Consider the following 56322-nt stretch of genomic DNA (forward strand, 5'->3'; position numbering starts at 1 on the left):
GAAGAAACCCTGCCGGACGGTGGCGTGCGGCGCTTTTCCTACGATGCGCTGGGGCGGCGGACTACCACCCAGGACGAATTTGGTGTTGTCAGCCATCAGCAGTGGGACGCGGCCGGCCGTCTGATCCTGGCGACTTCTCCTACGGGAAGCACCCGCGCCTACAGCTACGGCGCCTACGGCCAGATCACCGCCGAACGCGATGAACTGGGGCGCATCACCCGCTATGAATATGACGACGACCTGCACCTGGTCTCGCGGCGAATCAATCCCGACGGCACCCGCGTGCAGTATCGCTATGACCATGCGCGGTTATTGCTGACCGAGATCGAAAACGAATCGGGCGAAAAATACCGTCTGGATTACACGCCGACCGGATTGATCCGACAGGAAACCGGGTTTGACGGGCGGCGCACCGCCTACGTTTATGACCTGAATGGCCATCTGCTGGAAAAGACCGAGTCTGGTGATTTCGGCCCCAGCCTGGTTACCCGCTACGAGCGCGACAGCGCCGGGCGCTTGCTCGTCAAAACCCTGCCCGACGGGATCAAAGTCCGCTACGACTACGATCGCCTCGGCCGGCTGATCGGCGTCGATGACGGCCAGAATCATCCGCTGGCCTTTGAGTATGACCGTCAGGATCGCTTGATCACTGAGCACCAAGGCTGGGGCACCTTGCGCTACGCCTACGACGCTTGTGGTCAGCTCAAACGCCTGCGCCTGCCGGACAACAGCAAACTCGACTATCACTACGCCAAGGGCGGTGCGCTGAGCGCCATCGACCTCAACGGCACGCCGCTCACGCGCCACATCTACCAGTCCGGCCGCGAGCAGCAACGTCAGCAGGGTCTGCTGCTCAGCGAATATGCCTACGACGATCAGGGCCGCTTGCTCGCCCACGCTGTAGGCCATCGCCACGCCTCGCTGTACCGCCGCGATTATGCCTACAGCGCCAACGGCAATCTCGAGCACATCGCCGACAGCCGCCACGGCCAGCGCACCTACGGCTACGACGCCCTCGACCGGCTGATTCGTGTCAGCCATTCACGCGACGAACTGCCCGAATGCTTCGCCCACGACCCGGCCGGCAACCTGCTGACGCAGGACCGCCCCGGCCCCGCGCAGATCAAAGGCAACCGCCTGCTGAGGCAGGGCGATCGCCATTACGACTACGACGCCTTCGGCAACCTGATCCGCGAACGCCGAGGCCACGGCCAGACCCTCGTCACCGAATACCGCTACGACTGCCAGCATCGCCTCATCAGCCTGACCCGCCCGGATGGCCAGACCGCCAGCTACCAGTACGACGCCTTCGGCCGCCGGATTCGCAAAACCGTCGACGGCACCGTCACCGAGTTTTTCTGGCAAGGCGAGCACCTCATCGCCGAAAGCAGCGCCACGCAATACCGCAGCTTCGTCTACGAACCCGGCACCTTCCGCCCATTGGCAATGCTCGACGGCAAAGGCCCGAAAAAGGCCTGCCCGTTCTACTACCAACTCGACCACCTCGGCACCCCGCAGGAACTTACCGACTACAGCGGCGAAATCGTCTGGTCCGCGCAATACGACGCCTACGGCAAAGTCGCCGCCGTCACCCTCGCCGGCGAAGACTACCTCGACCAACCGCTGCGCTTTCAGGGGCAGTATTTCGATGTTGAAAGCGGATTGCACTACAACCGGCATCGGTATTACGACCCGAGATTGGGGCGGTATCTGACGCCGGACCCGGTGAAGCTCGCGGGTGGGTTGAATCAATACCAGTACGTGCCGAATCCGACGGGGTGGGTGGATCCGTTGGGGTTGAACTCCAATTGCCCGCCGCCGAATAGGCCTGGGTGTGAGGTTCCGGGGGCGAGTGATGGGGTTAAGGTTGATGAGGGGGAGCCGCTCCTACCGGCCATTGCTCACAATATAGATCCAAACACTCTGAAACGAGTACATGCAATCGCGGGTAAGACCTCAACTAGGACAGTAGATGGGTATAAGGACAAAATGCGTGACGGATTCAATTCAGTACGCCCCATTGACGTTCTAGAACATAACGGCAGTTTATATATTCTGGATGGACACCACCGCGCAGCAGCTGCACGACAAACTTCGACGAATGTGACGATTAAACTCATAACAAATCTGAAAGCTTACGAAGGATCTCTAAGAAGCATTGAAGATATACTAGAGTCAGCAAATAATGTAGGCTTCGACAGATTGGAGCACCGGAGAAGAAAATGAGCGATCAAAGTGAAACTCTGGAAACCCTGATAAATGATTTTATCTCCACGGTAGATTCCAGCACGTTGATACTTGAAAGAAAATTTGGCACTCGAGATATTCGAAAGCTCTGGTATACCAAGGCGATCAAGCGATGCGGGAGAGTCACTCGAGGCGTTAAATATGAATTGCACGGCATTGGCTGCCGCATCAATCTATCCACAGAAACCGTAGATTTTGACTATGGACCTAATGGTGAAATCAATGGATTCGACACTTGGCGCTTATACAACTTTGCTCGTGAACGACCATCTAAGCATAGAAAGTATTGCAACGAAGAAACTATCGAAAAAGAATTCGCCGAATACATCAATCTAAAAAAAATCAAAAAAATTTCAGCCATAAGTAATCTATATATCTGGGCCGACTCGAAAGAAACGACCTAACACGACCACAAAGAGGGCCTGTTGACTCAGGCCCTTTAAACCAATACTTAAAATCTCCATTCACCACGAACACTCTCACTGCTCATCCCCATCCTCCTCATACTCCATATCCGCCTCATCCGCATCATTCAACGGCACTGTCGCATCATCCATCAGCGAGCCCGGATCTTCATTCCCCGGGTCATTGATAAACGGCAGTCCACTCGGGCCCTTCTCTTCTTTGCCTTCGGTTTCAGGAGTCATGGCGAACCTCTTGATCGTGCGGGATGTATGACGTTCGAAAAGCCCTGCCGCCAATCGTTCCTCTGCCTGACGGCCAGACACGAAAAACCCGGCACCAGGCCGGGTTTTCGTTGATCAATCAGCGATGTTTATTTTTGTGTTTGTTCTTATGCTTGTGGCCGCCGGAATGAGATCCGCCGTCGTCGTCGCCAAGATTGTTACCCACCGCACCGCCTGCTGCGCCGCCCAGGCCCGCGCCGATGGCGGAGCCGGTGGAGCCGCCGAGGCTGTTGCCGACGACCGAGCCGCCTGCTGCGCCCAGACCGCCACCAATGGCGGCTTCAGTGCGGTTGCGTTTGTTCGCGCCGACGGCACTGCCCGCCGCGCCGCCAACACCTGCGCCGACCGCCGCGCCCGTGCTGCCGCCGAGTTGTCCGCCAACCACATTACCCAACGCACCGCCGAGACCACCGCCTACGGCAGCGGTGCCGTCTCCGGCTGCCATCGCGCCTTGCGCCACGAACAAGCCAAAAAACAGTGCAGATAATGACAATCGCATATGAACCTCGCAGTTCCCGAAATGGGACAATCCGCCCAAGCGGGGCGTATGCAGATTGGAGATGATTTCGGACAAAACGTTCAGCCATGAAAAAGCCCGACATCGAGCCGGGCTTTTTCTGACAGGCAATCAGCCTCAGTGGCGCTTGTGACCTTTGCCCAGGTTGCTGCCGACTGCGCCGCCTGCCGCACCGCCCAGACCCGCGCCGATGGTGGCGCCGTTGCGACCGCCCAGGCTGTTGCCGATCACCGAACCACCGGCTGCACCGACACCGCCGCCGATCGCCGCTTTGGTACGGCTGCCCTTGCGTGCGGCGACGGCACTGCCCGCTGCGCCCGCGACGCCAGCGCCAATGGCGGCACCGGTGCTGCCGCCCATTTTCTGACCGACCACGTTACCCAGCGCGCCACCCAGGCCACCGCCCAGCGCAGCGGTGCCATCACCGGCAGCCATCGCACCTTGAGCAACCAGAAGGCCAAGAACCAGAGCAGGCAGTGTTAAACGCATGACGAAAACCTCAAATAAACGGGATGAAGAAAAGGAGCGGGATCTATTCGCGGCGCAGAAAAGTCCGACGCCGGCGACAGCGTCGATTGGACAGCGATCAGGGAAAAGGTTTTATGCCGGGCAAAAAAAAGCCCGCTGGGGAGACGGGCTGGAGACTTGCTTTCTAACGGATGGCTTCACCCTACGTTGACCAACGTGAAAAGTTTGTGAAAAAAAACCGACATTAATGTCAACGCCCGCCCTGCATTCCATCTCCCATTATTGCGCATAAAAAACCCCGCTCAGAGACGGGGTGCAGGATGAAATCACTTTCTGGCCCTTGCCGTGACCTTGGGCAGAAATTTCGCTTTCGGCCCTTTGGGGGCTGTAGATTTGATTTTGCCGATGCTGACCGGATCTTCGCCAAAACCCGACTGATACTCCGACTGACCGCAGCGCACGCAGTTGTTGAATGAAAACTCTGCGCCATCATCTTCGATAAATGGACCTGACATAGACTCTCCCCTACGCAACCGGGTCGACACCGGCAAAACAGTTTTGCCTGGAAAATATCGTCCCTCAGCGCTTTTGAGACTAGCCGGTCATTACTGGACTTGCCGTCCAGCGGCATTGATCACCGACGAATGGATCAAGCGCTGCAATCAGCGCTCACTCGCTAAATCGGCTTTGGCTTGACGGCAAGCTCAGCGCAGCTTCACCGCCGTTCCGGTGACAAACACCACGACCATCCCGCCCTTGCCTGCCGGCATGCTGATCTCAAAATCCACGCCGACCACGGCGTCAGCCTGCAATGCCCGCGCTCGATCTTTCAGTTCGTCGGTTGCCTGAATGCGGGCCTCCTTAAGAGCCCGCTCCAACGTCTGCGACCGCCCACCAAAGAAGTCGCGCATGCCGGCGAACATATCGCGGATCACGTTGACGCCTTGCACAGACTCGGCGCTGACAATGTCCAGATAGGCCGTGATCTGCCGCCCCTCGACGGAATGAGTGGTGGAAATGATCATGAAAGCCGTCCTTATACTGCAGAAGTGAAAGCGGCGATTGTAACGCGGCACCAAACGTCGCACCCGCTGCTTCAATTACATTTAACGACCCACAATTGATCCAGCTTCGTCGTAAAACTCGAACTCATCATCTCCCGCCGCATCCCCCAATCCGGATCGGCTGGCACACTTCCCGCGCGCAACGTTCCATGGCCCCATCGCTGATTGATTCGATCCAGTACGCCCATCACCTTCTGCGCCGCTTGGGGTTGAGAATCTGCAAACAGGTCTTCGGTAAACTCTCCGGGCTGCCGAAGATCCATCAATAACACCTCAGCCTTGCTGTACTTGAAACCCGGCCGGAACAATCGGTCAATCGCCTCGCTCGCCAACTTGCTCAACAGTCGCACGTCGTTTGTCGGATAAGGCAATTCAATCAGCGCGCCATTGGCGTACTTGGCCTCCTGCGGATTGAACATGCCCGTGCGGATACTCACGCGGATCTTTTTGCACAGTGAATTCTGTGCCCGCAGCTTTTGCGCCGCTCGATGTACATAAGTCGCCACGGCTTCCTTGATCGGTTCGATGGTAGTCAAACGGTTGCCAAACATGCGGCTGCTGCAGATTTCCTGTTTCGGCGGCTCGGTTTCGGACAGTTCCAGACACGATGTGCCGCCCAGTTCGCGCGCGGTCTTCTCGATCACCACGCTGAACTTGCGCCGAAGTGTCCACGGATCAGCCCTGGCCAGGTCCATCGCGCTTCTGATCTGCATGCTCTCAAGATGAGCTTTCATGCGCCGACCGATGCCCCACACTTCGCCGACATCGGTGTTGCGCAGCACCCAGTCGCGTTTGACCGGATCGCAGATGTCGACCACGCCACCGGTGTGCGCCTGCAGGCGTTTCGCAGTGTGGTTGGCGAGCTTGGCCAGCGTTTTCGTAGGGGCGATGCCGACGCCGACGGGGATGCCGGTGCGTTTATAGACAGCAGAGCGGATGGTCCGGCCAAACAAGGTCAGGTCGCCTGGTATGCCGCTGAGATCGGCAAACGCCTCATCAATGCTGTACACCTCGACGGCGGGCACCATGGATTCGATGATCGTCATCACCCGCTCGCTCATGTCGCCGTACAACGCGTAGTTGCTGCTGAACACTTGGATACCGTGGCGGCGCAGATCATCACGAATCTGAAAATACGGCGCGCCCATTTTCACAAAGGGCTTGGCGTCGTAGCTGCGCGCAATCACGCAGCCATCGTTATTGCTCAGCACCACAATCGGCGTCTTCGCCAGATCGGGTCGAAAAACTCGCTCACAGCTGGCATAGAAGCTGTTGCAATCAATCAGCGCAAAGACCTGCTCACGATTTGCCATGGTCGCGCACGCTGTAAGTCACCACGCCCCAGATCACCAGCTCATCTCCTTCCATCACGTAACGAGGCGGATATTTACTGTTGGCTGAAAGAAGAATGATGGCGTTATCGCGCATGTGCAGGCGCTTGCAGACGGGCTCGGAGTTGAGCCCAGCGATCACGATATCGCCGTGCTCGGCGTTCAGGCTGCGATTGACGATCACCAGATCACCGCAAAATATCCCCGCGTCCTGCATGCTCTCGCCTTCGATCTTCGCCAGATAAACGTGCGGCGCACGAATATCAAAAACCTCATCCAGCGAAATGTGTTTTTCAATGTGATCAGCCGCCGGCGAAGGAAAACCGGCGGGAATCCGAAACGAATACAGCGCAAGCTTTTCGCCCGCGCCAGACAAAGGGCCGAGGATGGTGACGCTCATGATACGAACCTGATAGTGAATTTACTGTATGCGCATACAGTAAACTCGGGACGGTTCGAGGGGTCAATGAGGCGTGCAGGAGATTTCGACGGGTGACAGGGTTTTGTACAACTTCTCGGAAAGAAAGGCACGCCGCCATACATTCCAGATCGTCGGTCGCAGTTGTTCGTTATTGCACTTTTTTCCAGACGCCAAAAAACACAAACCCCCGACTTTCTCTAGGAAAATCAGGGGCTTGCGTTTACTGAATGTGGCGGTGAAGGAGAGATTCGAACTCTCGATACAGTTTCCTGTATACACACTTTCCAGGCGTGCTCCTTAAGCCACTCGGACACTTCACCGTATCTCTGCAGACATCTTCTGTCTGTCGAGGCGCGCTAATGTAGTCGAAAGCTTTTCTGATGGCAAACTTTTTTTCAGAATTTTCATGCGCTTAAGAGAGCACCCAACGTTCGGCCTGTGAGCACGATGGCAAACCCGCCAATCTCGGGTAGGCCGCGCGCTTCCTTTATAGAAGGCAAGAGGCGCGCCGCGCTGGCCGAAGTGCTAAACGGTGACTGACAGGTCATTCACGGCGCTTTACCTGGCTTGCGGCGGTGGGTAACGTCTGCCCATCTTTCTAATAAGGAATAGCGTCATGAGCGAGTTGATTGCCTACCACCTCGAAGACGGTATCGCGACCCTGACCCTGAACAACGGCAAGGTAAATGCCATCTCCCCGGATGTGATTGCGGCGTTTAACGCGGCGCTGGATCAGGCGGTGGCGGATCGGGCCGTGGTGATCATTACCGGCCAACCGGGAATTCTCTCGGGCGGTTATGACCTGAAGGTGATGACGGCAGGGCCGAAAGAGGCCGTTGCGCTGGTGACAGCCGGTTCTACACTCGCCCGTCGCCTGCTCTCTCACCCGTTCCCGGTGATCGTTGCCTGTCCGGGACATGCCGTGGCCAAGGGCGCTTTCCTGCTGTTGTCCGCCGATTACCGCATCGGTGTCGACGGCCCGTTCAGCATCGGTCTGAACGAAGTGCAGATCGGCATGACCATGCACCACGCCGGTATTGAATTGGCACGTGATCGCTTGCGGCGTTCGGCTTTCCATCGCTCGGTAATCAATGGCGAGATGTTCGATCCGAAAGGTGCCGTTGACGCAGGCTTCCTCGACAAGGTCGTGACTGCAGAAGAATTACAGGGCGCCGCTCTGGCTGCCGCGCGTCAGTTGAAGAAGATCAACATGCTCGCGCACAAGAACACCAAACTCAAAGTGCGCAAGCATTTGCTGGAAATCCTCGACGATGCCATCGTCCAGGACCAACAGCATTTGGGCTGATTCGTCCAACGTCCGCGTGCTAATGAAAAGCCCGACCCTCGTGTCGGGCTTTTTCTTACAGCGGGCGTTGAAGATTCGCTAGAAGCTCTAGGACGCGCCTGACGAGCAATGCTGAAACATGCGCTTAAACATCGGCCATCTCCGGACTCTATAGCAGCAATTGCCGAAAACAGTGCACATCCGTACACTGCGCCACCTTTTGTCCCGGTGGGCCTGCAAAATGCTGTTCGTGTTTCGTATGTTGTTGATGGGCCTGCACTTTATTCTGGCGGGCGTACTGGGCGTGATCCTTGGACTGTGCCGCCCGTTCAACCCGGACAACAGCCGACTGTGCGCCCGCCTCTACGCGCTGCCAGCAATGCGCATTTTGCGTTTGCGGGTCAAGTCCGAGGTCAACGGCTTGATGAACAAGCCTGACAGTTGCGTAATCATCGCCAACCACCAATCCAACTACGATCTATTCGTGTTCGGCAACGTAGTCCCGCGCCGCACCGTGTGTATCGGCAAGAAAAGCCTGAAGTGGGTGCCTTTGTTTGGCCAGTTGTTCTGGCTGGCCGGCAATGTGTTGATCGACCGTGGCAATGCGCACAAGGCGCGGCAGTCGATGCTGACGACCACCCACACCCTGCAGAACAAAGACACCTCGATCTGGGTATTTCCGGAAGGCACGCGCAACCTCGGAGAAGAGTTGTTGCCGTTCAAGAAAGGCGCGTTCCAGATGGCGATTGCTGCCGGCGTGCCAATCGTTCCAGTGTGCGTGAGCAGTTACGTCAAGCACATGCGCCTGAATCGCTGGCGCAGCGGCAACGTTCTCATACGCTCGCTGCCAGCGATTCCTACAGTCGGATTGACCATGGATGACATGCCCCAGCTCATCGAGCGATGCCGCGAGCAGATGCGCGAGTGCATTGAGTCGATGGATCGGCAACTGCAAGCCGCGTGAAAAACAAACCCGCCCCGTGCGGGTTTTCTTTTGCCAGCTGAACTGTACAAGTTTCACTGACTCTCAAGCAGCGACACGGCTAAGCTGAAGCCTTGTTTCCCCTGCCATCTGCCAAGAAGAAGTGAATTACCACCATGGGTCGAGTTGTTGCCGCTGCGGTGTACAGCGAGGGTAAGAAAGTCACCAATATTTCTCTGGACGAAGGCGCTGCCTGGGCTGCCAAACCGGGCCACTTTGTCTGGATTGGTCTGGAAGAACCGGACGCACAGGAGTTATCCAACCTGCAACGCCAGTTCAATCTCCACGAACTGGCCATTGAAGATGCGTTGGAAAAACACAGCCGACCGAAACTGGAAACCTTTGGTGACGCTCTGTTTATCGTCACCTACTCACCGGTTCGCGAAAACGGCGTTTTGCAATTCATCGAAACGCATATCTTCGCCGGCAGGGGTTACATCATCACTGCGCGCAACGGCCACTCCGCGTCTTACGCGCATGTGCGCCAACGCTGTGAAGCGCGTCCACTGTTGCTGGAGCATGGCGAGGATTTCGTTCTGTATGCGCTGCTTGATTTCGTCATCGAGAACTATCAGCCGGTAGGCGAAGCGATCCACGCCGAGATCGATGAGCTGGAGCGCAACGTGTTGTGCAGTGCGCTCAATGAGCGAGACATCCAGAAGCTGCACGGTTTACGCCGAGACGTGGTGCGCTTGCGTCGGTATGCGGCGCCGATGGTGGAAATCGGCGAAGAGCTGCAAAAGCTCAGCTTCCCGTTCATCGACAAGAACATGCGCCCGTATTTTCGCGATGTGCAGATCCACGTGACGCGGCAGATGGAAGACCTGAGCACGCTGGCGGACATTGCCAGCCAGACCATCGAGATCGGTGTGCTGCTTGAGGCCTCCCGGCAAAGCGTGGTGCAGCGCAAGTTCGCGGCATGGGCGGCGATTCTGGCATTCCCGACAGCGGTGGCGGGCATTTACGGGATGAACTTCGAGAATATGCCGGAGTTGACCTGGCATTACGGTTACTTTGCGGTGCTGGGTTTTATTGCGGTGGGATGTGTGAGCTTGTGGGCGAGCTTCAAGCGATCGGGGTGGTTGTAGGAAAGAAAGATCGCAGCCTTCGGCAACTCCTACAGAATTTCGATGTGGGAGCTGCCGCCGCGATCTTTGGAACTTGCAAGTGTCAGGCAGCTTCCGGCTTGTGCGCCACAAACCGCATCATCCACTCAGCGACCGTAGCGCCGTGATGCTCCTGCTCAAGGCTGGCAACACCCTTGCTGTAGATCTGCGAACCCAGCGCTTCCTGCCGTAGTTCAAGCAGTGCGCGCGAGTAATCGTGAATGAACTCCGGGTGACCCTGGAAGCACAGCACTTGATCGTTGATGTGATAAGCCGCGAACGGGCAGAAATCGCTGGAGGCGATCACCGTCGCATTCTCCGGTAGCTCGGTCACTTGATCCTGGTGGCTGATCAACAGTGTCAGCTCCTCGCGCACCGGGCTCATCCACGGTGCCTTGGCCGCCAGCTTGTAGCTGTGGGTGCCGACGCCCCACCCCTGGGATGCTCGCTCACTCTTGCCCCCAAGCAGTAACGCCAGCAATTGATGGCCGAAGCACACGCCGAGCAGTTTGTCGCCGCGCTCGTAGCGATTCAAAAGATAAGTCTTGAGAGTTTGAATCCACGGATCGGTACCGAACGAGTCGGCCTTGCTGCCGGTGACCAGGTACGCATCGAAAGTCTGATCGTCGCTTGGGTATTCGCCCTTCACCACGTTGTAGACAGTGAACTCAGCGGCGATCGATTGTTGCGAAAACAGGCGCTGAAACATCTGCCCATAGCCCTGATACTGATCGATCAGCTCGGGGCGCAGGATGTCGGTTTCGAGAATGCAGATGCGCAACGGCATAAAAAATACCTGACAGGTGATGGGAATAATGAACACCCCAGAGCCTGCCCTGAAACACCAGGCCAAGGCAAGCCCCGAAATGCCCGCTTGCCTTAGAACATTTCACCTTTCGCCGCTTTATCCAGCAACAGCGCTGGCGGCGTAAATCGCTCGCCATATTGCTCCGCCAGATATTGCGCACGGGCGATGAAGTCCTTCAGGCCATACTGGTTGATGAACTGCAGCGCACCGCCGGTCCATGCGGCAAACCCAATGCCGAAGATTGAGCCGACGTTGGCATCCGCCGTCGAGGTCAACACGCCCTCCTCCACACAACGCACGGTTTCGATGGCCTGCACAAACAACAGACGATCACGCACATCCTTCGCTGGAATCTGTCCGTCGGGCTTCTCGAAACGCGTCTTCAATTCGGGCCACAGACGCTTTGAGGTTCCCGCCGGGTACTCATAAAAGCCGCCTCCGGCAGCTTTGCCTGATCGCTTGAATTCATTGAGCATCAAGTCAATCACGGCGAAGGCCGGATGCTCGATCGGCGTTTGCCCCTCGGCCTGCAGGTCCCTGGCCGTTTGCAGACGGATATGGCTCATCAGACTGAGGGAAACTTCGTCGGAGATTGCCAGAGGCCCGACCGGCATCCCGGCCTTGCGCGCTTCGGTCTCGATCATTGGCGCGCTGACGCCCTCGCCCAGCATGGCGATGCCTTCGTTGGTGAACGTGCCGAACACCCGCGAGGTAAAGAAGCCGCGACTGTCGTTGACCACGATCGGAGTTTTCTTGATTTGCAGAACGAAATCGAAACCGCGAGCGAGAGTTTCGGCGCTGGTCTGCGCACCTTTGATGATTTCCACCAGCGGCATTTTTTCTACCGGACTGAAGAAATGCAGACCGATGAATTTGCTTTGATCGGGCACCGCCGTCGCCAGACCGGTGATCGGCAGCGTCGACGTATTGGAAGCGATCACCGCTTCGCCACCCGCTACCTTTTGCGCGGCGGCGGACACCTTGGCTTTGAGTTGGCGATCTTCGAACACCGCTTCGATGATCAGATCGCAACCGCCCAGATCGGCATCGCTTTCGCTCGCAACGATACGCGCCAGCACCGCTTCGCGCTGTTCGACAGTCATTTGACCACGGGCGACTTTCTTATCCAGCAGCGCCGCGCAATGCGCTTTGCCCTTCTCGGCAGCGGCGAGGTTGATGTCCTTGAGGACGACGTCGATACCGGCCGAGGCGCTGACGAATGCGATGCCCGCGCCCATCATGCCGGCGCCAAGTACACCCACCTTCTGCGTTTTATAAGGCGCAAAACCTTGCGGCCTTGAACCGCCAGCGTTGACCTCGTTCAACTGGAACCAGAACGTGCCGATCAGGTTTTTCGAGATCTGCCCGGTCGTCAGTTCGGTGAAGTAGCGGGTTTCAATCAGGTGCGCTGTGTCGAAATCGACCTGAGCGCCCTCCACCGCCGCGCACAGAATCTTCTCCGGCGCCGGCAGCGTGCCCTGGGTTTTCGCGCGCAGGATCGATGGCGCGATCGCCAGCATCTGCGCCACTTTCGGGTTAGACGGCGTCCCGCCGGGAATCTGGTAACCCTTGACGTCCCAGCGCTGCACTGCCGCCGGGTTGGCGATAATCCAGGCGCGCGCCTTGGCCAGCAGCTCATCGTGATTCGCTGCCAGTTCATCAATCAGCCCGGCCTGCAACGCCTGCTGCGGGCGCACCTTTTTGCCTTCGAGCAGATACGGCAGGGCTTTTTCGATGCCGAGCATGCGCACCATGCGTACGACTCCGCCACCGCCCGGCAACAGCCCCAGCGTCACCTCCGGCAAACCGAGTTGCAGCGAGGCATCATCCACGGCGATGCGGTAATGACAGGCCAGGCAAATTTCCCAACCACCACCCAGCGCAGCGCCGTTGATCGCCGCGACCACCGGCCTACCGAGGGTTTCCAGGCTGCGCAACTGCGCCTTGAGTGTCAGCACCATGTCGTAGAAGGCTTTGGCCTCGGGCTTGCCGACCTTGATCAGTTCATTGAGGTCGCCGCCGGCAAAGAAGGTTTTCTTCGCAGAAGTGATGATCACCCCGGCAATGCTGTCTTTTTCCGCTGCCAGGCGAGCGACGCAAGCGGCCATGGCCTCGCGGTACACGGCATTCATGGTGTTGGCGCTCTGGCCCGGCATGTCCATGGTCAGCACGACAATACCGTCCTGGCCTTTTTCGTAACGAATGGCTTCGCTCATAACAGAATTCCTTGAAGTCGGGGCTCAGAGCCGTTCGATGATGGTGGCGATGCCCATGCCGCCGCCGACACACAGCGTCGCCAGGCCGTAGCGCAGATGTCGCGCTTCGAGCTCATCGAGCAGGGTGCCCAGGATCGCGCAACCGGTGGCACCCAGCGGGTGGCCCATAGCAATCGAGCCGCCGTTGACGTTGACCTTGTTCGGGTCAACCGCCATGTCCTTGAGGAACTTCAACACCACCGAGGCAAACGCTTCGTTGACTTCGAACAGGTCGATGTCCTGCACACGCAGTCCGGCCTTGGCCAGCGCTTTGCGCGTCGCCGGCGCCGGGCCGGTGAGCATGATGGTCGGATCGGTACTGGTAACGGCTGTGGCGACGATGCGCGCTCGCGGCTGCAAACCCAGCGCGCGGCCCTTGGCTTCGGAGCCGATGAGCATCAGCGCCGCGCCGTCGACGATCCCGGAACTGTTGCCTGGCGTGTGCACGTGGTTGATCCGCTCGACATGGCTGTAGACCCGCAACGCCGTGACGTCAAAGCCCATCTGCCCGATCATTTCGAAACTCGGCTTGAGCTTGCCCAAGCCTTCGAGGGTCGATTCGGCGCGAATGAATTCATCGTGATCAAGGAGGATGATGCCGTTCTGGTCCTGCACCGGCACCAGCGACTTGCTGAACGAGCCGTCGGCCCGCGCGCGGGCCGCTTTCTGTTGCGAATGCAGGGCGTAGGCATCGACGTCCTGCCGGCTGAAGCCTTCGAGGGTGGCAATCAGGTCGGCGCCGACGCCTTGGGGGGTGAAGTGGCTGTGCAAATTGGTCTGCGGATCCAGGGCCCAGGCGCCGCCATCGCTGCCCATCGGCACCCGTGACATCGACTCGACGCCACCGACCACCACCAGCTCCTCGAATCCTGAACGCACTTTCATCGCGCCGAGATTCACGGCTTCCAGACCTGAAGCGCAAAAACGGTTGATCTGCACGCCGGCGACACTGACGTCCCAGTCGGCCACTTGCACCGCCGTTTTGGCGATGTCCGAACCTTGATCGCCAATCGGCGTGACGCAGCCGAGGACGACGTCATCGACCTGACTGGTATCGAGCGCGGTGCGCACCTGCAAAGCACTCAGCAAACCCGCCACCAGGTTGACCGGTTTAACGCTGTGCAGCGCACCATCGGCCTTGCCTTTGCCGCGCGGGGTGCGTAAGGCATCGAAAATCAAAGCTTCAGTCATGACGTCCTCGAACCTGATCTATGGTCTCTTCACTTTCGCCCCGAGCAGACTGCCAGGCAATGACCACATTGCTCAAAGCGCTTGACGCACACGCTCAGACGGACGGTCATCGGGTCTCAGGTGAACCGGTTCAGGTCACCGAGTTGTCTAGCCAGCGGGCGGCGAAGAAGCTGGCAATACGCCTCATGTGTTTTTTAAAGCTTTTCGCGAGCGCTCCATATGAAATGGATCTAAGCCACCGCTGACGTGGGCCCTAAGGTGAACATGTACGCCATCGTCGTCGGGTTTTGCCGAGACGGGCGTCCTCCAACAGGAAGTGCAACGCATGCTGTCAGGGATATGCGGTCAGGCATGCATCAGGAAATAACAATAAAGGCGGTCAAGCCATGTTCAAACAACCGAAAGTACGTCAAGCAGGACTCATTCTTTTTGCCACGACGCTGTTGTTGATCTTGCCGAATCTGACCAAGGTCATCGGCTGACTCAAGCGGCGCGTGCTGTATATCGCCACTGAAAATGTGACTGGCCCGCTACCCGGGCCAGCGTGGTTGTGCCAACCTTCGCGCACTTCCACGACATGGACGGCGATCATTTGAAAACGCTCATTGCGCTCGCGGCCATGCTGCTGAGCTTGCCCTTGGCTGCCGCACAACTGGACCTGCAGTTAGGCGCAAACAGCCGCACCTGGCAGACCGAGGAATTACTCAAGCATCCTCAAGTGCAAACCCTCACGATCAACAATGATGTTTCCTACAAAAAAGACATGACCTATCAAGTTGTGCCTGTGGCAGCGCTGCTGATCGGCGTCAAGCCCGAAGATCACTTGCAAGCGGTGGCGCTGGACGGCTTTGCCGCAGAATTGGCGGCTGCGCCGTTGCTTGACAGGGACGGCGCACGAGCATGGCTGGCAATCGAGGATCCGGCGCAGCCGTGGCCACCGTTGTCGGCGGGCAAGCATAGCGCCGGGCCGTTCTATTTGGTCTGGACTGATCCGCATGCCGGCAATATCAGCCCCGAACAGTGGCCGTTCGAAGTCGCCAGCATCAAGTTGATGGCGCCAGTGGCCCAGCGCTTCCCTGCCCTGCTGCCGGATCGTGCCTTGAAGGCCGATGATCCGGTGAATCAGGGTTTTGCCTTGTTTCAGAAAAACTGCCTGGCGTGTCACCGGTTGAATGGTGCCGGGGATGCGCAGTTCGGGCCTGATCTGAATATTCCGTATAGCCCGACCGAGTATTTCGGTGCTGATTTCTTGAAGCGTTACATTCGCGACCCGCAGAGTTTGCGCCAGTGGCCGCAGGCGAAGATGCCGGGGTTTTCGGCGCAGGTGTTGCCGGACGGGGATCTCGAAATGCTGGTGGGCTATCTCAAGCACATGGCCGGGCGCAAAGTTAAACCCTGATCAGCAGAAAACTTTGCAGGAGCTGTCGAGTGCAACGAGGCTGCGATCTTTTGATCCTGTTTTTTACAGATAAGATCAAAAGATCGCAGCGTGCCGCAGCTCCTACAGGGCCCCGCAATTACTGTTGCTGCACGGAAATTACCGGCGTCGGCGAGACGAACACCTTCGCGTGCATCTGCTCGCAGCCACCGCCCCGGCGCATGCCACGTACCGGGCAGGCATCAAGATAATCCAGGCCCACCGCCAGTTTGAGATGTCGTTCGGGGCGTGCCAGCTGGTTGGTCACGTCGAAGCTGTACCACGCGTCATCCAGCCACGCTTCCGCCCAGGCATGGCTGGCCAGATGCTCGCAATCTTCGCTATACAGATAACCCGACACGTAACGCGACGGCACGCCGAGGCTGCGCGCGCAGGCCAGAAACGCATGGGTATGATCCTGACAAACCCCGGCGCGACCAGCGAATGCTTCTGCGGCGCTGGTGTCGACTTCGGTAGAGCCAGGGGTGTAGGTCATGTACTGATTCAGGCCATGCATCAAGTCGATCAGCGCGGTGCGATCACGGCGTTGCTTGCAGTTTTTCTCTGCAAACTCGCGCAGGGCTTCGTCGGCTTCGGTCAGCCGCGTGAAGCGCAGGAAGGGCAGCGCTGACTGGCTTTCGTGTTCGGCCTCGCGCAATTCATCAATATCGACCTGACCACGGGCGCCAATAATGATCGCTTCGTGCGGCTCGTCCATGGTCAGCACATGCAGGATGTTGCCAAACGGATCGAGCTGCGCTCGCACCGGACGCGGCAGGTCGAGTTGCCAACTGAGTACATGCTGACGCTCGCTGTCGTGGGGAGTCAGGCGCAGGTACTGGATGCTCGCCCGCACCTGATCTTCGTAGTGATAGGTGGTCTCGTGGCTTATGGAAAGTCTCATGCAGCCTCCAGATAGGAACTATGAATGGCGTTGCCCAACTGGCGCACCAGCGGAATGAATTCAGTCAGCCAGGCGTGCAGGCCTTCTTCGAGGATCTCGTTGATTCCGGTGTAGCGCAGGCGAGCGTCCATTTCCGCCGCCAGGCGCTGTGCGGGGCGGCCATTGGCGCCCGGCAACTGCGCCAGGATCTGGTCGATTTCTTCGGTACAGGCACGCAGCGAACGCGGCACATCGGCGCGCAACAGCAGCAATTCGGCGACATGCCGGGCGCCGGGCGCATCGCGATAAATTTCGGTATAGGCCTCGAACGACGACAAGGCTCGCAGCAGCGCACTCCACTGGTAATAGGCATGGGCCGTGCCATCGCTGACCGCTTCGGCCTGATCGCCGGCCATTTCGTAGCGGGCATCGAGCAGACGCAGCGTGTTGTCCGCGCGCTCGATGAACGTGCCCAGACGAATGAAGCGAAACGCGTCGTTACGCATGATCGTGCCGTAGGACGCGCCACGAAACAGGTGCGAACGCTCCTTGATCCATTCGCAAAAACGGCTCATGCCGTAGCGGCTCAGGCCCTGTTCGGCGATCCCGCGAATTTCCAGCCAGGTCGCGTTGATGTTTTCCCACATGTCCGCAGTAATTCGCCCGCGTACCGCATGGGCACTGGCCCGAGCCGCGCCGAGGCAGCTGTAGATGCTGGCCGGGTTGGCCGCGTCCAGCGCAAAGAAATGCAGCAGCCTTTCGGCGTGCAGATCGCCGTGGCGTTCAAGGTAATCCTCGAGAGTGCCGGTAATCAGCAACGGCATGGCGAGTTCGTGCAGACCGTCGCCGCGCCCGTCCTGCGGCATCAGCGACAGCGAATAACTGATGTCGAGCATGCGCGCGAGGTTCTCCGCACGCTCCAGGTAACGCGACATCCAGTACAGATCCGAGGCAGTTCTACTTAACATGGCAAGCTTCCTTCAATCCTCGACTACCCAGGTGTCCTTGGTGCCGCCGCCCTGAGACGAATTCACCACCAGGGAGCCTTCACGCAACGCAACACGCGTCAACCCACCGGGCACGACTCGGGTCTCGCGCCCGGACAACACGAACGGGCGCAGGTCGATATGGCGCGGCGCGATGCCGTTTTCGACAAACGTCGGACAGGTCGACAGCGACAGCGTCGGTTGTGCGATGTAGGCATGCGGTTTGGCTTTGATGCGCTCGCGGAAGGCATCGATTTCCGCCGTCGTCGCGGCCGGCCCTACCAACATTCCATAGCCGCCGGAGCCTTGAGTCTCCTTGACCACCAGTTGCGCAAGATTGGCCAGTACGTGGGACAGTTCAGACGGATTGCGGCATTGCCAGGTCGGCACGTTTTTCAGAATCGGTTCTTCGTCGAGGTAGAAACGGATCATGTCAGTGACAAACGGGTACACCGATTTATCGTCCGCGACCCCGGTACCGATGGCGTTGGCCAGCACCACATTGCCAGAGCGATAGGAGGACAGCAGCCCCGGCACGCCGAGCATCGAGTCAGGGTTGAACGCGAGCGGATCCAGGAATGCGTCGTCGAGGCGACGGTAGATCACGTCGACCGCTTTCGGGCCGTCAGTGGTGCGCATGAACACCTTGTCGTCACGCACGAACAGATCCGCGCCTTCCACCAGTTCTACGCCCATTTCCCGCGCCAGAAACGCGTGCTCGAAAAACGCGCTGTTGAAGCGGCCCGGCGTCAGCACCACCACGCTGGGATTGTCGATCGGGCTTGAGCTTTTCAGGGTGTCGAGAAGCAGGTTCGGATAGTGATCAATAGGCGCAATGCGCTGGGCGGCGAACAGTTCGGGGAACAGGCGCATCATCATCTTGCGGTCTTCGAGCATGTAGCTCACGCCGCTGGGTGTACGCAGATTGTCTTCGAGGACGTAATAAGTGCCATCGCCATCGCGCACCAGATCGACGCCTGAGATGTGCGAGTAGATGTCGCGGTGCAGATCCAGGCCCTGCATCGCCAACTGGTATTGCTCGTTGGCCAGCACCTGTTCGGCGGGAATGATCCCGGCTTTGATGATGCGCTGCTCGTGGTAGAGATCGCCGAGAAACATGTTCAACGCCTTGACCCGCTGAATACAGCCGCGCTCGACTATCCGCCATTCACTGGCGGGAATGCTGCGAGGAATCGTATCGAACGGAATCAAGCGCTCGGTGCCCTGCTCATCGCCATAGAGCGTGAAGGTGATACCGGCACGGTGGAACAGCAGATCGGCCTCGCGGCGGCGTTGCGCGAGCAACTCGTCAGGCGTCTCGGCCAGCCAACGGGCAAACTCCCGGTAATGCGGGCGAACCAGGCCGCCAGCATCGTACATCTCGTCAAAATAGGTGCGGATCATGCCGTACTCCTTGTCACTCCGGACATACAGGCCTTCGCAAGGCCCGTGCCATCGGCATAAACGCTTTGATATCAATCGGTTGTAGATCCACGCAAAAGGCAGCGCACCATTCCTGTGCGGCAAATGCCCCGGCCCGATTGCCCCCGCTTCATTGCGACGCATTGCATCGCCTATCACCAGCATAGTCAGAGTTGATTTCACTGCCCGGCCGCGCCTGCGGATAATCCGCGCATTCGCTGCAAAACTTCACCGGCAGGGCGCGGCGACGTGGCCAGCTCAATTGATCTGAACTGCCTTGGCAGCCCCGTCCCGCCAAGACTTCACTGCATAACCGTCTTCCCTTTTAGCCACCCTCTCCGGTGGCTTTTTTTTGCCCGGGATTCTTGTTTCAGGGTTTTGCCACAGCGATGTGCACAGGCCAGAAACGACAACGGCCGACCCGAAGGTCAGCCGTTGCTCGACAGACAATGCGCAAGATCAATTCAAGCGGTAACGATTGCGCACCTCCTGCTTCACGCCCCAACCCTCGATGATGCCGCCCAACGGCTCGACTACGGCGGAGAAGCCCTGTTCAAAATCGCCGATGTCGTCATAGGTTGCGTACATCACTTTGCTCAATTCCAGCGACCAGGCACCATCGTCGCGCGCACTGACCTGGGCATTGATGGACTCGCCACGAAATTTGCCTGCTGCCCTGCGCGCCCGCTCCTCGTCCGGGAAAATCGCGTAGAACTCGATGGGATGGAACCGGGAAAAATCGAAACCGCCTTCTTTCATGCGGCGCAGAACCTTGCTGCTGATGTCTTCTTGATAGGCTGTGCTCATGAATCGTCCCCCTCGATTGATGGATAGACTTTCCGTATTCCCGCCCCGGGCCTTCTGGCCTAAGTACTACGGCAACGTGGTTGCGCGCGGGAAACAAGCATGTAGCTGACAAGACCAGACCTTAGCGATCCATTCGCTGATCTCGCTTGCAGAGTAGCCCCAAGAGAGCGCCGCTGCCAAGGTCTGGTTTACGAGATGACAGGAAGTGTTCAGACAGGTGTGATGCTGCGGATTTCGATGCCGTTCTGGGTCTTGAGGTTTTTCACCCCGGCATCGGCGGTGCGCCCTTCCAGATCGTTGAGATCCAGCTGGGCGGCGACCGGAAGAAGCCGCTCCTTGATGAGCCGCGCGGCTTCATCATCGGACGGGCATTCCTCACGTTCGAAGACTTCATCAACAATTTCGCCGTGATCATCCACGAAAGTGACTTTCCACTTTTGCATCAGTGCCTCCTCGATCAACCCGTAAATGGGCTTACCTCTATCTCGACTTTTTCGCACGATAGTTGGTTCAAAAGGATTACAGCCGTGATCGTGAAAAACGCACAGACAAATGTGCGAGCGGGCTTGCTCGAGAATCGGTGTGCCAGTCACATCAATGTCGACTGGCACGGCCTCTTCGCGAGCAAGCCCGCTCCCACAGGGAGGGACTTTTGCAGGGTCGTCTTAGTCGTTGCTCGGCTTGTTGACTGCTTGCAGCACGTATTGCGGCAGAGCGAATGCGCCGATGTGGATCTCCGGATTGTAGTAACGCGTGACGATGCCGCTGCCGATGAAGCGCTGCTGCAGGGTTTCACGGCTGAGCTTGCGGTAGGCCGGGTTGGTCGAGCCCCAGGCGAAGGTCATCGAGCCGCCGATGTAGGTCGGCACGGCGGCCTGGTAGAAGTGCCAGTCCGGGAACAGACTGCGCAGGCGACCGGCGGTGGTTTTGACTTCGTCGATCTGCATGAACGGTGTGCCGTTCTGGGTGACGAGGATGCCGCCTTCGTTCAGGCAGCGGTGGCACGCCTGGTAGAAGTTCTCCGAGAACAGCACTTCGCCCGGGCCGATCGGGTCGGTGGAGTCGGAGATGATCACGTCGAATTTTTCAGTGGTGGTGGCGACGAAACGCATGCCGTCATCGATCACCAGGTTCAGGCGCGGGTCGTCGTAGGCACCGGCGGAATGGTTCGGCAGGAATTCCTTGCACATGTCGACCACGGTGCCGTCGATTTCGACCATGGTGATGTGCTCGACGCCGGCGTGCTTGGTCACTTCGCGCAGCATGCCGCCGTCACCACCGCCAATGATCAACACGCGCTTGGCAGTGCCGTGGGCGAGGATTGGCACGTGGGTGAGCATTTCGTGATAGATGAATTCGTCAGCTTCGGTGGTCTGGATCACGCCGTCCAGCGCCATGACCCGGCCCATGCGCGGGTTCTGGAAGATCACCAGGTGCTGGTGCTCGGTGCGCACTTCGTGCAGCAGTTTTTCCATGCGAAAACGCTGGCCGTAGCCTTCGTAGAGGGTTTCCAGGTACTCGCTGGTCTTGGTGACGGTCATGGTCAGGTGCTCCGATAAATGCGCGGGCGTCATCGTGGGGACGATTGCCCGGGAAAGGCGCGCATTCTACGTTGCCGAAGATGACAGGTCGAACCTCACAACCACAATTCCTGTAGGAGCTGCCGAAGGCTGCGATCTTTGATCGTTCCCACGCTCTGCGTGGGAATGCAACTGGGGACGCTCTGCGTCCCAAAAAGATCGCAGCCTTCGGCAGCTCCTACAGGGTATTGCGGTGTTAGCTGATTCAGATCCGCACGTTGCCCCGTGGCCCGGCAATCGCCCAGATGATCAGGCCGAGCACCGGCAGGAAGATGATCAGCAACACCCAGACGATTTTCATCCCGGTGGAGGTGCCGCTTTTCAGTACGTTGATGATGGCCCAGATGTCGAGGGCAAGAATGATCAGACCAATCAGACCGTTGAACGTGGAACCCATGGTGTCGCTCCAGAATAGTGGCATGCACTTTTAGGATAGACGGTCGCGCGCAGGGTTCCCTTTTATTGCGTTCAGACGTGAACGGCAACCTTCAAGGCTTCCAGCGCCGGCGCAGCGGCGATGCCGATCTCGGCGCATAACTCGAGCACGCGCGGCACATCGTTCCCGTAGACCAGGACCATCTGCAGCTCATCGTCGAGCAATTGGCTGAAGTTCATCAGCGTGTAACCGCCGTTTTCCTTGTTCAGGCTACTCATCTGCACCTGGATACGGTTGAGTGCAGTCAGCGCTTCGGTCTTGGCCAATTGTTTGGATTTGAGGTTGAAATCCACACCCGGGCCAAACGAGGCAACGATTTGCGCGAACAGATCGACGTAGGTGTCGGCCTGGAACAATACGGTTTCCGGCAGGCTGCCGACCACCACCCACTCACCCAGCGGAATCGGGAAGGTGTCGTCGTAGTTGATGTCCGGATTGGCTGCCAGAAACGCATCGGCATCGGCGTAGGCCTGCGCGGCTTCGTCGGCGACTTTCAGGATCTCGTCCTCGCCCATGCAGCCGGAGCTGATTTTGCTGATGAGTTCGACGAGTGCGGCTTTCATGAGGGCGGATCCTGTGGCGAAGGTAGATTTTGCGGGCGCGAAGAATAGCGCAGAAAAGCAAAACATCGCAGCCTTCGGCAGCTGCTACAGATTCTGCGTTTGACCGAGTACAGGCTGCGATGTCTTGACGTTTATCAAGCCAACAACTTTTCCAGCTGCGCAGTGGTATCCACCGCGCCCATGGTTCGCGCCGCATCCAGCGCGGTTACGCCATTGGCGTCCCTGGCTTGCGGATCAGCGCCCTGGCCGATCAGGTAATCGACGATTTCAACGCGGTTGAACATCGCCGCCATCATCAATGCCGTGCGGCCATCGAACGAGGAACCTTCGATCTCGGCGCCCGCCTCGACCAGTGCTTTGACTACCGCCAGGTCGCCTTTGAAAGCTGCACCGGCAATCGGGCTCTGGCCATTGCCATTGCGCATTTCCGGATCGGCCTTGTGTTTAAGCAGAACCTTCACCGCATCGATATGGCCGTAGTAACTGGCAAGCATCAGCAGCGTATCGCCCTTGCTGTTTTTCAGGTTCACCGGCAGCCCGGCGGTGACCAGGCGATCAAGCATTTCGGCATCACCGTCGCGCGCCTTGTTGAAAACCTGCTCAGTGAATTCGGCAGCTTCTTCAGGGGTCATCTGGCGGCTTTGGTCGGACATGGGGCACTCCATTTTCGGTCTATCGGAAGGCCGACAGTTTCCCGAGCGCGACGGTGGCTGTCACTTGGTTTTTTCCGAGCGCCCCAATAGCCACACTCAATATCGATGTTTGCCTTGTTGAATTTCAGTGAGGATTTGCTCACTGACATGCACATAGGTTTCGCTGCCAGGCAGCCAGGCGAAGATCGGGTCATCGCCCGTGAGTCCGGGGTCAAAGCCCTCCTTTTTCAGGCGAGTCTTCTGGTATTTGAAGGTCCCGGTGGTTTCCATTTTTACTTTCACCCGCAAGAACAACGGCACGGCATAAGCCGGCATGCGTTGCCGGGCAAAACTCAACAGTTCGGCAAAATCCAGCGTGGCCAGGGATTCGGCGGGCGTGATCGCCGCCATTCCCGCACGCCCGTTGGTATTGGGGATTTCTACCCCATAGGCCACCGCTTCAGAGATCAACGGATGCTGCAAAAACAGGTTTTCGACTTCGGTGGTCGAGACATTTTCGCCCTTCCAGCGATAGGTATCACCGAGGCGATCTACGAACTGCGCGTGGCCGAAACCGATGTTGCGCAGCAGGTCGCCGGTGTTGAAAAAGCGATCGCCCTTGTTGAACACATCGTGCAGTACGACGCGGGCGGTTTTCTGCGGATCGGTGTAGCCGTCCAGCGGCGCCTTGTCGTCGATCCGCGCCAATAGCAGGCCCTGCTCGCCCTTGCCGGCCTTGCGCATGAAACCATCCTCGCCGCGCAACGGCTCGCCACTGTCGTGATCGTAGGCAACCAGCTCCCAGGCCATCAGCGAGAAACCGACGGTGTTGTCGAAATTGAGGATATTGCTGAAACCGATATTGCCGTCGCTCGCCGCGTACAGCTCACAGATGTGGTCGACGGCAAAACGTGTCTTGAACGCGGCCCAAGCACCGGGGCGCAGGCCGTTGCCGATCATCTGGCGCACCTCGTGACGGTTGTCATCGGCGCTGGCCGGTTGCTCGACCAGGTAGCGGCACAGTTCGCCGACATAGCCGATGGTGGTGGCGCGATACCGGCGCACATCATTCCAGAACTGGCTGGCGCTGAATTTGCGACGGATGGCGAAGCCAGCAGCGCCATTGACCGCCGACCCCCAGCACACGCAAAGGCCTGTGGCGTGATACAGCGGCAAAGTGCAGTAGACGACATCATCCGGGCGCATATCGAGGGCGATCATGCCGAAGCTCGCCGAACTGCGCATCCAGCGCCCATGTTTGAATACCCCGGCCTTGGGCAGGCCGGTGGTGCCTGAGGTGTAGATGTAGAAGCATGGATCGTCGAAGAAGATCTGTGCACTGCTTGGCGGGTTATCGCTGCAGGCGTCGGCACTGGCACTGATCAGATTGACGTAACCTTCGGGCGCGATGCCCGGATGGCTGTAGGTGTCGTGATCAGCGACAAACCAGGTGCGCGGTGCTGCGATGGACACCTGGTCACGCACGCCGGCATAGGCCGCAGTCAACTCTTCGCCGACCACGATGGCGACCGGCGAGACCAGATTGATGCTGTGGATAAGCGAGTCGCGCATCAGCGAGGTATTGAGCAGCGCACTGACTGCGCCGAGTTTGGCCAGCGCCAGGATCGTCACCAGCAGTTCCGCACGGTTCTCGATGAAAACCGCGACCACATCTCCTTTGCCAACGCCCTGCTCGCTCAGGTAATGGGCGATGCGATTGGCCCACTGGTTGGCCTGAGTGTAGGTCAATGCAACGTCATCCTGCAGTAACGCCACGCCGTCTGGATTGCGCAGCGTCGCTTGCTCGAAAGTCCAGCCCAAGCCACACGTTTGGGTGGGATCAGTGACGTTGGCTGCCTTCATGCCTTTGACCACCCGGGGGATGGCCTTGGCGATCATCGGCAGCTTGCGGAGCATCATGCCCCAGGTAATCGTGTCGCTTGGCGCATGACGCATGAAAGCTCCCCGTTCGACCCGGGCGTGCGGGTCGCTGTTCTTGTTATCGGGTAATGGCAGCGACCGACGTTTGTGTCGAGGGTCGAGAGGGAAAGTACGTCAGCGCTCGCTGGGCTGTACACGCGGTTTTTGCAATGATTTGTATCCCGAGACACCGGTGGGGAAAGCGCTGATTCTGGTACGGACGTTTGGTTCCGTGCTGCCAGGAAAAATCACGCAAAATGCAGGATGCACGATGGCCATTCATGCAGATTGCACGACGCCTGCAAAATGCATTGCTTGTAAGGCGCTGATTTTAAAGGGATTTATTTATCATCAATGCTGGCACAAACGCTGCAACTACCTCCGCATGCTTGCCATTCAAGTACATACGGAGCTGATGACATGAGCCTGATTCAAGAAAAATTTACATCGCTGTTCTCCAACTACGAAGTCAGCACTGCCCCACGTCCTGACGGTGGCATCCTGCTCACTCTGCGTAGCAGCGACGGCAAAGTCTTCAAACGCGCACTCTCGTATCAGCAACTGCATGCCGGTGACCAACTGTCGTGGGCGATCAGCGCGATCCGCCGTGACCTGGCCGAACAGGCTAGCGATCTGCCGCAAATTGCAATGCTGCAGAGCCAGCAGCGTTTTGCTCTGCCGACCTATCACTCGCTGTAATCAGCCTTAAACAAAAAAATGTGGGAGCGGGGCTTGCCCGCGAAAGCGGTGTATCAGCCGACAGAGATGCTGGCTGATACACCGCTTTCGTGAGCAAGCCCACTCCCACATTTCGTTTGGATTGACTCAGAACGCTTCCGGTTCGATTCCAGTAAAAGTGTCCACCGTCACGTGCCCTGCCAACTCCCCGCCTTCACGCGCCAGGCCGCAGGTTTTCAGTCCGGCTGACTGCGCAGCGTCGAGCTCTTCGACGATGTCCGACAGGAACAGGATTTCGTCTGCCTCGACACCTACGGCCTGCTGAATATTGTGATAGGACTGCGCCTCACGCTTGGCGCCCGATGTCGTATCAAAATACCCGCTGAACAGTGGCGTCAGATCCCCGGCCTCCGAGCATCCAAAGATCAGCTTCTGCGCCTGGATCGAACCGGACGAGTAAACAAACAGCTGATAGCCCGCCGCATGCCAGCGTTGCAATGCTGCAACGGCATCCGGGTAAACGTGCCCTTTCAACTGCCCGGCCCGGTACCCCTGCGCCCAGACCATGCCTTGCAAGGCCTTGAGTGGCGTGGCTTTGCGATCCTCGGCGATCCAGCTCAAGAGGATTTCAACAACCCGTTCAACATCGGCCTGCGGCTCAAAGCTGTCGCGGCGCACGGCGTCGAGCTGTTCGGCGACATCAGCACGCGAAGCGTTCTGGCGCACAAAGTCCGGCAAATGTTTGGCGGCGTAGGGAAACAGCACGTCGAACACGAAACTCACCGCGCTGGTGGTGCCTTCGATGTCGGTGAGAATTACTTTGATCGACACGGTTTCAGTCCTCCAGACGCGGAAAGCGGCCGGCGATGTCTTCGCCGGTGAAATTGGCAACCCAGCCTTCCGGGTTGTTGAAGAGACGGATCGCCACGAAATGCGGATGCTCGCCCATGTCGAACCAGTGCCTGGTGCCGGCGGGAACCGAGATCAGATCGTTCTTCTCACAAAGCACGGCGTAGACGTAATCGTCGATGTGCAGGGTAAACAAGCCACGCCCGGCGACGAAAAATCGCACCTCGTCTTCGCCATGGCGGTGTTCTTCGAGGAACTTGGCGCGCAATTCGGCTTTCTGCGGATGATCGCTGTTGAGGCTGATCACATCGACGGTGATGTAACCGCGCTCAGTCATCAGCTTGTCGATCTGTTCCTTATAAGCACTGATGACTTCTTCCTGACTGGCGCCGGGCTGGATCTTCGCGGCGGCCTGCCAGCGGTCGAAACGCACGCCGTGCTCGGCCAGCGTCGAGGCGATGTCTTCGAAATGGGTCAGCACCTTGTTGGGAATCTCGGGGCTGGAAACGTGATAAACGGACAGGCTGCTCATGGGCAAATCCTCGGTAGCGGCGGCGCCGTCCGGCTCTTGAAGGCCGGTCGGGCGCGGCATGTCATCAGGCAAACGGCTGTTTCTGGTGAACTCAGCCTTGGCGGTTCATGACGCTGCGGGTTTTCAACTCGCATTCAAACAGGAATTCAAAAGCCTCGATCTGCCGCAGCGCATCGCTCATCTGCGCGCCCCAGGTGTAGAGGCCATGGCCGCGAATCAGATAACCGACGCAGTCCGGATGAGCGTCAAGCCAAGGCTGCACCTTGGCGGCGAGGCGCGCAATGTCCTGATCATTGTCAAAAATCGGCACACGCACCCGTGATTCATGGGTGGAAATGCCGCTGAAGGCTTTCTGCAATTCGTAGTCTTCGAACTCGATGAAATCTTCCGGGGTCAGACGCGACAGCACCGTGGCATTCACCGAATGAGTGTGCAGCACCGCACCGATCTCCGCGCGCCAACTGTAGAGCTGGGTGTGCAGCAAGGTTTCGGCGGAAGGTTTCTTGCCCGGCTCCAGGCTATTGCCGGACAGATCGGTGGCGAGTACGTCATCCACACCCAACTGGCCCTTGTGCTTGCCCGACACCGTCAGCAACGCTTCGCTTGGCGACAGGCGTGTCGAATAGTTGCTGCTGGTGGCTGGCGACCAGCCCCGGCCATAGAGAAAACGCCCGGCGTCGACGATTTGGTGGGCGAGCTGTTCACGGGTAAGGCTCATGGCCTGTCCTCTTGCATGCGTGTGGCAATGATAACGGCAGCGGCAAGCGCTGCGAGACTGGCGATACTAAACGTCAATGTTGGGCCGAGGGCGTTCCAACTGTAACCGGAATACAGCGCGCCGAGCGCTCCCCCGGTGCCGGCCAGTGCCGCGTAAAGCGCCTGGCCCTGGCCTTGCTGGCGGGCGCCAAAACTACGTTGCACGAAAGCGATGGCAGCCGCGTGAAAACTGCCGAAGGTCGCGGCATGCAGCACTTGGGCGAACAACAGCACCCAGAGAAATTCCGCAAACGAACCGAGCAACACCCAGCGCAACGCCGCCAGCAGAAAACTCGCCAACAGCACGCGCCGCAAGGAAAATCGCGCCAGAATGCGACTCATGGCCATGAACATCAGCACTTCCGCCACCACGCCCACGGCCCAGAGCATGCCGATGACGCCACGGCTGTAACCGAGGCGTTCAAGGTGCAGAGTCAGAAAGGTGTAATACGGCCCGTGGCTCACCTGCATCAGCGCGACGCAGGCATAAAACGCCAACACGCCGGGATGGCGCAATTGCTTGAGAAAGCCCTCACCCGCCGGCCGACTGCCTTGCGCCGGCTGCGCATTCGGCACCCACAAACTACTGAGGACGATGCCAGCCATGATCAACACCAGCGCCGCCGGATAAATGTCCAGACTGAGCCATTCGAACAGCCGCCCCAGCACCACCACGGTGATGATGAAACCGATCGAGCCCCACAGGCGAATCTGGCTGTAGCGCGACGTCTGCCCTTGCAGATGCGCGAGGGTGATGACTTCGAATTGCGGCAGCACCGCATGCCAGAAGAACGCATGCAGGGCCATGACCATCGCCAGCCAGGCGTAGGTCTGGCTGACGAAGATCAGCGAAAAGGTCAGCAACGTGCAGAACGCGCCAAAGCGCACGATGGCCAGACGCCTGCCGGTGTAATCGCCGAGCCAGCCCCAGATGTTCGGCGCCACACAGCGCATCAGCATCGGAATCGCCACCAGCTCGCCGATGCGGGCGGCGCTGAAGCCGAGGTGATCGAAGTACAGCGCCAGAAACGGCGCTGTCGAACCGAGCAAGGCGAAATAGAACAGATAGAAACTGGACAGCCGCCAGTAAGGAAGCGCCGCCACGCCGGTTATGCCGCGACGGCTTTGAGCGCAGCCATCAGAGCTGGCCCAGCACCGGCGTGCTCACGCGCACATCGGCGTTCTGCCCACGGTGACGCAGCAGGTGATCCATCAGCACGATGGCCATCATCGCCTCGGCAATCGGCGTCGCGCGGATACCGACGCACGGGTCGTGACGGCCCTTGGTGATCACGTCGACCGGGTTGCCATTCACGTCGATCGAGCGGCCCGGCGTGGTGATGCTTGAGGTCGGTTTCAATGCCAGATGCGCAACGATTGGCTGGCCGGAGGAGATGCCGCCGAGGATCCCGCCGGCGTTGTTGCTGAGGAAACCTTGCGGCGTCAGTTCATCGCGGTGTTCGGTGCCGCGCTGGGCGACACAGGCGAAACCGGCGCCGATCTCCACGCCTTTGACCGCGTTGATGCTCATCAGCGCGTGGGCAAGTTCGGCGTCGAGGCGATCGAAAATCGGTTCGCCAAGACCGGGCATCACTCCTTCAGCGACCACGGTGATCTTCGCCCCGACCGAGTCCTGATCGCGACGCAACTGGTCCATGTAGGCTTCCAGCTCCGGCACCTTGTCCGGGTCAGGGCTGAAGAAAGCGTTTTCTTCGACCGAATCCCAGGTCTTGAAGGGAATTTCGATCGGGCCGAGCTGACTCATGTAGCCGCGAATGACGATGCCCTGACTGGCCAGATACTTCTTTGCGATCGCCCCGGCCGCCACGCGCATCGCGGTTTCCCGCGCCGAACTGCGCCCACCGCCGCGATAATCGCGCTCGCCGTATTTGTGGTGGTAGGTGTAGTCGGCGTGAGCCGGGCGGAACAGATCCTTGATTGCCGAATAGTCCTTGGACTTCTGGTCCGTGTTGCGGATCAGCAGGCCGATCGCGCAACCGGTGGTGCGGCCCTCGAACACGCCCGAGAGGATTTCGACTTCATCGGCTTCCTGGCGCTGGGTGGTGTGGCGGCTGGTCCCCGGCTTGCGGCGATCGAGGTCGCGCTGCAGATCTTCCAGGGAAATCTCCAGGCCCGGCGGGCAGCCGTCGACAATGGCGACCAACGCCGGACCATGGCTTTCGCCAGCGGTGGTGACAGTGAACAACTTGCCGTAGGAATTGCCGGACATGCAGGACGCTCCGTGAAATCAAACCCGAATTCTTGATGCGCGCCAGTATACGCAGGCTAACCGAGTAGTTCATCCTCGAACCTTAGCGGTGCTGGCGAGTCCAACCGGCACCTTGACCAATGATGGCGTGATGATGCTGCGAGTTCTGATCTTGAGTCTTACCCTCTTTACCGGCTTTGCCCAAGCGACAGTCCTGCAACGCCCGGTCACTCTGGACACCGGCAACGGCGAACTTTTCGGTTCGCTGTTGCTGCCCAAGTCCGACAGCCCGGTGCCGATTGTTCTGATGATTTCTGGCTCAGGTCCTACAGATCGCGACGGAAACAACCCGGACGGCGGACGCAATGACAGCCTTAAACGTCTGGCCTGGGTGCTGGCCAAACACAACATCGCCAGCGTGCGCTACGACAAGCGCGGCGTCGCGGCGAGCCTGGCGGCCGCGCCTGATGAACGTAATCTTTCAGTAGAAGGCTATGCGGCGGATGCCGTGGCGTGGGGGCAGAAACTCACGGCCGACCCGCGTTTCGGCAAACTGATCCTGCTGGGCCACAGCGAAGGCGCGCTGATCGCCAGCCTCGCTGCGCCGAAGCTGGACGCGGCGGCGGTGATCTCGTTGTCCGGCAGTGCGCGGCCGGTCGATCAGGTGATTCGCGAACAACTGGCGCGCAGCCTGCCGCCGCCACTGATGCTGCGCAGCAACGAACTGCTCGACAGCCTCAAGGCCGGCCACACCGATGACAACGTGCCGCAACCGTTACAGGTGATCTTTCGCCCGAGCGTGCAGCCGTATCTGATTTCACTGTTTCGTCAGAATCCCGCGCAAGCTTTTGCACAGCTGAAAATGCCGGCATTGATCGTCCAGGGCAGCAACGACATTCAGGTCGGCACCGAGGATGCGAAGCTGCTCAAGGCAGCGAAACCGGACGCGCAACTGACGGTAATCGAAGGCATGAACCATGTGCTGCGCATCGTGCACAACGACATGAAGCGGCAACTGGCCTCCTACAAGGACCCGAATTTGCCACTGGCCGCCGAACTGGGCGCTGCCGTGATCGACTTTATTGAAGGAATTCGTGCAAGTTAACTGCCTTTTACCCTCCAGCCTCACAGAAAACGGCCGATAAGCCTTTGTCGCCAGCGCAACGTCTGGCGGCAAGCAGGGCTTGGACAGGATCTCGCCGTTATGACTGAAACCCAGACTTCACCCGACATCAGCGCCGAAAAAGATGCGCCACCCGCAGTCGAGCTGCCGTGGGCGGACGTCCAGGCCGAGCACCACAAGATGCTCCGTCTGGCGCCGCTGCAGACCGATCGCAATACCGGTGGCCGGCCGTTGCGCTTCGTCGAATTCGGTTACGCCGAGCGCAACAGCAAAGAGCGCAGTCTGATGCGCATGGCGATCAAACTGCCGAACCAGCGCGTGCGCAAAGAGCAGAATCATCTTGATGTGTGGGTCGACCACGCTGCAAAACGCGTGAGTTTCGGTCCCGACAGCGGCTTGCAGATTGAACCGCTGAATCGCGGCATCGGCCGCTTCATGGCCGCGCAAGGCGTCAACTGGGCAAAGAAGCGCTGGCCGGGATACACCGTTGAAGCCATGGACTTGAACAACAAGGACGCGCTCAACGAGGACACTCGCTTGCGTCGTGACCACTTTCTGCGCGTACACGGTTTTGATGTGGCTTACGCCGACGCGCAGCATTTGAAAGGCAGCATCAAGGCTGTGCAGGTCGGTGATCTGCTCGGTGACTGGAACAGCGAAAAACTGCAGATCGTCGAGATTCTGGAAGCCGCGCAGATGCTGCAGCAGGCCGAGCAGAATCTGGCCGAACAGGAAGTGAAGCTGAAGAAGCAGGAAGAGAAAGTCAGCAAGTTCAAGCGTGAAGATGCCGGTTTGCGCTTCACCATTACGTGTCTGGTGGCGTTTGCGGTGTTTCAGGCGGGGTTGTTGATCTGGATTGCTACGCACCGGTAGATCAAAAGATCGCAGCCTTCGGCAGCTCCTGCACTGGACTCATGTACATCCTGTAGGAGCTGCCGAAGGCTGCGATCCGAACGTTCCCACGCTCTGCGTGGGAATGCAGCCCGGGACGCTCTGCGTCCCTAAAGAGGTCAGACGCGAGCGGCGAAAAGTGCCTGATGCGCGCGGCACTGCTCGGCTGTCAGCATGAACACGCCATGCCCGCCGCGCTGGAACTCCAGCCAGGCGAAATCGACTTCCGGGTACAACGCCTCGACATGCACCTGGCTGTTCCCCACCTCGACGATCAGCAAGCCCTTCTCGGTCAGGTGGTCCGCTGCTTCGGCGAGCATGCGCCGAACCAGATTCAGACCATCATCACCGCAGGCCAGACCGAGTTCCGGCTCGTGCTGATATTCATCCGGCATGTCGGCGAAATCTTCAGCGTCGACGTAGGGCGGGTTCGACACGATCAGATCGAAACGCTGACCCGGCAAGCCATCGAAACCATCACCCTGCACCGTGTAGACGCGCTCATCAACGCCATGGCGCTCGATGTTCTGGTTGGCCACTTCCAACGCTTCAAATGACAAATCAGCGAGCACCACTTCGGCATTCTGGAACTCGTAGGCACAGGCGATACCGATGCAGCCGGAACCGGTACACAGGTCGAGAATCCTTGCCGGTTCGTTGCCGATCCACGGCGCGAAGCGGTTTTCAATCAGCTCGCCAATCGGCGAACGCGGGATCAGTACGCGCTGATCGACAATGAATGACATGCCGCAGAACCACGCTTCACCGAGCAGATAGGCGGTGGGCACGCGATCTTCGATACGGCGCTTGAGCATGCGCTGCAGATTGACCAGTTCGTCATCTTCCAGCGCACAATCGAGATAGCTGTCGGCGATTTCCCACGGCAGGTGCAAAGCGCCCAGAACCAGCTGACGCGCCTCGTCCCAGGCGTTGTCGGTGCCATGGCCGAAAAACAGATCCTCCCCATGGAAGCGGCTGACGGCCCAACGGATGTGGTCGCGCAGGGTACGAAGTCGGGAAGTGATCACGGCATAGAACTCCAGAAAAAACGACTGGCGATTCTACCAGCCAAAACGCGCGACGACGACGCAGGAAAAACCACGCGACGACGGTAGGAGATTTCTTTTTTTTGCATCAGGCATTGAACGGAACGTGTAACTTGACAAGGCTGCAGGCCAAGAACGACGGCGCCTACGATGGTAGCGATTCACAGAACCGCTCAGCCAGAGGACAATGTCGCAAAAGCCCCACCCCGAGGAGCCCCAGAATGTCCGTTCCAAAAACGATGTTTCAACTCAGCGGTCGCGGTTACGCAGCGGCCACACTGAGCCATGCCACCGTGGTCATCATCGATGCCCAGAAGGAATACCTCAGTGGCCCACTGGCCCTGAGCGGCATGGACGCGGCCGTCGCGAACATCAAACAAGTGGTTGCCGCTGCCCGTGCCGCCGGTCGGCCGATCGTGCACGTGCGCCATCTCGGCACCGTTGGTGGCCTGTTCGACCCCCAGGGCGAACGTGGCGAATTCATTCCCGGTCTGGAACCGCAAGGCGATGAAACCATTATCGGCAAACTGCTGCCGAGCGCGTTCCATGGCACAGAGCTGCTTGAGCGTCTGCAGAACCTCGGCTCACTGGATCTGATCGTTTGCGGTTTCATGAGCCATTCCAGCGTCAGCACCACGGTGCGTGCGGCGAAGAACCTCGGTTTCCGCTGCACCCTGGTCGAAGATGCCTGTGCGACTCGCGACCTGCCATTCAAGGGCGGCGTGCTCAGCGCCGAACGCGTGCAGGAAGCGGAAATGGCGATCATGGCCGACAACTTCGCCACCCTGGCCAGGACTCAGGATCTGATCTGATCCTGCCCTTGGAGCGGCGCGTTGGCGCCGCTCATCCGCTATATCCGCTGATTTGCCGCAAATGCCATAGCCTCAGGAACAACCCGGTCAACTCCCGGTCGAAGGGCCGATACCATTGAGGAAGGTCGGAATGAAGTTATCCGATGGATTTGACGCACGCCGTTTGCGGCCCAAAGGCCAAAGCAACTGGCGTTTTCGATTTGGCGCGGCGATCTCGGCCATTCTGGCGACGTTCGGCGTGCTGCTGGCGATGGCCGGCGCCGCCAGCCTGCTCGGCCGCCCGCCAGCGCTGGGTGACCTGAACGCCTCGCCACTGGGCTCGGCGATCATGCTCGCAGTCGGTTTGCTGTTTCTGTATTTCGGCGTTGCCCTGTGGCGCCGCTGCCGCCGTCGTGCGCGGCAATCGCGGGAATTGAACATGTCCCCGCATCTGATGAAAAAACATGACTGACCAACGGCCTGGCTTTTAGCCGGGCCGTTTTCTGTCGACTTGGGTAAACTGGCCGCCCTTCGCGGAGGCTGACATGCAAGACGACGATTTTTCTCTGTTCAAAAGTGCGATCCAGGGCGTCAAGCCGATCAAGCACGACCGCGCCGACACCGGCAAACCCAAGGCTGACCGCGCGCAGATCGCCAAGCTGCGTCAGTCCGCCACCGTGCGCAGCGACACCACCATCATTGACGGCCTCTCCGACCAGTTCGTGATCGATGTCGGCCCGGAAGACGAGTTGATGTGGTCCCGCGACGGCGTGCAGGAAAGCCAGATGCGCAAGCTCAAGGTCGGGCAGATCCCGTTCGAAGGCAGCCTCGACCTGCACGGCATGAGCGTGGAAAAGGCCCGGGAGACGCTTTGGGCCTTTCTCGCCGAAGCGACCAAATTCGAAATCCGCTGCGTGCGCGTGACCCATGGCAAGGCTGTGCGCCTGGATGGCAAGCGGCCGATGATCAAAAGCCACGTGAACACCTGGCTGCGCCAGCATGCGCAAGTGCTCGGTTTCTGTTCCTGCCAGGCTCGCCACGGCGGCGCTGGCGCGGTTTATGTGATGCTCAAACGGACAATGATGGAAGGTCGCGACGAATAAAGCCGTCACACCGAACTTGCAGGGTTGTGTCCGCCACCGTACCCTTGCCCTTTGCGAAAATCCCCACAGGTAGTTTCATGTCCCTGGAACAGAATTACACCGCGATTCTCGGCCAATTGGGCGAGGACGTGTCCCGCGAGGGCCTGCTCGACACGCCAAAGCGTGCCGCCAAAGCCATGCAGTACCTCTGCCGCGGTTATGAACAGACGCTCGAAGAGGTCACCAACGGTGCCCTGTTCAGCTCCGACAACAGCGAAATGGTGCTGGTCAAGGACATCGAGCTGTATTCGTTGTGCGAACATCACCTGCTGCCGTTCATCGGCAAGGCCCACGTTGCCTACATCCCGAGCGGCAAAGTGCTGGGCCTGTCGAAAGTCGCGCGGATCGTCGATATGTACGCCCGCCGTTTGCAGATTCAGGAAAACCTCAGCCGCCAGATCGCCGATGCGGTGATGCAAGTTACCGGCGCGCTGGGCGTGGCCGTGGTGATCGAAGCCAAACACATGTGCATGATGATGCGCGGCGTCGAAAAGCAGAATTCATCGATGATCACTTCGGTGATGCTCGGTGAATTCCGCGAAAACGCGGCAACCCGTAGCGAATTCCTCAGCCTCATCAAGTAATTCGCGACAGAAAAGAGCCGGCGTTGATCGCCGGTTTTTTTTCGCCCGTGAAAAATCGGGTAAGCTGCGCGCCTTTCTTTATTCGCACCGTGAGGCTTTCAACGTGTTCGTCAAAGCGCTTCGTTTCGGCCTCGGCCAACTGGTTATCTTCATTGATTTCATCACTCGCCCGGGCAAGAAAAAACGTCCCGCGGCGGCTCAGGCTCACGTCGACGCCGCCGCCAAGGATCTGACCCTGTATCAGTTCCACGCCTGCCCGTTTTGTGTAAAGACCCGCCGCGCCCTGCATCGCCTTAATGTACCGGTGGCGCTTAAAGATGCGAAGAACAACGAACAGGACCGCCAGACCCTGCTGGAACAGGGCGGCCGCATCAAGGTGCCTTGCCTGCGGATCGAAGAGAATGGCCAGACGACCTGGATGTATGAGTCCAAGGTGATCATTGATTATCTGGACAAGCGGTTCGCCGCGGTCTGATGTGGTTGGGCTTTGGCTGATTACTCCATCGCTGGCAAGCCAGTACTCAGACAAAAATAAACCGGCCCTCAGGCCGGTTTGTTATTTTCAGGCCGCCCTCTCCAATTGCGCCCGACGCACGACTGCCGCTAACCGCTTCAACCCTTCATCCAGCCGCGCTGGATCGATGTGGCTGAAATTCAAGCGCAAATGTCCGTGATGCGCGTCCGGCTCGGGAAAAAACGGCTCACCCGGCATGAACGCCACATCATTGGCCAATGCCTCATTGAGCAACGATCGCGTGTCCAGCGGTTGCTTTAACGTCAGCCAGAAAAACAGCCCGCCCTGAGGCGTTTCCCAATCTGCCAAGTCAGCAAAGTGCTGTTCCAGTACGGCCTGGAAGGCATCGCGCCGCTGCCGGTAAAACTCGCGCAGCTCGCTTAAATGCTGTTGATATTTCTCCGAGCCGATCCATTGCAGCGCCTGCCACTGGCCGATGCGATTGGTGTGCAAATCGGCCGACTGCTTGAGTTTCAACAGATGGGGAAACAGGTCGGGGCTGGCGATCAAATAGCCGACGCGCAACCCCGGCAGCAGGGTTTTCGACACGGTGCCGGTGTAGATCCAGCTGGCGCTTTGCAAGCGGCCGGCGATCGGTCTGGCGCTGGCGCCGTCGAACGTCAGTTCGCGGTAGGGTTCGTCTTCGATCAGCGTCACGCCGAATTCATCAAGCAACGCAGCGACGGCGGCACGCTTGGCTTCGCTGTAGCGCACGGCAGACGGGTTCTGGAATGTCGGGATCAGGTAGATGAATGCGGGACGATGCCGCTCCAGGCGCTGACGCAGTTGCGCCAGATCCGGGCCGTCAGCCTCTTGCGCAACGGTCAGGCAGTCGGCGCCGAACAGCTGGAATATCTGCAGCGCGGCGAGATAGGTCGGCGCTTCGAGCAAGATCTCCGTGCCCTTGTCGATATACAGCTTGGCTGCCAGATCCAGGGTTTGCTGCGAGCCGCTGACTACCAGCACCTGACTCGCCTGGCATTCAAGTCCGAGCGCCCTCGCCTCCGCCGCCAAGGCTTCACGCAACGCCGGTTCGCCTTCGCTCATACCGTACTGGCCGAGCGAAAGCGGCATGTCGGCCCACTCGACTTTCGGCAGCATGGCCTCGGCGGGCAAGCCACCGGCAAACGACATCACCTCCGGCCGCTGGGCGGCAGCAAGGATTTCGCGGATCAAAGAACTTTTAAGGCGCGTGACACGTTCGGAAAAAGCCATGGAGGTCACCGTAGCAAGGCAGGCAGAAAATGAGTCAAACTGGTTGACTGAAATTACGACAGCGCGAGCGAGTACGTCAACATGCTTGACCTTAAAAATCCGACCAGCCAACAACACGCGATGGAAGCGTTTTTCTTCGGCTATCAGGCGTTCACTGCCAAGGCGGACGAAATGCTCGAGCGCCGCGGACTGTCGCGGGTGCATCAGCGCATCGTGTTTTTCATCGCGCGCTACCCGAACCTCAGCGTGAAAGAGCTGCTGGCCCTGCTGGGCGTGAGCAAACAGGCGCTGAACATGCCACTGCGCCAGTTGCAGGAAATGCATCTGGTCGACAGCGTGGCGTCGCAGACCGACAAGCGTAAGCGCCTGCTTGAGCTGACCGCAGAAGGCGCAAAGTTTGAACAGGCGCTGCGCCGTGAGCAGGTGAAATTGCTGGAGCGCGTTTTTGCCGAGGCTGGCGAGGCGGCGGTGAATGGCTGGCTGGCGGTGAATGTGGCGCTGGGCAAAAGCCAGGCGGCTAGCGACTGACTGTGCTGGCCTCATCGCCAGCAGGCTGGCTCCGACATTAGCCTGTGCGGGCCATATATCCCTATCAACGGAAAAACTGAAGACAAAATCAAAAACAATATTTGCTTTATTTGTACACAAAAGCATAATCCACTGCGTGCGAGTTCCTGACTACACGGTCAACAAATTCGCGTATGCCTCAAAGGGCCGCTGCCACCCCTCATGGGTCCGGCCCTGGAAATAACAATAAAACTCTTGAGGAGTACTCGCTGTGGAAAGCCGCAAATCCGAAGCACCGCCGCTCGAGCTCACGCCGCCATTACGCAATGGCCTGCTGGAGCGTCTGTTCAAACTCAGCTTGCATGGCACCACGGTGAAGACCGAGCTGATCGCCGGTCTGACAACCTTCATCACCATGGCTTACATCATCTTCGTCAACCCGAACATCATGGCCGATGCCGGGATTGATCACGGTGCAGCCTTCGTCGCCACCTGTATCGCCGCCGCGCTCGGCTGCCTGTTGATGGGACTCTACGCCAACTGGCCGGTAGGCCTGGCGCCGGGTATGGGCCTCAATGCTTTCTTCACCTACACCGTCGTCGGCACCATGGGCTACAACTGGGAAACCGCCCTCGGCGCAGTGTTCGTCTCGGGCGTGCTGTTCATGTTCCTGACCTTTTCGCGGATTCGCGAATGGCTGCTCAACAGCATTCCGGTCAGCCTGCGTTTTGCGATGGGCGCCGGGGTCGGTCTGTTCCTGGGCCTGATCGGTCTGAAGACCGCCGGTATCGTTGTCGACAGCCCGGCCACGCTGATCAAACTCGGCTCGCTGCGCGAACCCGGCCCGCTGCTCGCGGCGATCTGCTTTTTGATGATCGCGATCCTCAGCTATCACCGCGTGTTTGGCGCGATCCTGATCAGCATCATCACTGTCACCCTCGCTGGCTGGGGCCTGGGCCTCGTCCACTACGAGGGCATCATGTCTGCGCCGCCGAGCCTGGCACCCACCTGGATGGCGATGAACGTCGCCGGCGTATTCAATGTCAGCATGATCAGCGTGGTGCTCGCCTTTCTCTTCGTGCACATGTTCGACACCGCCGGCACGCTGATGGGCGTGGCCCAGCGCGCCAACCTGGTCAACCCTGATGGTCGTATCGAAAACCTCTCCCGCGCCATGAAAGCCGACAGTGCTTCCAGCGTTTTCGGCGCGGTGGTCGGTGTTCCGCCAGTGACAAGTTATGTCGAAAGTGCCGCTGGCGTCGCCGCTGGTGGTCGGACTGGTCTTACCGCCGTCACCGTAGGTGTGCTATTTATAGCGGCGATGTTTTTCGCACCGCTGGCCGGCATGATTCCCGCGTATGCCACCGCTGGTGCACTGATTTACGTGGCAATGCTGATGATGGGCGGCATGGCCCACATCGAATGGGACGAAGCCACTGACGCGATTCCGGCCATCGTCACCGCGATCATGATGCCGCTGACCTTTTCGGTCGCCGACGGCATTGCACTGGGCTTCATCACCTACGTGGCATTGAAGGCCGGTACCGGCAAGTACAAGGAAATTTCCGTCAGCCTGTGGGTGCTCTGCGCGATCTTCATCGCCAAGTTCATCTTTCTGTAAGCGCTGCGCGGTTCAGGCTTCAACACAGCCTCACCCTTACGGGTGGGGCTTTTGCACATCTCGATAACAACAAAGGAGCAAAACGATGAGTCTGGAAACCTGGCTGCTGTTCAGTGGTGCTGCACTGGTGGTGATCCTGATACCGGGGCCGCTCTCGTTGCTGATGATCAGCAACAGCCTGAACTACGGCTTGCGTCGTTCCTACCCGGCATTTCTGGGTGGTGTGACGGCGTCAATCTGCCTGCTCAGTGCGTCGGCATTGGGGCTTGGCGCATTGCTGCTAGCCTCGGAACAACTGTTCAGCGCCCTGAAAATCGTTGGCGCGCTGTATCTGTTCTACCTCGCCTGGCAGAGCTGGCAACAGTCACGCCAGCCATCGGTCGGGGCCGACGTCCCGCAAACGGCACCCGTGCCACGCTTTCGCGCACTGTTCACCCGTGCCTTCGTGCTGGGCGCGAGCAACCCGAAAGACATCCTGTTTTTCGCCGCGTTCCTGCCGCAGTTCCTCAGCGCCGAGCAACCTTTCCTGCCGCAACTGCTGGTGATGATCGCCACCTGGACCGTGCTGGACCTGCTGTGCAAACTGGCCTACGGCCTCGGGGCCCACGGCGCCGCGCGTTACCTGCGCAGCGGCAAGGGCCAGAGCTGGTTCAACCGCATCAGTGCGGGTCTGTTCGGCGGTGCCGGCGCCGCGTCGTTGCTCAGCAGCCACTGAGATCCTTGACCGCGTCGCGGTCTATCGAACCCCCGCCAGTCTGACTTGAACTGTTCAGTTCAGGCTGGCGCTCTCCTCGCCTGTCGGCAATTCCCGACTCTCCTGCAGGCCGCGCAATACACCGCAACAACCCGTTGATATACATGCTTGGAACGCTCCTCGTACTATCTCGGCGTGTTTTTACGACAACCCGCCAGAACAAGGACGTTCACATGGCCACCCTGATAAGCGAAGCCTCGATTCAAACTGACCCGGTCGTCATCACGGATATGAAGATCGAGACCAATGAACATAACGCCTCGACCATCGATTTCAACGACGGTAGTGACAACGCAGCGGCCAGTTCGAATAAAAGCAAACTCGATCAGTTGAAATTCAACGACTCGGTGTTCGGCCCTTTCCAGATCGGTGAAGTCTCGATTACCCGAGCCTCTCTCGATGCTCTGGGGGCAACGATGGATGGCCAACCTTTAACCCGTGACAACACCTTTTTCCGCATTCCCCCACGATCGTTCATCAACTCCTTGCAGTTCAGCGCCAGTGCTATCGAACAGCACATGAAGTCTTCGAGCGGCAGCAATGCCTACCTGTTGCCGACCTTGCTTTTCGACATGGCCAGCCGCCGCCCGCTGACCGCCCCGCCGCTAATCCGCGATAACCCGCAAGATGACATCGATTCATCTGATTACCGCAGCAAGATCAAGAAACTCCTCGGCTCGGCACAGAAACTCGACTTGCAGCACAGCCAGTTACCGCAAAACACTCGGCGCTGGGTTGCCACGGCCAAGACGCACCTGACCGTCGGCTCGAGCGTAGGACTTCAGGCGTTCGGCATATTCATGGGTTTGCGTGGCGTGGTTCAGGCCGTCAAGGCCGGTGATAACGCTGAAGTCGTGATCAACAGCGTGGGGATTGCCTCGGAACTGGGTTCCATTGCCATCGACATCGGGGTCAGCAAGATCGCCGCCGAGATGCTGACGGCCGGACAAAGCGCTTTCAAGGACTTCGCCAAAACCAGGTTTGCGGTGCGGCTCGGTCGATCCGGCGGACTGATTGGCGGAGCACTGACATTACCATTCGATGTGTACACCGCCGTCCGCTCGCTGAATGCCGCGAGCAACGCAACCGGCAAAGAGGCCATCGACCATTACGTCAGCGCCGGCTTGAGCATCACCAGCGCCGCCATGACGATCATTCTCGGTAGCGCTGCGCTGGCAGGGTTGTCGTTCGTGGGGCCGGCAGGGCTGCTGGCCGGCGCGATGCTGGCCATTGGATCGCAGATCTACGGCGCGGTACGCATCGTCGACGACATCGATGATTACATCGAACTCACCGTCGGCGAACGCTGGCGCTCGGGCTTTTTCTCGTTCTGCATGATGGACGTCGAGCAAGGCGTCAAGGATCGCTACAGCCGGGCCAGAACCCTGATCCAGCACACCGAGCAACTCAAGCGCAATGCCCGCCGATTGCTGGACGTCGATCTGAAGGATTCCACCGAAGCGGTGGTCAACGGCGCGTTCGAAGTCGATCTGGTCAGCAGGCAAGTGTGGAAACGCAATTGGTGGACGAAAATCGATGCCTGGGAAACCGAAAACGTCCCGGTGATCCGCGGTGGCGATGACACCATCGATGCTCGCGAAGGCGTCACCAAGGACACCCCCGGCGCGGTGCTGGGGGTTGCTGGCGACGACAAGAGTATTTTGTGGCTGCTCGGCGATGGCCATGATTCGATCAAAGGCGTGGAAAAGAAATCGAATATCTTCCAGTACGGCTCAGGAATAAAAGACCTGACCGGTGGCGAAAAGGACGATCGCTTCGTATTCCAGTCGGCCGGCGATTCCATCTCGAAAAACGCCGAGGGTTCGGCTTATTCGAAGTTGAGGGGCGGCGCAGGTAACGACACCCTGGCGCTGGATGGCCTCAAGTTCACGCAACAGGGCCATGACATCGACTTGCAGGCCGGCACGCTGCAAGTGAGAAAGCCCAATCCCGATGCCGACGATGGGGCCGATTTTACATTCCACAGCCTTCTGGAAAGCATCGAGAACGTGGAAACACTGAACAGTGCGGCAAGCGTCGTCACGGGCACCGAGCAACGTAACATCATCAAATCCCGCGGCCGCGACACGATAAAAGCGGGTGCCGGCAACGATCAAATCCGGTTGCTGCACAAAGATGCGATTGCTTCGGGAGAAGAAGGTATCGATGAATACTTCATCGCTCATCAGGACGGTCGTTTTTGCATCATCGAAGACGGTAAGCAGGAAAGTACCATCGAATTTGCATGGCGAATCAGCCTGATCGAAAGCTGGGCCATTGAAAAGAACTCGCTGGTCATTACGTCAGGATTCGAGTTTCTCGACAGGCCCAAATGCGTGGTCTTCATCCATGAAGTCTATGAAACGATCAACAAACAGCGCCGCTTGAAAAACAACAAACTGACGTTCCTGACCCATGACGGCTATGTGTTGCGACCGGACCTGCCGGAAACAATCGAAAGCGGCGAGACGGTCGATATCGAAGTGCTCATCCTGAAACACGGCAAGCCTGCGAAGCCGGTCATTCATTACAACCCTGAATGCTGGATCCTGCATCAGCATGAAGCGCGTTATTTTCTGCCGCGCGCCGGGCAAAGCACTACGTTTTATTCGGCCGAACGACCCGACGTCATTACCTGTATTCACCTCGATTACGCCAGCAACGAACTGAACAAGGTCGAAGCTCATTTCCGCGCCAGGGAATCGGCAAAAAACAGCGACCTGCTGGCCGCCTGCGACCTGACCTATCACTTGGGTGATAAAACCCTGACGCTGCAACATTTTGCCTGGGCGCGAGGCGGTTCGGATCCCAGAAACATAGTCAAGATCCTGCGCACCATGGCCGCCCGCCCCAGTCACCAGTACCTGCTGATATTCAACGACGGCGTTGCACTGAATGCGCAGCTTACGGCGGAAACCGACGCCGCCCCTGCCGACGACAACTACCAGGCGAATGCCTTCAAGTGCTGGACGACGGCACTGAAGTTGCCCCTTGAGTTTCGTGCGCGGCAGTTCACTTACCAATTACCAACAAACGAAGCGTGGAAGCTCAGCGCCAAAAATGTATGCGCCGTTATTGCGCCCGGAGCCAACCAGACAGCACTGGAAACACTGGAGGGTGAAGGTGGTACCTACCTGATTCATCTTGTCGCCGACCGGACCATCAAGCTGACAACTCCGGGCGCACTGGCCAACGCGGTGGTCAGGCTGCCTTACTCATCCACCTGGGAGCTCGACGCGACAGCGCTGGGGAAGGTTGAGGTCAAACTGGAAAACAACCAATTGCAGATCGGTACCTGCACGGTGCACCTGCCGGTTTATGAAAGTGAAGACCTGATCGACCAGATCCGCGTCATCACTGAAAAAGGCATCGTCCATGTGGTGGATCTTTCTTTCGACCGGGTCTATCAGGATGGCCTCGATGCGCGGTTCTTTGCTGCGCCCGACGCGGCAGAGGCCCTGCCTGAACTCTTCGCATCGATGGCGAGCCAAGAGGTCAAAGTGCGCAACATCATCTTTGCCGACAACGCTTTTGGCGCATTCAGTTACAGCTTTGCCGCCCGTCGCTGGATCCTGCGTAGCGACAAATCCCGCGTCGAATATTCGAGGTTGAAAGTCATCAATCGGTGCAGCCATCAGGATGTGCGCATTTTCAATCCGCCTGCCCTCGATGTCCCACCGGCATGACGCGGGCGACCGCTGGTCAGCACTGACAGCATCCGCTCAACAGCAACGACCCAACCTCCACATCCTGTTCCGGATCAGACTTTTGCGCCACGCCTGCGCGTGCGCGTGCGCGTGCGCCTGAAGAGTCCGGCGAGCCCCTGATAGCGCTCGATATCAAAACCGAATGAGTAAATTGCACATGGTCAAACCACCGAAAAAGATTGCTGTGACGACGGCAGCCGACACCACCGTTACCACCCGACCTGTTCAATCGGGCTCAGGTACTCGCAGCAACGTCAGGCTGCCTGACACCGGGTTATCCGGCGTCGACTCGACCAGAGCCTCGTCGAGTACTGCAAACATCGCCCCTGCCGTGATCACCGTCAGCACGATGCCGGGACCAGCCGCCCAATCAGTCAGCGTCCCACGCCATGCCGTCGCCTGGCCCGAAAATCGCCTGAGCGAGCTGACCCCGATAGGCGAAAACAGCGGACTGTTCACCGGCCCGGACCAGCGCACTTACGCGCAACTCGGCGGCGAAGGACGCTTTCTCGTCGAACAGGATGTGCAAGGCCGCTATTACGTGCCGATGACGTTCGCGCCAGGCGTGGCCGGCCCGTCCCTGACGAAGCTTGAAGGGCACGCCAGTTGGCATATTCAGCGGCCCGGCTGGCCATCCGGCCAGGCGCGAACCTCAGCCACGGATACCGGCCTCCTCGCCTACCTTTCGCCTGAGGATGCGAACACTCTCACCCGAGCGGAACTGTCGACCGCTGGCATCCGTTACAACAAGCTCAAGCAAGCCTTCGTCGACACCGAAGAAGGCACGGTGATGGTCCGCAAGAATCCGCATGGCGAATACCAGCATGCCTCGGCGACAAGCCGAAGTGCCCCCGACATCGTGTTTGAACAGATCCCCGACAGCCTGCTCTGGCGACGGAAAACCACACAAGCACACTCCGGAATTTCAACTGGCGTGCCTCGCCGTACCGCCGAGCCGACTATCGGCAGCAACAAACGCGTGCGTCTGGATGCCAGCGAGCAGACGGTGCTAGCGCCCCCGTCGGCGCCTGACGCCAGCGTAGCGAACGAGCAGACGCCGTTTTTCTGGTTACCCTGGGGCCACTTGAACAAGCCTCCCGCTCTGGAGTCAATCCAACTGGGCTGGTTTCATTACCCGATCGTGCCGGTTGGCTCCAATCGCACACCGAAAGTCTATTTCGTGCAGCATCCGGACTTTGTGCCGGCTCGCTTCGAGGCGTTTGAACAGATGCTGCGCACCGCCCCTTCAATGCAACCGGTCGCCACGTTTCGCATCGGTAACGATCCCGGTGAAATCCACCCCGGCAAACGCTTTTTCGAAGAGCCTATTTCGCAATCAGTGGCCAACACCTTTCCCGATTTTTCCGCAGCCACTGCATGGGCGGTTGGCAAAAGGCTGTTCGAACTCGCTGACAATTCAGCCGTCATTACCGGCACCGGTCTGGTCAATATCCAGGCGGTCCTGCATCAATGGAAGCAGAAGCCGTTTCCCAGCGCGCCGGCCTATGCCGACCCGCTCAATATGCTGGCAATCGCGCCCTCGATCGATGTCGGCGGCAAGAAACTCATTCCCATGCCGTCGCAATCGGACAGCGAACTGCAAAGGCTGACCTTCGATCCACAAAGATTTCCCATCGAATGGAATCACTACAAAACCTGGCCCAGCGATCTGAACCTCAGGCGCCTGCTCGGTGCGCTGTTGATTCGCTGCGGTTATGACCTTTTTCCTCTGACGTACGAACACCGCCAGCCGACGTTGGTTTTCAGGCGCGCAGGGCGTGACCCGGTGTACTTCTTGAAGCTGGGCTCGGTTGCCCAGGCGGGCTTGTCCCACAGGCCCGGCAATGAACTGGCAGACCCGAGCCTGCCGAGCAGAATCGGCAGCGACGCGTTTCGGGAGCTGACCACCGCAGCCACTCAAGACAAAGTGATCTGGCTGATCGGCGGGGTATTGAAGGTCGAATCGAATCCGGACTCGGTGTTCATCATCCGGGAGCGCTGAGTTGCCTTTGCAGCACTTGCCCCCTCGCTCACTGGTGTCGGCGCGGATCGTCAACGCCTGCAACACGCGGCAACACGCTTGCCCGGTGCGATACCTATGTACCGCACCCCTCGCCTGCCCTTTGCCGACCATAACGCTTTCAAGCCAAAGCATCGGGCAGGCGCAAACTCGCCCCCGCTTGCCCGGCCCATCCTGATCGGCAGTTCATCGGAGCAGTTTTATGGCCAAGCCCCCCAAGAAAATCCCTCGTCCGTCTTCGGCGCAAACGCCGACTACGTCGACCCACCCCTTACCAGATACAGGAGGAACATCAGCAGGCGCCAGCGAGCAATCCGCCTCGAGCGCGATCACTGCAAGCGCTTTGCCGGAAACCGGGGCGACCCGTCCCACGATCACCATCAGTCAGTCCCCCGCTGCTGACACTTCGCCGAGCATGGCCCGCGCCACCGATTCAATACAACAGCATGCTCTTGCCAGCGAGCCGCCTGCATCGCACAGCCCATCCAACAGCGAAGGTTCGTCGGAGACGATTTTTATCAATCCCGTATTCGCCACCCAACTGAAACGCAAGCGAGACAGCGAAGAGGGTTTTCTTTACGACAAGCGCAACAAAACCTACGTCGAACTGCACGAAGGCATCGTCATGATCGGCTACGGCGCCGATGGCTGGCGTCAGACCTATGCTGGCGAATCGACGCCGACCGGAAGAAAAGTCGAGCAGATTCCAGGCTCGACACTCTGGCGTGAAATCGACGTAGCGCAGTCCGCTGCAGTATCGGCGCTCCATTCCACGCAAAGCATGCCCGCAGCACAACGGTCGCCTGAGTTGAGCGACGCCAGCACGCTGATCGAGAATCTTGTATCGCGCCAGACCGCCGCTCTGGACCTTTCCGCCGGCCTCTGGCAAAACTGGGGCAGATCGAACCGCCCCGATTCAGGCGAATCTATCGAAATAGACGGGCTGCACTACCCGATCCTTGCACAAAACCTGGGCAGTGAAAGCGGCCTGGTGTATGTGCAGCATCCGGGCTTTACCCCGGACAGGTTCGATGCCTTCGAAGGCATGTTGCGCGATGAGCCGTCGCGGCAGCCGATGTGGGCGCGCAAACGCGACGGCCACTGGCAGGTTCTGGATGGCTATCCGCCGTTTGAAATGTCCCCGAGCCAATACGTCGCCACCGCATTCAGACACCTGTCAGAGCGTTCGAGCAGCAACCTCGCCCGTGCCGTGTTCGATCGCGCCTCTCTGCCCACAGGCATAAACGGCGACGGTCTTTCCGTGGTGTCATTGACGTATCGCCATTGGCTCGACAGGGTGAATAACGTAGCACCGGGATTCGGCCTTGCCGAACCGTTGCTGATGCTACCGAAACTGTCCACTGCGCCCGGCAGCACGGCAGGCGCAGGACTGCTGGCGTTGCCAGACTACAACTCCAGTGTGCTGCAGCGTCTGGACTTCGATCCGAGCGAATTCCCTGCACAATGGGCCACCTATACCGCACAGCCGAATGCACTCAATCTGCGTGCGCTTTTCATCAACCTTCTGCAAGACAACGGCTACAGCGTCGCGCCGCCGGTAGATATGCTTGTTGAAAACGCTCTGGTCTTCCACCGTCCAGGTATTGCCGGGTTATTCATCTTGAAACTTCCGATGGTCAGTGGTGACCAAGTCCCTCGCTACACCGCCCCCGGCTCCAACTTCGCCGATCCGGATTTTCTCGCAGGGCTTGGCGCAGATAACAAACGTCATCTTGATCAATACCTGAGCCAGGTTGAAGTCGCTCATCTGGTAGGCGGCGTGCAACGGCTGTCAGCCGACACCCGGACACTTTTCATCGTGCGTGAGGGTTGAGCATCCATGAACAAACCACCCAAGCGCGGGGCGGGAGTCACTCCCGCTGATATTTCACCGATAACCCTGCACCCGATAAATGACGTACCGGAACGGCCTCGTCTCGATCTGCAAAACAGCCACCACGCAAATGAACAGGCTGATTCTGCCGGTGGACCAGACGCATCCACGCTGCCAGCGTCCGTGCTGATCAAGGCAGAACGGCAACCGCTGTGGAACGTCGAAATACCGGACTGGTTGACGCAAGATCCACAGCGCGAAGATCAGTACACGGAGATTGATCAGCCAATTTACCTGGCAGCGGCTGACGCAGCCCGTCTCTCATCGCCCCTGGATAACCTCGACGGCATCCGCTATGACAAGCACCGCAAGACGTATGTCGATACGGCGCAAGGAACGGTCATGGTGCGCAAGAACAGCACCGGCGAGTATCAGCAAAGCTCGGCGACGCGCCGCACTGATTTCGCCCTGCTGTTCGAACCGGTTCCGGGAACACGACTGTGGCGGCGCAAAGCGGCGCGCGATGATTCTGGCCCCGTCCCCACCGATCCCGGCGAAGCACTGGCTGCCAGCCTGCTATCGGCCAACCCTGAGGCGACGAATCTGCGTTTCGGACTCTGGCGAAACTGGGGCCGCAGCAGCCGCCCAACGCTGGGGCAGTACATTGAAATAGACGGCCAGCACTACCCGATCGTGCAGCAGGACCTGAATGCCCAACCATCATTGGCATACCTGCAACACCCGCTGTTTTCACCTGCCCTGTACGACGCCTTCGAATCCATGCTGCGCGATCACCCGTCACTGCAACCGAAGTTCGTCGTTAACCGAAACAATCAATGGACGGTGCTCGATGATCCCGCTCCCTTTGCAATGCCGATCACCCGATACATCGCCACAACGTTCAAATCTCTTGCGGACCGTTCTGTCAGCGCATTGGCCCGGGCCTTGTTCAATCAGGCCAGTCACTCTGAAGTCATCACCGGCTCGGGATTGGCCGTGCTGAATCAGGTCCTGCGCTATTGGTCCCGTAGAGATGCGGAACAGGCACCGCCAGTGGGGCTGGCCGACCCGCTGCTGATGTTACACAACCAGCCCGCCACAACTGGCCTGTCCCTCTCCAACAAGCAAGACCATCTGCGCCGCCTGGATCTTGACCCCGGACGATTCGCCCAACACTGGAACCGCTTCGCCAGCCAGCCCTCGACGACCCGCTTGCAACGACTGTTCAGCGAGGTGCTGGCTGCTGAGGGCTATGTCATCGAACGCACCGCAACGGAGGAATCGAGGCATGAGTTGCGCTTTCATCGTGCCGGCATAGATCGGATATTCGCGCTGAAGGTTTATCCGCCGAGCGCACTCGACGATGCCGGGCTGGAGCACAGGCGTGCCGACGCCAGCGATACACGCGAAGCGGTGTGGTTGCGCGGTGGCGTACAAACGGACGCGTTGGGGCAGACAACGTTGTTTATTGTCAGGGGAAGCTGAAGGGGCGGCCAGTCGAAAAAAAGCCCGCAGTGTGAGCGGGCGAAAGACCAAAGAAGCTATATGCGCAGTCGCTTCCCGGTGGGGGCTGCTGCTTGGGGTCAGCTGCCCCGATACGTGGAATAGCTGTAAGGCGAAATCAGCAGGGGCACGTGGTAGTGCTCCTGCTCGGCAGAGATGCCGAAACGCAGCACCACCACATCCAGAAACGCCGGCTCCGGCAACTGGACACCGCGGGCGCGGTAGTAATCGCCTGCATGGAACTGAACCTGATAAACCCCGGTGCGATAGTCATCGCCTTGCAGCAGCGGCGCATCGACCCGGCCGTCGCTGTTGGTGACCGCACTGGCGACCAATTCCAGGTGCGATCCTTCGACGCGGTACAGCTCGACCTTGATCGAACTGCCCGGGCAACCGTGTGCAGCGTCCAAAACGTGAGTAGTCAAACGTCCCATTGATTCTGCGCGCCTGCCTGCTTGGAGCAGTCAGACTTCGCGCCTCCCGAAGTCAGTTGAAAGGAGACCGCACCGTTTCGGAGCACGAAACACTGCGGCGAGCGACTGATTAAGACACTTTTGAAAAAAATTGTACACAATAAAAACGACATTTTTCGCCTCGGCCCCGCCATCCGGGCTTTTATCGCCAATCGGCAGACAAAGCGCCTGAACATTGAACCTTCCATTCATTAGCTGACCGGTCAGGCAGGTTTCTTGCAGGCTTGAACCGTTAACAGCAAAAGATGACAGCCGGTGAGAAATGCGAAAATTCAGGCTTACAAAATGCAAATAAAGTTGTATACAATCAGCCCATCGCTGTGACGCCAGCCTGCCAGGCCGCCACACCAATCTGTCAACGTACAAGAAGGAAGACTGCAGTGAGCGCTGACTACCCACGCGACCTGATCGGTTACGGCAGTAACCCTCCTCACCCACACTGGCCGGGCAATGCCCGGATCGCCCTGTCCTTCGTACTCAATTACGAAGAAGGTGGCGAGCGCAACATTCTCCACGGCGACAAGGAATCCGAAGCCTTCCTGTCCGAAATGGTCGCCGCGCAGCCGCTGCAAGGCGCGCGCAACATGAGCATGGAATCGCTTTACGAGTATGGCAGCCGTGCCGGCGTCTGGCGCATTCTGAAACTGTTCAAGGAATTCGATATTCCGCTGACCATTTTCGCCGTGGCCATGGCCGCTCAGCGTCACCCGGATGTGATCCGCGCGATGGTCGAAGCCGGTCACGAAATCTGCAGCCATGGCTACCGCTGGATCGACTACCAGTACATGGATGAAGCGCAGGAACGCGAGCACATGCTCGAAGCGATCCGCATCCTCACCGAACTCACCGGCGAACGCCCGCTGGGCTGGTACACCGGACGCACCGGGCCGAACACCCGTCGCCTGGTCATGGAAGAAGGCGGTTTCCTCTACGACTGCGACACCTACGACGATGACCTGCCCTACTGGGAACCGAACAACCCGACCGGCAAGCCGCATCTGGTGATTCCGTACACCCTCGACACCAACGACATGCGCTTCACCCAGGTGCAGGGTTTCAACAAAGGTGACGATTTCTTCGAATACCTCAAAGACGCGTTCGACGTGCTTTACGCCGAAGGTGCCGAAGCGCCGAAAATGCTCTCGATCGGTCTGCACTGCCGGCTGATCGGCCGCCCCGGTCGCCTCGCTTCGCTCAAGCGCTTTATCGAATACGCCAAAAGTCATGAACAGGTGTGGTTCAGCCGTCGCGTCGACATCGCGCGTCACTGGCACGAAACCCACCCGTACCAAGGGACTGCAAAATGAGCCGCTTTCAAACCCTGCAACCGTCGACCTTGAGCCGCGACGCTTTCGTCAACGCCTTCGCCGACATCTACGAACACTCGCCATGGGTGGCCGAAAAGGCCTACGACCTCGGTGCGGACGCTTCGATCGACGAGATCGAAACCCTGCACCAACGCATGAGCGATATCCTGTTGAGCGCCGATCACGCCAGTCAGCTGGCCCTGATCAACGCTCACCCGGACCTGGCCGGCAAAGCCGCCGTCCAGGGCCAACTGACCGAAGCCAGCACCAACGAACAGGCTGGCGCCGGTATTCACCAATGCACGGCCGAAGAGTTCCAGCGCTTCACCGAGCTGAACGACGCCTACAAAGCCAAGTTCAAGTTTCCCTTCATCATGGCGGTAAAAGGCAGCAACCGGCATCAGATCCTCGCGGCGTTCGAAACGCGCATCAACAATTCGGTGGAAGCCGAGTTCAAATGCGCGCTGGCGGAGATCAACAAGATTGCCCTGTTCCGTTTACTGACTCTTTAGCAAGCTTGGCCCGAGCGTGAATGAACGCGTGAACGCCCAGGGCCCTGCAAGCATCCCCAGCCACTAATTCAAAGGCAGACAAGAAGAATGAAAGCTTACGCCGTACCTTTCGAAAAATACGTCAACCTGGCCGATGCCCGTCTGGGCACCAAAATCATTTCGGTCACCGATGACTGGTTCGCAGACGCCAATCGTCTGTTTCAGCCGACCCCGGCCGTATGGAAGGAGGGCGTGTTCGATGACAACGGCAAGTGGATGGACGGCTGGGAGTCGCGCCGCAAGCGCTTCGAAGGTTTCGACAGCGCGGTGATCCGTCTCGGCGTACCGGGCTCGATCAAAGGCGTGGACATCGACACTTCATTCTTCACCGGCAACTACCCGCCGTCGGCCTCGCTGGAAGCGTGCTTCCTGGCCTCGGGCGAGCCGGATGAAAACACCCAGTGGACCGAAGTGCTGTCGGCCGTCGAGTTGCAGGGCAACAGCCACCACTACCACGAAATCAGCAACGACAAAGCGTTCAGCCACCTGCGCTTCAACATCTACCCGGACGGCGGCGTTGCGCGTCTGCGTGTGTACGGCGTTCCGTTCCGCGATTGGTCGGCAGTAGGCGACAACGAACAGGTCGACCTGGCTGCAGCCTTGAACGGTGGACGCGCCCTCGCCTGCTCCGACGAACACTTCGGCCGCATGAGCAACATCCTCAACCCGGGCCGTGGCATCAACATGGGCGACGGCTGGGAAACCGCGCGCCGTCGCACGCCGGGCAATGACTGGGTCATCGTCGCGCTGGGTCATCCGGGCGAGATCGAAAAAATCGTCGTCGACACCCTGCACTTCAAAGGCAACTACCCCGACACCTGCTCGATCCAGGGCGCGTTCGTCAAGGGCGGCACCGACAGCCAGATCGAAACCCAGTCGCTGTTCTGGCGCGAACTGCTGCCAAGCCAGAAGCTGGAAATGCACGCCGAACATACCTTCGTCGAGCAGATCAAGGCACTCGGCCCGATCACCCACATCCGCCTCAACGTGTTCCCGGATGGTGGTGTGAGTCGCCTGCGTGTATTGGGCAAGGTCGCTAAATAACACCGCACTGATCGTTCCCACGCTCCGCGTGGGAATGCATCACTGGACGCTCTGCGTCCGCTTTGGATGTGACGCGGAGCGTCACGGGCTGCATTCCCACGCAGAGCGTGGGAACGATTCCTCAACGAAAAAGAAGAACAGCATGCGCACACTGACGATTGAACCGCTGACCAAAGAAGCCTTCGCCCCTTTCGGTGACGTGATCGAAACCGACGGCAGCGATCACTTCATGATCAACAACGGTTCGACCATGCGCTTCCACAAACTGGCGACGGTCGAAACCGCACAGCCTGAGGACAACGCGATCATCAGCATTTTCCGCGCCGACGCGCAGGACATGCCGCTGACCGTTTGCATGCTGGAACGCCATCCGCTGGGCAGCCAGGCTTTCATTCCGCTGCTCGGCAACCCCTTTCTGATCGTGGTCGCGCCAGTTGGCGATGAACCTGTATCAGGCTTGGTCCGCGCCTTCGTCACCAACGGCAGGCAGGGCATCAATTACCATCGCGGCGTCTGGCACCACCCGGTGCTGACGATCGAAAAGCGGGATGACTTCCTGGTGGTTGATCGCAGTGGCACAGGCAATAACTGCGATGAGCATTTTTTCAAAGAGGATGAGCGTTTGATCCTCGCCCCCCACCAATAAGAGAAGGTCTGATCACTCGACAACAAGAGTGACAGGCGAGAGGTAAAGACTGTGGAAGCACATCTGTTGGAATGGCTGAACCTGAGCGTGCGCTGGGTTCACATGATCACTGGCGTGGCCTGGATCGGCGCGTCGTTCTACTTCGTCTGGCTGGAGAACAACCTCAACCGCGTCAACCCCAAAACCGGTCTGGCCGGTGATCTGTGGGCGATCCACGGCGGCGGCATCTACCACCTGGAAAAATACAAACTGGCCCCTCCGTCCATGCCGGACAACCTGCACTGGTTCAAGTGGGAAGCCTACTTCACCTGGATGTCGGGGATCGCGCTGCTGTGCGTGGTGTTCTATTCCAATCCGACGCTCTACCTGCTCGCACCGGGCAGCACCCTGAGCGGTCCGGAAGGCGTGGCCATCGGTCTTGGCTCGCTGTTCGTCGGCTGGTTCATCTACTCCTTCCTCTGCGACTCGGCACTGGGCAAGCGCCCCGCTCTGCTGGGCTTCATCCTGTTCGTGCTGATCATCGGCGCGGCGTATGGCTTCAGCAAAGTGTTCAGCGGTCGTGGTGCGTACCTGCATGTCGGCGCGATCATCGGCACCATCATGGTCGGTAACGTGTTCCGCATCATCATGCCGGCGCAACGCGCACTGGTTGCAGCAATCGCTGAAAACCGTACGCCGGACCCGGCGCTGCCGGCCAAGGGCCTGCTGCGTTCGCGACACAACAACTACTTCACCCTGCCGGTGCTGTTCATCATGATCAGCAACCACTTCCCGAGCACCTACGGCAGCCAGTACAACTGGTTGATCCTGGCCGGGATCGCGGTGTTGGCAGTGTTGGTGCGTCACTACTTCAATACCCGTCACGACAGCCACAAGTTTGCCTGGACCCTGCCGGTGGCAGCGGTGGGCATGATCTGCCTGGCTTACGTCACCGGTCCGATGCCGATGTCGAACGCACCTGAAGTGGCGAAAGCTCCAGCGAAAATCGAGTACCAACCGCTGCCGGAAACGGCACTGGGCGGTGGCGCGAAACCGGCTGAAGCGGCGCAACCTGCCGAGCCTGCCTCAGCACCGGCGCAAGCCTCCAACGCCGGTCCCGGCTTCGACAAAGTGCATCACGTGATTCAAGAGCGTTGCACGGTTTGTCATTCGTCGAAGCCGACCAGCCCGTTGTTCAGCGCAGCGCCAGCGGGTGTGATACTCGACACCCCGGAGCAGATTCGCCAGAACGCGGCGCGCATCCAGGCGCAAGCCATCACCACGCAGATCATGCCACTGGGCAACATCACCCAGATGACCCAGCAGGAACGTGACCTGATCGGTGCATGGATCGCTCAGGGAGCGCAGACCAACTAAGCAGTAAAAGCTTCGCGAGCAGGCTCGCTTCCACAAGGACACTGTCAAACCCTGTGGGAGCGAGCCTGCTCGCAAAAGCGGTCGATCAGACAAATTGATGTTGAGTGAAACGGCGCCTTCGCGAGCAAGCCCGCTCCCACAGGTCTGCCTGATGCAAAGAAACAGCTGCAAGCAACCCGGCAGCTGTTAATCACAAGAATAAAAAAGATCCGAGGTGTTGCATGTCCGAGCTGTCCAAAGCGCGCATCCCCGACGCACCCGCCATTCAGCGTTTGCCCCTTTTGCAACTGATCCTGGTCGGTCTGCAACATGTTCTGCTGATGTACGGTGGCGCCATCGCGGTGCCGCTGATCATCGGACAGGCCGCTGGCCTGAGTCGTGAAGAAATCGCCTTCCTGATCAACGCCGACCTGCTGGTCGCCGGCATCGCTACCATCGTGCAATCGCTGGGCATCGGCCCGATGGGCATTCGCATGCCGGTGATGATGGGCGCCAGTTTCGCCGCAGTCGGCAGCATGGTCGCCATGGCCGGCATGCCCGGTATCGGCCTGCAAGGCATCTTCGGCGCGACGATCGCCGCCGGTTTCTTTGGCATGCTGATCGCACCGTTCATGTCCAAAGTCGTGCGTTTCTTCCCGCCGCTGGTGACCGGCACGGTCATCACCTCGATCGGTTTATCGCTTTTCCCCGTGGCCGTGAACTGGGCTGGTGGTGGTGTCGACGCCGCGCAATTCGGCTCGCCGATCTATCTGGCCATCGCCGCGCTGGTGCTGGCCACCATCCTGCTCGTTCACCGCTTCATGCGCGGTTTCTGGGTGAACATTTCCGTGCTGATCGGCATGTGCCTGGGCTACGTGCTGTGCGGCGTGATCGGCATGGTCGACCTCAGTGGAATGGCCAGCGCGCCGTGGATTCAGTTCGTCACGCCGCTGCATTTCGGCATGCCAAAGTTCGAGCTCGCGCCGATTCTGTCGATGTGCCTGGTGGTGGTGATCATCTTCGTTGAGTCGACCGGGATGTTCCTCGCGCTGGGCAAGATCACCGGTCAGGAAGTCTGCCCGCGCATGCTGCGCCGTGGCCTGTTGTGCGATGCCGGGGCGTCGTTCTTTGCCGGTTTCTTCAATACCTTCACCCATTCCTCCTTCGCGCAGAACATCGGCCTGGTGCAGATGACCGGCGTGCGTTGCCGTTCGGTAACCATCGTCGCCGGTGGTCTGCTGATCGTCCTCAGCCTGTTGCCGAAAGCGGCGTTTCTGGTGGCGTCGATTCCACCGGCGGTGCTCGGTGGTGCGGCGATTGCGATGTTCGGCATGGTTGCGGCGACCGGGATCAAGATCCTTCAGGAAGCCGACATCGGTGACCGCCGCAACCAGTTGCTGGTCGCGGTGAGCATCGGCATGGGTCTGATCCCGGTGGTGCGTCCGGAGTTTTTCGCTCACCTGCCGATGTGGATGAGCCCGATCACGCACAGCGGCATCGCCATGGCCACCCTCAGCGCGCTGACCCTGAATCTGTTGTTCAACATCCTCGGCGGCAAAGAGCGTGCAGCGATCAACGATTGCCATGCGCACTGATTGAAATCTTCACACAACCTGTGGAAGCGAGCTTGCTCGCGAAGAGGCCCGGTCAGTCGCCATCACTGTTGAATGACCCGCCGCTTTC

The 56322-nt window shown here is 59.0% G+C and carries 56 protein-coding genes and 1 tRNA gene; 28 read left to right on the top strand and 29 right to left on the bottom strand.

What is annotated here, in order from left to right:
• Positions 1-2226 (top strand): RHS repeat-associated core domain-containing protein (locus ACP7D9_RS27775; RefSeq protein WP_426160224.1); only part of this gene is annotated, 2226 nt, incomplete at its 5' end.
• Positions 2223-2651 carry a DUF6896 domain-containing protein gene (locus ACP7D9_RS27780; protein WP_426160225.1) on the top strand — a complete coding sequence of 143 codons (429 nt, stop codon included), beginning with the start codon at positions 2223-2225 and terminating at the stop codon, positions 2649-2651. The genes ACP7D9_RS27775 and ACP7D9_RS27780, both read left to right, overlap by 4 nt.
• Before the next feature lie 75 nt (positions 2652-2726).
• Here the strand turns inward: ACP7D9_RS27780 and ACP7D9_RS27785 are convergent, their stop codons facing one another.
• From ACP7D9_RS27785 to ACP7D9_RS27820, 8 genes are all read right to left on the bottom strand, one after another.
• Positions 2727-2894 carry a hypothetical protein gene (locus tag ACP7D9_RS27785; RefSeq protein ID WP_016773805.1) on the bottom strand — a complete coding sequence of 56 codons (168 nt, stop codon included), beginning with the start codon at positions 2892-2894 and terminating at the stop codon, positions 2727-2729.
• Positions 2895-3012: 118 nt separating this feature from the next.
• The gene (locus ACP7D9_RS27790; protein ID WP_325715200.1) at positions 3013-3432 is read right to left on the bottom strand and encodes a YMGG-like glycine zipper-containing protein; all 420 of its coding nucleotides are present in this window, start codon (positions 3430-3432) and stop codon (positions 3013-3015) included.
• A 135-nt stretch (positions 3433-3567) separates the two neighbouring features.
• Positions 3568-3939 carry a hypothetical protein gene (locus tag ACP7D9_RS27795; RefSeq protein ID WP_016773803.1) on the bottom strand — a complete coding sequence of 124 codons (372 nt, stop codon included), beginning with the start codon at positions 3937-3939 and terminating at the stop codon, positions 3568-3570.
• Between the two features lie 305 nt (positions 3940-4244).
• Positions 4245-4433, bottom strand: coding sequence for a hypothetical protein (locus ACP7D9_RS27800; RefSeq protein ID WP_313005473.1), 189 nt, complete (start codon positions 4431-4433; stop codon positions 4245-4247).
• Between the two features lie 189 nt (positions 4434-4622).
• On the bottom strand, positions 4623-4943 hold the full coding sequence (locus tag ACP7D9_RS27805; RefSeq protein ID WP_016773801.1) for a YbjQ family protein: 321 nt from the start codon (positions 4941-4943) through the stop codon (positions 4623-4625).
• A gap of 71 nt (positions 4944-5014) precedes the next feature.
• Positions 5015-6295, bottom strand: coding sequence for a Y-family DNA polymerase (locus ACP7D9_RS27810; protein WP_101157412.1), 1281 nt, complete (start codon positions 6293-6295; stop codon positions 5015-5017).
• Positions 6282-6713 (bottom strand): LexA family protein, encoded by a 432-nt coding sequence (locus ACP7D9_RS27815; RefSeq protein WP_101157414.1) that lies wholly within the window; start codon positions 6711-6713, stop codon positions 6282-6284. The genes ACP7D9_RS27810 and ACP7D9_RS27815 overlap by 14 nt, the downstream gene beginning before the upstream one ends.
• A 251-nt stretch (positions 6714-6964) precedes the next feature.
• A tRNA-Ser gene (locus ACP7D9_RS27820) sits at positions 6965-7054 on the bottom strand.
• A gap of 296 nt (positions 7055-7350) precedes the next feature.
• On the opposite strand from ACP7D9_RS27820, the gene ACP7D9_RS27825 reads away from it, so the two are divergent.
• The 3 genes from ACP7D9_RS27825 (at position 7351) to ACP7D9_RS27835 (ending at position 10089) form a co-directional block, all read left to right on the top strand.
• Entirely contained in the window at positions 7351-8040 is a 690-nt protein-coding gene (locus ACP7D9_RS27825; protein WP_426160226.1) for a crotonase/enoyl-CoA hydratase family protein, read from the top strand.
• Between the two features lie 220 nt (positions 8041-8260).
• A complete protein-coding gene (locus tag ACP7D9_RS27830; RefSeq protein ID WP_101157429.1) occupies positions 8261-8983 on the top strand; it encodes a lysophospholipid acyltransferase family protein in 723 nt (240 codons plus the stop codon).
• A gap of 134 nt (positions 8984-9117) precedes the next feature.
• Positions 9118-10089 carry a magnesium and cobalt transport protein CorA gene (locus ACP7D9_RS27835; RefSeq protein ID WP_101157431.1) on the top strand — a complete coding sequence of 324 codons (972 nt, stop codon included), beginning with the start codon at positions 9118-9120 and terminating at the stop codon, positions 10087-10089.
• 82 nt (positions 10090-10171) lie between these two features.
• On the opposite strand, the gene ACP7D9_RS27840 is transcribed toward ACP7D9_RS27835, so the two are convergent.
• The 3 genes from ACP7D9_RS27840 to ACP7D9_RS27850 form a co-directional block, all read right to left on the bottom strand.
• Complete coding sequence (locus ACP7D9_RS27840) at positions 10172-10894, bottom strand: amidotransferase (RefSeq protein ID WP_426160227.1); 723 nt, start codon at positions 10892-10894, stop codon at positions 10172-10174.
• A 92-nt stretch (positions 10895-10986) separates the two neighbouring features.
• Positions 10987-13131 (bottom strand): 3-hydroxyacyl-CoA dehydrogenase NAD-binding domain-containing protein, encoded by a 2145-nt coding sequence (locus ACP7D9_RS27845; RefSeq protein WP_426160228.1) that lies wholly within the window; start codon positions 13129-13131, stop codon positions 10987-10989.
• 24 nt (positions 13132-13155) lie between these two features.
• Positions 13156-14361: an acetyl-CoA C-acetyltransferase gene (locus tag ACP7D9_RS27850; protein WP_426160229.1), complete on the bottom strand. Its 1206-nt coding sequence runs from the start codon at positions 14359-14361 to the stop codon at positions 13156-13158.
• 577 nt (positions 14362-14938) lie between these two features.
• Between ACP7D9_RS27850 and ACP7D9_RS27855 the strand changes: the two genes are divergently transcribed.
• Entirely contained in the window at positions 14939-15760 is an 822-nt protein-coding gene (locus ACP7D9_RS27855) for a c-type cytochrome (RefSeq protein ID WP_313005679.1), read from the top strand.
• A gap of 118 nt (positions 15761-15878) precedes the next feature.
• Here ACP7D9_RS27855 and ACP7D9_RS27860 read toward each other — a convergent pair whose 3' ends face one another.
• The 10 genes from ACP7D9_RS27860 to ACP7D9_RS27905 form a co-directional block, all read right to left on the bottom strand.
• Positions 15879-16682, bottom strand: coding sequence for a transglutaminase family protein (locus ACP7D9_RS27860; protein WP_397479568.1), 804 nt, complete (start codon positions 16680-16682; stop codon positions 15879-15881).
• Entirely contained in the window at positions 16679-17629 is a 951-nt protein-coding gene (locus ACP7D9_RS27865; protein WP_101157446.1) for an alpha-E domain-containing protein, read from the bottom strand. Before ACP7D9_RS27865 ends, ACP7D9_RS27860 begins: the two co-directional genes overlap by 4 nt.
• A gap of 12 nt (positions 17630-17641) precedes the next feature.
• Positions 17642-19051, bottom strand: coding sequence for a circularly permuted type 2 ATP-grasp protein (locus ACP7D9_RS27870; RefSeq protein ID WP_426160230.1), 1410 nt, complete (start codon positions 19049-19051; stop codon positions 17642-17644).
• 477 nt (positions 19052-19528) lie between these two features.
• Positions 19529-19876 (bottom strand): ribonuclease E inhibitor RraB, encoded by a 348-nt coding sequence (locus ACP7D9_RS27875; protein WP_101157450.1) that lies wholly within the window; start codon positions 19874-19876, stop codon positions 19529-19531.
• Positions 19877-20085: 209 nt separating this feature from the next.
• Entirely contained in the window at positions 20086-20319 is a 234-nt protein-coding gene (locus ACP7D9_RS27880; RefSeq protein WP_041479357.1) for a hypothetical protein, read from the bottom strand.
• A gap of 222 nt (positions 20320-20541) precedes the next feature.
• The gene (gene speE, locus ACP7D9_RS27885) at positions 20542-21417 is read right to left on the bottom strand and encodes a polyamine aminopropyltransferase (protein ID WP_016773785.1); all 876 of its coding nucleotides are present in this window, start codon (positions 21415-21417) and stop codon (positions 20542-20544) included.
• 244 nt (positions 21418-21661) lie between these two features.
• Entirely contained in the window at positions 21662-21853 is a 192-nt protein-coding gene (locus ACP7D9_RS27890) for a PLDc N-terminal domain-containing protein (RefSeq protein WP_101157458.1), read from the bottom strand.
• Between the two features lie 71 nt (positions 21854-21924).
• The gene (locus tag ACP7D9_RS27895; protein ID WP_101157460.1) at positions 21925-22455 is read right to left on the bottom strand and encodes a hypothetical protein; all 531 of its coding nucleotides are present in this window, start codon (positions 22453-22455) and stop codon (positions 21925-21927) included.
• A 134-nt stretch (positions 22456-22589) separates the two neighbouring features.
• On the bottom strand, positions 22590-23108 hold the full coding sequence (locus ACP7D9_RS27900) for an ankyrin repeat domain-containing protein (RefSeq protein ID WP_101157462.1): 519 nt from the start codon (positions 23106-23108) through the stop codon (positions 22590-22592).
• A 96-nt stretch (positions 23109-23204) separates the two neighbouring features.
• Positions 23205-25043 carry a long-chain-acyl-CoA synthetase gene (locus ACP7D9_RS27905; RefSeq protein WP_426160231.1) on the bottom strand — a complete coding sequence of 613 codons (1839 nt, stop codon included), beginning with the start codon at positions 25041-25043 and terminating at the stop codon, positions 23205-23207.
• On the opposite strand from ACP7D9_RS27905, the gene ACP7D9_RS27910 reads away from it, so the two are divergent.
• Together ACP7D9_RS27910 and ACP7D9_RS27915 are read left to right on the top strand one after the other, a co-directional pair.
• A complete protein-coding gene (locus ACP7D9_RS27910; protein ID WP_426160232.1) occupies positions 25042-25431 on the top strand; it encodes a hypothetical protein in 390 nt (129 codons plus the stop codon). The two genes, ACP7D9_RS27905 and ACP7D9_RS27910, sit on opposite strands and share 2 nt — an antisense overlap.
• Complete coding sequence (locus ACP7D9_RS27915) at positions 25428-25706, top strand: DUF3509 domain-containing protein (protein WP_426160233.1); 279 nt, start codon at positions 25428-25430, stop codon at positions 25704-25706. The genes ACP7D9_RS27910 and ACP7D9_RS27915 overlap by 4 nt, the downstream gene beginning before the upstream one ends.
• A gap of 126 nt (positions 25707-25832) precedes the next feature.
• Here ACP7D9_RS27915 and mtnC read toward each other — a convergent pair whose 3' ends face one another.
• From mtnC to aroC, 5 genes are all read right to left on the bottom strand, one after another.
• Complete coding sequence (gene mtnC / locus ACP7D9_RS27920; protein WP_426160234.1) at positions 25833-26516, bottom strand: acireductone synthase; 684 nt, start codon at positions 26514-26516, stop codon at positions 25833-25835.
• 4 nt (positions 26517-26520) lie between these two features.
• A complete protein-coding gene (locus tag ACP7D9_RS27925) occupies positions 26521-27066 on the bottom strand; it encodes a 1,2-dihydroxy-3-keto-5-methylthiopentene dioxygenase (protein ID WP_426160235.1) in 546 nt (181 codons plus the stop codon).
• 91 nt (positions 27067-27157) lie between these two features.
• A complete protein-coding gene (locus ACP7D9_RS27930; RefSeq protein WP_426160236.1) occupies positions 27158-27784 on the bottom strand; it encodes a methylthioribulose 1-phosphate dehydratase in 627 nt (208 codons plus the stop codon).
• The gene (locus tag ACP7D9_RS27935) at positions 27781-28926 is read right to left on the bottom strand and encodes an MFS transporter (protein ID WP_426160237.1); all 1146 of its coding nucleotides are present in this window, start codon (positions 28924-28926) and stop codon (positions 27781-27783) included. The genes ACP7D9_RS27930 and ACP7D9_RS27935 overlap by 4 nt, the downstream gene beginning before the upstream one ends.
• Before the next feature lie 34 nt (positions 28927-28960).
• A complete protein-coding gene (gene aroC, locus ACP7D9_RS27940) occupies positions 28961-30052 on the bottom strand; it encodes a chorismate synthase (protein WP_426160238.1) in 1092 nt (363 codons plus the stop codon).
• A gap of 130 nt (positions 30053-30182) precedes the next feature.
• On the opposite strand from aroC, the gene ACP7D9_RS27945 reads away from it, so the two are divergent.
• Both ACP7D9_RS27945 and ACP7D9_RS27950 read left to right on the top strand, forming a co-directional pair.
• Entirely contained in the window at positions 30183-31136 is a 954-nt protein-coding gene (locus tag ACP7D9_RS27945; RefSeq protein WP_426160239.1) for an alpha/beta hydrolase, read from the top strand.
• A 99-nt stretch (positions 31137-31235) separates the two neighbouring features.
• Complete coding sequence (locus tag ACP7D9_RS27950) at positions 31236-32027, top strand: hypothetical protein (RefSeq protein ID WP_426160240.1); 792 nt, start codon at positions 31236-31238, stop codon at positions 32025-32027.
• Positions 32028-32164: 137 nt separating this feature from the next.
• Here ACP7D9_RS27950 and prmB read toward each other — a convergent pair whose 3' ends face one another.
• Complete coding sequence (gene prmB / locus ACP7D9_RS27955) at positions 32165-33073, bottom strand: 50S ribosomal protein L3 N(5)-glutamine methyltransferase (protein WP_101157475.1); 909 nt, start codon at positions 33071-33073, stop codon at positions 32165-32167.
• Between the two features lie 239 nt (positions 33074-33312).
• On the opposite strand from prmB, the gene ACP7D9_RS27960 reads away from it, so the two are divergent.
• The 5 genes from ACP7D9_RS27960 (at position 33313) to ACP7D9_RS27980 (ending at position 36083) form a co-directional block, all read left to right on the top strand.
• Complete coding sequence (locus ACP7D9_RS27960; RefSeq protein ID WP_101157477.1) at positions 33313-33903, top strand: cysteine hydrolase family protein; 591 nt, start codon at positions 33313-33315, stop codon at positions 33901-33903.
• Positions 33904-34033: 130 nt separating this feature from the next.
• Positions 34034-34354 (top strand): hypothetical protein, encoded by a 321-nt coding sequence (locus ACP7D9_RS27965; protein ID WP_016773771.1) that lies wholly within the window; start codon positions 34034-34036, stop codon positions 34352-34354.
• Between the two features lie 73 nt (positions 34355-34427).
• Positions 34428-34985, top strand: a complete 558-nt coding sequence (locus ACP7D9_RS27970; RefSeq protein WP_016773770.1) for a Smr/MutS family protein — start codon at positions 34428-34430, stop codon at positions 34983-34985.
• A 77-nt stretch (positions 34986-35062) separates the two neighbouring features.
• Positions 35063-35608: a GTP cyclohydrolase I FolE gene (gene folE / locus ACP7D9_RS27975; protein WP_003442011.1), complete on the top strand. Its 546-nt coding sequence runs from the start codon at positions 35063-35065 to the stop codon at positions 35606-35608.
• Positions 35609-35711: 103 nt separating this feature from the next.
• Positions 35712-36083: a glutathione S-transferase N-terminal domain-containing protein gene (locus ACP7D9_RS27980; RefSeq protein ID WP_426160262.1), complete on the top strand. Its 372-nt coding sequence runs from the start codon at positions 35712-35714 to the stop codon at positions 36081-36083.
• Between the two features lie 87 nt (positions 36084-36170).
• Here ACP7D9_RS27980 and ACP7D9_RS27985 read toward each other — a convergent pair whose 3' ends face one another.
• The gene (locus tag ACP7D9_RS27985) at positions 36171-37337 is read right to left on the bottom strand and encodes a PLP-dependent aminotransferase family protein (RefSeq protein WP_426160241.1); all 1167 of its coding nucleotides are present in this window, start codon (positions 37335-37337) and stop codon (positions 36171-36173) included.
• Positions 37338-37418: 81 nt separating this feature from the next.
• Here ACP7D9_RS27985 and ACP7D9_RS27990 point away from each other — a divergent pair, with 81 nt between their 5' ends.
• The 7 genes from ACP7D9_RS27990 to ACP7D9_RS28020 all read left to right on the top strand — a co-directional run bounded on the left by ACP7D9_RS27990 (position 37419) and on the right by ACP7D9_RS28020 (position 49265).
• On the top strand, positions 37419-37865 hold the full coding sequence (locus ACP7D9_RS27990; RefSeq protein WP_426160242.1) for a MarR family winged helix-turn-helix transcriptional regulator: 447 nt from the start codon (positions 37419-37421) through the stop codon (positions 37863-37865).
• Between the two features lie 250 nt (positions 37866-38115).
• The gene (locus ACP7D9_RS27995) at positions 38116-39465 is read left to right on the top strand and encodes an NCS2 family permease (RefSeq protein ID WP_426160243.1); all 1350 of its coding nucleotides are present in this window, start codon (positions 38116-38118) and stop codon (positions 39463-39465) included.
• A gap of 85 nt (positions 39466-39550) precedes the next feature.
• On the top strand, positions 39551-40180 hold the full coding sequence (locus tag ACP7D9_RS28000; protein WP_313005553.1) for a LysE family translocator: 630 nt from the start codon (positions 39551-39553) through the stop codon (positions 40178-40180).
• A 212-nt stretch (positions 40181-40392) separates the two neighbouring features.
• Positions 40393-43905, top strand: a complete 3513-nt coding sequence (locus ACP7D9_RS28005) for a calcium-binding protein (RefSeq protein WP_426160244.1) — start codon at positions 40393-40395, stop codon at positions 43903-43905.
• Between the two features lie 163 nt (positions 43906-44068).
• Positions 44069-45928: a hypothetical protein gene (locus ACP7D9_RS28010; RefSeq protein ID WP_426160245.1), complete on the top strand. Its 1860-nt coding sequence runs from the start codon at positions 44069-44071 to the stop codon at positions 45926-45928.
• Positions 45929-46148: 220 nt separating this feature from the next.
• Entirely contained in the window at positions 46149-47780 is a 1632-nt protein-coding gene (locus ACP7D9_RS28015) for a hypothetical protein (RefSeq protein WP_426160246.1), read from the top strand.
• A 6-nt stretch (positions 47781-47786) separates the two neighbouring features.
• Positions 47787-49265 (top strand): hypothetical protein, encoded by a 1479-nt coding sequence (locus tag ACP7D9_RS28020; protein ID WP_426160247.1) that lies wholly within the window; start codon positions 47787-47789, stop codon positions 49263-49265.
• Between the two features lie 98 nt (positions 49266-49363).
• Here the strand turns inward: ACP7D9_RS28020 and uraH are convergent, their stop codons facing one another.
• Complete coding sequence (uraH, locus tag ACP7D9_RS28025; RefSeq protein ID WP_426160248.1) at positions 49364-49717, bottom strand: hydroxyisourate hydrolase; 354 nt, start codon at positions 49715-49717, stop codon at positions 49364-49366.
• A 419-nt stretch (positions 49718-50136) separates the two neighbouring features.
• On the opposite strand from uraH, the gene puuE reads away from it, so the two are divergent.
• The 6 genes from puuE (at position 50137) to ACP7D9_RS28055 (ending at position 56234) form a co-directional block, all read left to right on the top strand.
• The gene (gene puuE / locus ACP7D9_RS28030) at positions 50137-51063 is read left to right on the top strand and encodes an allantoinase PuuE (RefSeq protein WP_101157499.1); all 927 of its coding nucleotides are present in this window, start codon (positions 50137-50139) and stop codon (positions 51061-51063) included.
• The gene (gene uraD / locus ACP7D9_RS28035; RefSeq protein WP_064364561.1) at positions 51060-51575 is read left to right on the top strand and encodes a 2-oxo-4-hydroxy-4-carboxy-5-ureidoimidazoline decarboxylase; all 516 of its coding nucleotides are present in this window, start codon (positions 51060-51062) and stop codon (positions 51573-51575) included. Before puuE ends, uraD begins: the two co-directional genes overlap by 4 nt.
• Positions 51576-51662: 87 nt before the next feature.
• Positions 51663-52658 carry an allantoicase gene (gene alc / locus ACP7D9_RS28040; protein WP_101157501.1) on the top strand — a complete coding sequence of 332 codons (996 nt, stop codon included), beginning with the start codon at positions 51663-51665 and terminating at the stop codon, positions 52656-52658.
• A gap of 142 nt (positions 52659-52800) precedes the next feature.
• Positions 52801-53304, top strand: coding sequence for an ureidoglycolate lyase (locus tag ACP7D9_RS28045; protein ID WP_024012211.1), 504 nt, complete (start codon positions 52801-52803; stop codon positions 53302-53304).
• A 51-nt stretch (positions 53305-53355) separates the two neighbouring features.
• Positions 53356-54660 carry a urate hydroxylase PuuD gene (locus tag ACP7D9_RS28050; RefSeq protein ID WP_101157503.1) on the top strand — a complete coding sequence of 435 codons (1305 nt, stop codon included), beginning with the start codon at positions 53356-53358 and terminating at the stop codon, positions 54658-54660.
• Positions 54661-54881: 221 nt separating this feature from the next.
• Positions 54882-56234 (top strand): nucleobase:cation symporter-2 family protein, encoded by a 1353-nt coding sequence (locus ACP7D9_RS28055; protein WP_042608508.1) that lies wholly within the window; start codon positions 54882-54884, stop codon positions 56232-56234.
• Positions 56235-56322 lie beyond the last annotated feature (88 nt).

Source organism: Pseudomonas sp. TSRC2-2 (assembly GCF_049897785.1).
In the GTDB taxonomy this organism is placed as follows: Bacteria; Pseudomonadota; Gammaproteobacteria; order Pseudomonadales; family Pseudomonadaceae; genus Aquipseudomonas.

Coding starts and splice junctions, on each gene's coding strand:
- folE (WP_003442011.1), top strand. CDS start 35,063: ATGTCCCTGGAACAGAATTACACCGCGATTCTCGGCCAATTGGGCGAG.
- ACP7D9_RS27815 (WP_101157414.1), bottom strand. CDS start 6,713: ATGAGCGTCACCATCCTCGGCCCTTTGTCTGGCGCGGGCGAAAAGCTT.
- ACP7D9_RS27850 (WP_426160229.1), bottom strand. CDS start 14,361: ATGACTGAAGCTTTGATTTTCGATGCCTTACGCACCCCGCGCGGCAAA.
- ACP7D9_RS27880 (WP_041479357.1), bottom strand. CDS start 20,319: ATGCAAAAGTGGAAAGTCACTTTCGTGGATGATCACGGCGAAATTGTT.
- ACP7D9_RS27930 (WP_426160236.1), bottom strand. CDS start 27,784: ATGAGCCTTACCCGTGAACAGCTCGCCCACCAAATCGTCGACGCCGGG.
- ACP7D9_RS27960 (WP_101157477.1), top strand. CDS start 33,313: ATGTCCGTTCCAAAAACGATGTTTCAACTCAGCGGTCGCGGTTACGCA.
- ACP7D9_RS27945 (WP_426160239.1), top strand. CDS start 30,183: ATGATGCTGCGAGTTCTGATCTTGAGTCTTACCCTCTTTACCGGCTTT.
- ACP7D9_RS27865 (WP_101157446.1), bottom strand. CDS start 17,629: ATGTTAAGTAGAACTGCCTCGGATCTGTACTGGATGTCGCGTTACCTG.
- ACP7D9_RS27950 (WP_426160240.1), top strand. CDS start 31,236: ATGACTGAAACCCAGACTTCACCCGACATCAGCGCCGAAAAAGATGCG.
- ACP7D9_RS27835 (WP_101157431.1), top strand. CDS start 9,118: ATGGGTCGAGTTGTTGCCGCTGCGGTGTACAGCGAGGGTAAGAAAGTC.
- ACP7D9_RS28020 (WP_426160247.1), top strand. CDS start 47,787: ATGAACAAACCACCCAAGCGCGGGGCGGGAGTCACTCCCGCTGATATT.
- ACP7D9_RS28010 (WP_426160245.1), top strand. CDS start 44,069: ATGAGTAAATTGCACATGGTCAAACCACCGAAAAAGATTGCTGTGACG.
- ACP7D9_RS27780 (WP_426160225.1), top strand. CDS start 2,223: ATGAGCGATCAAAGTGAAACTCTGGAAACCCTGATAAATGATTTTATC.
- ACP7D9_RS27795 (WP_016773803.1), bottom strand. CDS start 3,939: ATGCGTTTAACACTGCCTGCTCTGGTTCTTGGCCTTCTGGTTGCTCAA.
- ACP7D9_RS27970 (WP_016773770.1), top strand. CDS start 34,428: ATGCAAGACGACGATTTTTCTCTGTTCAAAAGTGCGATCCAGGGCGTC.
- ACP7D9_RS27910 (WP_426160232.1), top strand. CDS start 25,042: ATGAAAGCTCCCCGTTCGACCCGGGCGTGCGGGTCGCTGTTCTTGTTA.
- ACP7D9_RS28000 (WP_313005553.1), top strand. CDS start 39,551: ATGAGTCTGGAAACCTGGCTGCTGTTCAGTGGTGCTGCACTGGTGGTG.
- ACP7D9_RS27890 (WP_101157458.1), bottom strand. CDS start 21,853: ATGGGTTCCACGTTCAACGGTCTGATTGGTCTGATCATTCTTGCCCTC.
- ACP7D9_RS27985 (WP_426160241.1), bottom strand. CDS start 37,337: ATGGCTTTTTCCGAACGTGTCACGCGCCTTAAAAGTTCTTTGATCCGC.
- uraH (WP_426160248.1), bottom strand. CDS start 49,717: ATGGGACGTTTGACTACTCACGTTTTGGACGCTGCACACGGTTGCCCG.
- ACP7D9_RS27805 (WP_016773801.1), bottom strand. CDS start 4,943: ATGATCATTTCCACCACTCATTCCGTCGAGGGGCGGCAGATCACGGCC.
- ACP7D9_RS27875 (WP_101157450.1), bottom strand. CDS start 19,876: ATGAGCACAGCCTATCAAGAAGACATCAGCAGCAAGGTTCTGCGCCGC.
- ACP7D9_RS27870 (WP_426160230.1), bottom strand. CDS start 19,051: ATGATCCGCACCTATTTTGACGAGATGTACGATGCTGGCGGCCTGGTT.
- ACP7D9_RS27810 (WP_101157412.1), bottom strand. CDS start 6,295: ATGGCAAATCGTGAGCAGGTCTTTGCGCTGATTGATTGCAACAGCTTC.
- ACP7D9_RS27925 (WP_426160235.1), bottom strand. CDS start 27,066: ATGAGCAGCCTGTCCGTTTATCACGTTTCCAGCCCCGAGATTCCCAAC.
- speE (WP_016773785.1), bottom strand. CDS start 21,417: ATGACCGTCACCAAGACCAGCGAGTACCTGGAAACCCTCTACGAAGGC.
- ACP7D9_RS27965 (WP_016773771.1), top strand. CDS start 34,034: ATGAAGTTATCCGATGGATTTGACGCACGCCGTTTGCGGCCCAAAGGC.
- ACP7D9_RS27905 (WP_426160231.1), bottom strand. CDS start 25,043: ATGCGTCATGCGCCAAGCGACACGATTACCTGGGGCATGATGCTCCGC.
- ACP7D9_RS27855 (WP_313005679.1), top strand. CDS start 14,939: ATGGACGGCGATCATTTGAAAACGCTCATTGCGCTCGCGGCCATGCTG.
- ACP7D9_RS27990 (WP_426160242.1), top strand. CDS start 37,419: ATGCTTGACCTTAAAAATCCGACCAGCCAACAACACGCGATGGAAGCG.
- aroC (WP_426160238.1), bottom strand. CDS start 30,052: ATGTCCGGCAATTCCTACGGCAAGTTGTTCACTGTCACCACCGCTGGC.
- ACP7D9_RS27785 (WP_016773805.1), bottom strand. CDS start 2,894: ATGACTCCTGAAACCGAAGGCAAAGAAGAGAAGGGCCCGAGTGGACTG.
- ACP7D9_RS27845 (WP_426160228.1), bottom strand. CDS start 13,131: ATGAGCGAAGCCATTCGTTACGAAAAAGGCCAGGACGGTATTGTCGTG.
- ACP7D9_RS27800 (WP_313005473.1), bottom strand. CDS start 4,433: ATGTCAGGTCCATTTATCGAAGATGATGGCGCAGAGTTTTCATTCAAC.
- ACP7D9_RS27860 (WP_397479568.1), bottom strand. CDS start 16,682: ATGAGACTTTCCATAAGCCACGAGACCACCTATCACTACGAAGATCAG.
- ACP7D9_RS28005 (WP_426160244.1), top strand. CDS start 40,393: ATGGCCACCCTGATAAGCGAAGCCTCGATTCAAACTGACCCGGTCGTC.
- ACP7D9_RS27900 (WP_101157462.1), bottom strand. CDS start 23,108: ATGTCCGACCAAAGCCGCCAGATGACCCCTGAAGAAGCTGCCGAATTC.
- ACP7D9_RS27830 (WP_101157429.1), top strand. CDS start 8,261: ATGCTGTTCGTGTTTCGTATGTTGTTGATGGGCCTGCACTTTATTCTG.
- ACP7D9_RS28055 (WP_042608508.1), top strand. CDS start 54,882: ATGTCCGAGCTGTCCAAAGCGCGCATCCCCGACGCACCCGCCATTCAG.
- ACP7D9_RS27915 (WP_426160233.1), top strand. CDS start 25,428: ATGAGCCTGATTCAAGAAAAATTTACATCGCTGTTCTCCAACTACGAA.
- ACP7D9_RS28015 (WP_426160246.1), top strand. CDS start 46,149: ATGGCCAAGCCCCCCAAGAAAATCCCTCGTCCGTCTTCGGCGCAAACG.
- ACP7D9_RS27895 (WP_101157460.1), bottom strand. CDS start 22,455: ATGAAAGCCGCACTCGTCGAACTCATCAGCAAAATCAGCTCCGGCTGC.
- uraD (WP_064364561.1), top strand. CDS start 51,060: ATGAGCCGCTTTCAAACCCTGCAACCGTCGACCTTGAGCCGCGACGCT.
- ACP7D9_RS28045 (WP_024012211.1), top strand. CDS start 52,801: ATGCGCACACTGACGATTGAACCGCTGACCAAAGAAGCCTTCGCCCCT.
- ACP7D9_RS27825 (WP_426160226.1), top strand. CDS start 7,351: ATGAGCGAGTTGATTGCCTACCACCTCGAAGACGGTATCGCGACCCTG.
- ACP7D9_RS27840 (WP_426160227.1), bottom strand. CDS start 10,894: ATGCCGTTGCGCATCTGCATTCTCGAAACCGACATCCTGCGCCCCGAG.
- alc (WP_101157501.1), top strand. CDS start 51,663: ATGAAAGCTTACGCCGTACCTTTCGAAAAATACGTCAACCTGGCCGAT.
- ACP7D9_RS27790 (WP_325715200.1), bottom strand. CDS start 3,432: ATGCGATTGTCATTATCTGCACTGTTTTTTGGCTTGTTCGTGGCGCAA.